Source organism: Corallococcus sp. CA049B, assembly GCF_003611685.1.
GTDB classification, from domain to species: Bacteria; Myxococcota; Myxococcia; order Myxococcales; family Myxococcaceae; genus Corallococcus; species Corallococcus coralloides.
This window is the reverse complement of record NZ_RAWC01000028.1, coordinates 1-56,152: the sequence shown is the minus strand read 5'-3', so window position 1 is coordinate 56,152 and position 56,152 is coordinate 1. Positions and strand designations below refer to the sequence as shown.

The following is a 56,152-nucleotide window of genomic DNA, read 5'->3' as shown; positions in this document are numbered from 1 at the left end:
AAGACGCTGGAGCACAACCTCTTCCTCCTGCGCCGCCTGGAGGAGCTGCGGGGGCTGGGGCAGCCCCTGCTGGTGGGCACCAGCCGCAAGTCCTTCCTGGGGAAGCTGACGGGCGGCAAGGGCCCCCAGGAGCGCCTGGCGGCCACCCTGGGCTCCGTGGCGGCCATGGCCGTCCTGGGGGGCGCGGACGTGGTACGGGTGCATGACGTGGGCGAGACGCGGGACGCGCTGGCCGTGGCGGACGCCATCCGGAGGGCCCGGGGCGGCGGCGACCTGTACGGCGGCTGACGGGGGCAAGCCCCCGCGTCGGAGACAGGCCAGGGCCGCACGCCTGGGCGCTTGCCTGGGTGACACCGCATCCCTAGCTTCGGGCCCATGTGCTGGACGGGGTATAAGCCCCGGACGCGAGTGGCCGGAGCCCTTCCGGCAATGGGAAAGGTGGAGCGGCACACATGGCGTACAGGATGGACATGCCCCCGAAGGAAGCGCAGAAGACGGAGCGGCTGTTCGGCACGGACGGCGTTCGTGGCGTGGCCAACGTCTATCCGATGACGGCCGAGGTCGCGATGAAGCTCGGCCGCGCCCTGGCGTACCTCATCCGCAACGGCCCGCACCGCCACCGCGTCATCGTGGGCAAGGACACGCGCCTCTCCGGCTACATGCTGGAGCAGGCCCTGTCCGCCGGCCTCATCTCCATGGGCGTCGACGTGGAGCAGGTGGGCCCGCTGCCCACGCCCGGCATCTCCAACCTCACCACGTCCATGCGCGCGGACGCGGGCGCCGTCATCTCGGCGTCCCACAACCCGTACCAGGACAACGGCATCAAGTTCTTCTGGCGTGACGGCTTCAAGCTGCCGGATGAGACGGAGGCCAAGATCGAAGAGCTGGTCTCCAGCGGCGAGATCGACAACATCCGCCCCACGGCGACGAAGATTGGCCGGGCCATCCGCCTGGACGACGCGCGCGGCCGCTACATCGTCTACCTGAAGGCCACGTTCCCCCGCGAGCTGACGCTGGAGGGGATGACCATCGTGGTGGACTGCGCCAACGGCGCGGCGTACCGCACGGCGCCCGCGGTGCTGGAGGAGCTGGGCGCGAAGGTCATCGCGCTGGGCGTGTCCCCGGACGGCAAGAACATCAACCACAAGTGCGGCGCGCTCCACCCGGAGGGCCTGGCCAAGGCGGTGGTGAAGCACGGCGCCCACCTGGGCGTCGCGCTGGACGGCGACGCGGACCGCCTCATCGTCGTGGACGAGAAGGGAAACGTCGTGGACGGCGATGCCATCATGGCCATCTGCACGGGTGAGCTCGTCGCGCGCAAGGAGCTGAAGAAGAAGACGCTCGTCTCCACGGTGATGAGCAACATCGGCCTGGAGCGCGCGGTGTCCCAGTGGGGCGTGAAGGTGGTCCGCACGCGCGTGGGCGACCGGCACGTCGTGGACGAGATGCGCCGCAACGGCTACAGCCTGGGCGGCGAGCAGAGCGGTCACCTCATCTTCCTGAACCACACCACCACGGGCGACGGCACGCTCGCGGCGCTCCAGCTGTTGGCCGTGATGTGCCGCCAGCAGAAGCCGCTGTCGGAGCTGGCCTCCATCTTCCAGCCGGTGCCGCAGACGCTGCTCAACGTCGTGGTGAAGCAGAAGCGCGAGCTGGGTGAGCTGCCCACGGTGATGAAGGCCATCAAGAACGTGGAGCAGAAGCTGGGCAGCAACGGCCGCGTGCTGGTGCGCTTCTCCGGCACGGAGCCCAAGGTCCGCGTCCTGATTGAAGGCGAGGACGCGGCGCGCAACGAGGCGTACGCCCGCGAAATCGCCGAGGCGCTCGCCAAGGCGCTCAACGGCTAGCGACAGCGGTTGACTTCCGGACGCCGGCCACGAATAGAGGGGCCGGCGCGGGCCAGGGCCTTCGGACAATCCCGCACCGCGCCAGCGCAAGGAGCGGGACGATGGGACAGCGACTGGGTGTCAACGTGGATCACGTGGCGACGCTGCGGCAGGCGCGGCGCACCGTGTATCCGGATCCGGTGACGGCCGCGGCGATGGCGGAGCTGGCCGGCGCCCGGCAGATCACCATCCACCTGCGCGAGGACCGGCGCCACATCCAGGACAGGGATCTGCGCATCCTCCGTGAGACGGTGCAGACGCTCCTGAACCTGGAGATGGCCGCCACCGCGGAGATGGTGAAGATCGCCTACGAGTACAAGCCGGACGTGGTGACGCTCGTCCCCGAGCGGCGCGAGGAGCTCACCACCGAGGGCGGCCTGGAGGTCGCCGGCCAGCGCGAGCCCATCGCGAAGATCATCAAGAACCTCAAGGACGGGGAGATCGCCGTCTCGCTGTTCATCGATCCGGACCTGGACCAGGTGCGCGCGTCGCACAAGGTGAACGCGGACCGGGTGGAGCTGCACACGGGCCGCTACTGCGAGGCGCGCAACGAGAAGGAGCGCGCGCGGGAGCTGGCGCGCATCGTGGACGCGGCCAAGGCGAGCGCCAAGCTGGGCATGGGCGTGGCCGCCGGGCACGGGCTCAACTACGACAACGTGCAGGCCATCGCGCGCATCCAGGAGATCGACGAGCTGAACATCGGGCACGCCATCGTGGCGCGCGCGGTGCTGGTGGGCTTCGAGCGCGCGGTGCGTGAGATGCTCGAACTGATGCGCGACCCGGGGTAGCCGGTATGCCCATCGTCGGCCTGGGGTTGGATCTCTGCTCCATCGAGCGCATCCAGCGCATCCTCGACGGTCCGCGCGCGGAGGCGTTCCTTGCGCGCGTGTACACCGACGGCGAGCGCGCGTACTGCGCGCCCCGGCACGACGCGGCCAGCGCGTACGCGGCGAGGTTCGCGGCGAAGGAGGCGCTGGTGAAGGCGATGGGCGTGCCTCCGGGCGTGAAGTGGCGGGACATGGAGGTGGTGCGCGAGGGCGGTCCGCCGCGCTTCGTGCTCTCCGGCGTGGCCCGTGAGGTGATGGAAGCGCGGGGGTGGGACGCGATGCTCGCGCTCACCCATGATGCCGGCGTGGCCGCGGCCACGGTGGTGCTCCAGACGAAGTAGGGAGGTTGGAAGCCATGCAGCGCGTGCTCACCGCGAACCAGATGCGTGAGGCCGAGAAGGCCGCCGAAGAGCAGCATGGGATGCCGTCCGGGTTGTTGATGGAGAACGCGGGCCGGGCGCTCGCGGAGGCCGCCCGGAGCGTCGCGGGACAGGGCGGGCGCTTCACGGTGCTGTGCGGCCCCGGCAACAACGGCGGGGACGGCCTGGTCGCCGCGCGCTTCCTGCTGGAGGGCGGCGCCCGGGTGGTGGTGTCGCTGGTGGGGGACACCGGCAAGCTCACCCCGGAGGCGAAGCGCAACCTGCAGGCGCTGGAGGGCTTCGGCGAGTCGCCCCGCGCCTTCGAGGCGCTGCCGGAGGCGGGCCCGGGTGACGTGGTGGTGGACGCCCTCTTCGGCACGGGGCTCAAGCGCGCGCCGGAGGGCGTCTTCGCGGACGCCATCGGCACCGTGGCGCGGTGGCGGCGCGCGGGGGCGAAGGTGGTGGCCGCGGACGTGCCGTCCGGCCTGCAGAGCGACACGGCGGAGCCCTTCTCGCCGTGCGTGGAGGCGGACGTCACGGTGGCCTTCGGCTTCGTGAAGCCCGCGCATGAGCTGGAGCCCGGCGCGTCGCTGTGCGGCGACGTGCGGCGCGTGGACATCGGCCTGGGCGGTGAGTCCACTCGCGCGGTGTCCGGGGCGGAGCTGTTCCGCGTGGAGGAGAAGGACGCGCGCGAGGCGCTGCCCAGGCGCCGCGCGGATTCGCACAAGGGCACCTACGGCCATGTGCTGGTGGTGGCGGGCAGTCCGGGCAAGACGGGCGCCGCCGCGATGGTGGCCCTGTCCGCGCTGCGCAGCGGGGCGGGGCTCGTCACGGTGGCCACGCGCCCGGAGGCGCTGCCGTGGGTGATGGCGCACTCGCCGGAGATCATGGGCATTCCGCTGCCCGGTGAGGGCCCGCTGGGGAAGGGCGACCTGGAGGCCCTCAAGGCCGCGCTGGAGGGCAAGGACGCGCTGGTGATGGGGCCGGGCATCCCCCGGGGCCCTGAGACGGGCGCGCTGATTGGCGACCTGCTGGCGTCCGTGGAGGTGCCCACGGTGCTGGACGCGGACGCGCTCAACGCGGTGGCCGAGGACCTCAAGGTGCTGCGGGAGGCGAAGGGGCCCGTGGTGCTCACGCCGCACCCCGGGGAGATGGCGCGGCTGTGGGGCCGGACGACGAAGGACGTGCAGGCGCACCGCGTGGGCGTGGCGCTCAACCTGGCCACGTCGCTCAACTGCACGGTGGTGCTCAAGGGCTCGCGCACGCTCATCGCGGAGGCCGGCGGGCGCGTGTTCATCAACCCCACGGGTAACGCGGGCATGGCCACCGGCGGCACGGGTGACGTGCTGTCGGGCGTGTGCGGCGCGCTGCTCGCGCAGGGGATTCCGCTGCCCAAGGCCGCGTGGACGGCGGTGTACGCGCACGGGCTCGCGGGCGATTTGATGGCCCAGCAGCGCGGGCTGATGGGCCTCATCGCCACGGACCTGCTGGTGGGCCTGGGCCACGTCTGGACGCGGTGGGAGCGATGAGCGGAGCTGCGCAGCCCACGCGCTCGCGGCGGCGGGTGTCTCCGTCGCCGGAGGAGACGCACCGGCTGGGCGTGAAGCTGGGACAGCTGCTGCAGCCCGGGGATTTCGTGGGGCTGATTGGCGACCTGGGCGCGGGCAAGACGCACCTGGTGCGCGGCGTGGCGGAAGGGGCGGGGGTGGCGCAGTCGGAGGTGGCCAGCCCCACGTTCGCCATCGTGTACCCGTACGCGGGCCGCATCCCGCTGTACCACGCGGACCTGTACCGCCTGACGGACTACGACGAGCTGTACGCCACCGGGTTCCTGGACCTGGTGGGCGGCGACCACGCGATGCTGGTGGAGTGGTTGGACCGCATCCCCCAGGCCGCGCCGCGCGACTTCCTGCGCGTCACGCTCCGCCATGAGGGAGAGGACGCGCGGAGCCTCGACGTGGAGGCCTTCGGCGCGCGTCCTGCCGCGTTGCTTGACGCGTGGCTGGGCTGAATCAGACCGCGGCGTGCTGCTCTTTCTGCCGCGGGTTCAGCACCCCGTCCGCCAGCGTCTGCACCTTCCAGCGGTGGAACGTGAGCCGCGAGTCCACGCCCACCACGTCCTCTTCATCCACCGGCACCCAGTGCGGCCCGCCGCACAGCGACTCGCTGGCGACCAGGAACTGTTGCAGCGGCACGCCCGTGTTCGGCGCGCGCAGGACCTCCGGGCAACCGCCGATGCCGGAGGAGACGAAGAGGGTGCGGTTGCGGCGCGTGGCCACCATCGCCTCGCCGTCCGTGACGAGGAAGTTCATCGCGGAGCGCTCCTTCGGCTCGCGGCTCCCTGGCACGTCCGTCAGCGTGGACACCAGCGTCATCGTCTCCGCGAGCGCCTGCGCCATCGCCTCCACGCTCACCGTGCCGTCGAGCGGCCCGCGCGCCGACAGCCGCGACAGGAACAGGTAGAAGCAGCGCTCGCTGTCCGTGGTGCCCTTGATGTTGACGCGCAGCTCCGGGTGGATGAGCGCTTCCACGGACGCCTTGTGTTTCGCGAACTCGCGCAGCGTGCCGTTGTGCACGAAGGACCAGCGGCCGAAATAGAACGGGTGCGAGTTGCGCAGCTCCACCGCGCCCACGCTCGCCAGCCGGATGTGCGCCACCACCGTGCGCGCGGAGACCTGGCTCGACACGCGCTCGAAGTCGGGGTCGCAGTGCGCGGGGCCCACGCCATGCGCGACGAGCGGCGAGGACTCCGGCCCGTACGTGGCGATGCCCCAGCCGTCCTTGTGTTCACGCGACTGGATGAGGAGGGAATTCCTCTCCGTCACCAGGGCGGTATGGACAGCGGCGGGAACAGCACTCCTGAATCCAAATAATCGGCACATGGTGGCAGCTGATCTCTACAACGGCCGGCCCACGAGGGAAGTTCCACCTGCCCCCTCGTCTGATGCCAGGTGTTCAGCGGCATCCACTCAGGGGCAGTGATTCATACGCGCGTGAAACACCACACGTCCGCCCTTCACCACCACACGCGCGTGACTGATACCCAGATGATAAGGCAGATGCCGGTAGCTGCGACAGGCGAACACCACCAGGTCGCCCGCATCACCCACGGCCAGACGCCCCTGCCGTTGCAACCCCAAGCATTGCGCGGCCCCTCGGGTAGCGGCCCAGTAGGCCTCCGCGGCTGACAGGCCGTTCTCCAGGCAGGCGAGCCCCAGCACCAGCGCCAGGTTCTCCGTCATGGAGGAGCCGGGATTCACGTTGGAACCCAAAGCAATGTTGACGCCCGCGTCGCGCAGCTTCCGGCCGGGCGCGTAGGGGCGCATGCGCAGGAAGAGGGTGGAGGTAGGCACGAGTACGGCGGTGACGTTCGCGGCGGCGAGCGCGCGGATGCCCTCGTCCGTCACCTGCTCCAGGTGGTCCGCGCTGGCGGCGCCCACCTCCGCGGCGAGCGCCGAAGCGCCGCACGCGGTGAGCTGATCCGCGTGCAGGCGCGGCGTGAGGCCCAGCGCCTTGCCCGCGTTGAGCAGCCGGCGGGACTCCTCCACGGTGAAGGCGCTGTCCTCGGTGAAGACGTCACAGAAGCGCGCCAGGCCTTCGCGCGCGACGGCGGGCAGGATCTCGTTGATGCAGAGGTCCAGGTACCCGGCGCGGCGGTCCTTGTACTCCGGGGGCACCGCGTGCGCGCACAAGAGCGTGGGCACCAGTTCCAGCGGAGACAGCGAGCCCAGCCGGCGCACCGCGCGCAGCATCTTGAGCTCGTCCGCCAGATTCAGGCCGTAGCCGCTCTTCACCTCGGCGGTGGTCACGCCCTGCGCGAGCAGCCGCTCCAGGCGGGGCAGGGCGAGCGTGGCCAGCTCCTCCTCGCTCGCGGCGCGCGTGGCGCTCACCGTGTTGGCGATGCCGCCGCCGGCCTTTGCGATTTCGAGGTACGTGGCGCCCTGGTTGCGCAGGTCGAACTCGGCCGAGCGCTCGCCCGCGAACACCAGGTGCGTGTGCGGATCCACGAAGCCCGGGCCCACGAAGCCGCCCTCGGCGTCGATGATCTCCGTCGCGTCCGTGAGTGCGCCCTTCGGCAGGCCGGACTCCGGGCCCACGTAGGCTACGCGTCCGTCCTTCACGCCAACGCCCGCTCCCGGGTGCGGGGTGAGGGCTGCTTCCGCGGGCTCGCGGTGGGTGCCCTCCACGGTAAGCACCTCGGAGGTGTTGCGCACCCACAGGTCCAGGGCTTCCATTCTTTAGCGTCCTCCGCGTGCGCCCATGACAGGCGCGTTCCAGCTCGTGTTACCCGAGTGCGCCCGGCCGAAGCCGCCGGACAGCTCCAGCTTCGTGCGCGTCTCGCCGAACGTGAGCTGCGCCGCCACCACGGCGCCGTAGAAGTGCGTCGTCACCTGCGAGCCGGGGTTCACCAGCGACTGCTGCACGCTGAAGAACGGCACCAGACCCAGCGACATGCCGGGCTCCGGCTGCACGGTGAACGCGCAGGTGGCCTCCACGCCGAACAGGCTGCTGGTGCTGTCCGTCTCACCCAGCCCGAAGTCGGACGCGCCCCGCAGGGAGAGGGCCGGCGCCAGCCCCACCTTCTCCGAGCCGATGTAATACGACATGCCCGAGTACACGCCGTAGGCGGGCACCGGCAGCCCGACGAACTCGCCCTGCAGGCCCACGTGCCACGACAGGCGGTCGCTCACGGGCACCGTCACCGAGCCGTCGAGGTCGATGCCCCACTGTTCGTTCTGGAAGGGCTTCGCGTCGCCCTGGAAGGTGCCGTTCTCCCCGCGCTCCGACAGCTGCGGAGCGTTGAGGCGGGGGCCGGCGCGCAGGCCCACCTGGAAGAAGTTCTCCTTGGGCATGCCCGGGCCCAGGCGCATCACCATGGGCCCGGCGGTGGTGGGTGTGCAGCCCGCGAGCACACCCATCACCGCGGTCATCACGAAGGCTCGGACGCGTCGTGGCATCCGCCGCACTCTAGGCGGTGAGGCCGGGGATGCGCACGCCCCGCTCCTTCGCCACGTCGATGGCCTCCGGGTAGCCCGCGTCCGCGTGGCGCAGCACGCCCATGCCGGGGTCGGACGTGAGGACGCGCTCGATGCGGCGCGCGGCCTCCGGCGTGCCGTCCGCGACGATGACCTGGCCCGCGTGCAGCGAGTAGCCCATGCCCACGCCGCCGCCGTGGTGGAACGACACCCACGAGGCGCCGTTCACCGCGTTCACCAGCGCGTTCAGGATGGGCCAGTCCGCCACCGCGTCCGAGCCGTCCTTCATGGCCTCCGTCTCACGGTTGGGGGACGCGACGCTGCCGCAGTCCAGGTGGTCGCGGCCAATCACGATGGGCGCCTTCACCTCGCCCTTGCGGACCAGCTCGTTGAACGCGAGGCCCGCCTTGGCGCGCTCGCCGTAGCCCAGCCAGCAGATGCGCGCGGGCAGGCCCTGGAACGCCACGCGCTCCTGGGCCATGTCCAGCCAGCGGTTGAGCGACGCCTTCTGCGGGAACAGCTCGCGCACCGCGCGGTCCGTGCGGCGGATGTCCTCCGGGTCTCCGGACAGCGCCACCCAGCGGAAGGGCCCCAGGCCCTCGCAGAACAGCGGGCGGATGTACGCGGGCACGAAGCCGGGGAACTCGAAGGCGTTCTGCATGCCGCCCACCTTCGCCTGGCCGCGCAGGTTGTTGCCGTAGTCGAAGACGTGGCTGCCCGCGGCCTGGAAGTCGTTCATGGCCTGCACGTGCATGATCATCGACTCGCGGGCGCGCTTCACGTAGCCCTCCGGGTCGCGCTTGCGCAGCTCCGCGGCGGCCTCCAGCGACAGGTCCGTGGGGATGTAGCCGTTGAGCGGATCATGCGCGCTCGTCTGGTCCGTGACGAGGTCCGGCTTGATGCCGCGCTTGTACAGCTCCCGGAACACCGACGCCGCGTTGCCGATGATGGCGATGGAGCGGCCCACGCGCTTGGCTTGCGCGTCCTTCGCCAGCGCCAGCGCCTCATCCAGGTCCTTGGCCACGACGTCCAGGTAGCGCGTCTCCACGCGGCGCTGGGCGCGGTGCGGATCGATTTCGACACCCAGGAACACGGCGTTGTTCATGGTCGCGGCCAGGGGCTGCGCGCCGCCCATGCCGCCAAGGCCACCGGAGAGGATGAGCCGGCCGGCCAGGTCCTCGCTGCCGAAGTGGAAGCGGCCCGCGGCGGCGAAGGTCTCGTAGGTGCCCTGCAGGATGCCCTGCGTGCCGATGTAGATCCACGAGCCGGCCGTCATCTGGCCGTACATCATCAGGCCCTTCTTCTCCAGCTCGTGGAAGTGCTCCCAGTTGGCCCAGTGGCCCACGAGGTTGGAGTTGGCGATGAGCACGCGCGGCGCGTCCGGGTGCGTGCGCAGGATGCCCACGGGCTTGCCGGACTGCACGAGCAGCGTCTCGTCGTCGGTGAGGCTCTGGAGGCTCGCGACGATGCGATCGAACGAGGGCCAGTCCCGCGCGGCCTTGCCGGTGCCGCCGTAGACGACCAGGTCTCCGGGCTGCTCGGCCACCTCCGGGTCGAGGTTGTTCATCAGCATCCGGAGCGCGGCCTCCTGCACCCAGCCCTTGCAGGAGAGGGTGGTGCCGCGAGAGGCGCGGATGATGCGGGACATGCGGAAGACTCCTGGAAAGGGGGCGCCGCACCCTAACCGAACCCCCGGGGCCGCGGGGGGCTTGCGTGCAGGGCCAGCGTTGCTCCCGGACACGCTGGACGCCGTGCGTCAGTAGTCCTTGCGCGCGTCGATGTAGGCGCTGAAGTGGAACACGTTGGTGGAGTCGTAGAACTTGAAGTAGTTGCCCACGGACTGGCTCAGCCAGTAGGCGGTGCCCGAGCAGCCGGTGCAGATGAACGCGCCGTTGCGGCGGATGTTCCAGATGCCGGTGATGTCGTCCACGGTGGTCGCGATGGCGGGCGAGCCCACCAGCTCGAAGTCGTACTCGTTGCCGCCCGCGAACCCGTGGAAGTTCACGAACGCGGTGTTGGTGGACTGGTTCCAGGAGACGACCGTGTTGGAGCTCGTCACCGTGTAGCGCCCGGTGGTGTCGGCGACGTAGATGCCTCGGCTGGACCAGATGCTGTGGACCCCCGGCGCGGCCAGGGCGGGGAGGGACAGGAACAACGCGGCGACGATGGTGGAACGGAAGGCCTTCATGGGGGATGCCTCCTGCTGCGGGGGTTGACGCGGAGCGCCGGGGGAGCACTCCGCGTGAAGCCCATGCTGCATGAGCTCCGTGAGGCTTGAAATCGTGGTTTTCCGTGGAGTTGCGGGGACTCAGGAGTCCTGGCGCGCGTCCACATCGGCGATGCCGGGACAGCCGGCCCGGGCCCCCCGCCTGTCGGGAGGACGCGGGCGGGGTAGAGTCGCGCCGCGCAGAGGTGGGACATGGATCAGGGACAGGACGGGGAGGGGAACGCGCTGGTGGTGCCGGCGGCCCAGCCTCCGTTGGAGAACCGGGCTCCGGACGTGGGGCCGGTGAAGACGGTGGCGGGCGGCGTGCCGGCGGTGCTGAGCGCGTTCAAGCACGTGCTGGGCGAGGCGGGCCCGTGGCGCGGCGGCAAGCTCATCTGGAAGGTGAACCAGCAGGACGGCTTCGACTGTCCGGGCTGCGCGTGGCCGGATCCATCCCACCGGTCCGTGCAGGAGTACTGCGAGAACGGCGCGAAGGCGCTGGCGGAGGAGGGCACACGCGAGCGCGTGACGCCGGAGTTCTTCCGCGAGTGGAGCGTGGCGCGGCTCGCGGAGCAGTCCGACCTGTGGCTGGGCAAGGCGGGCCGGCTCACGCACCCCATGGTGCTGCGCGAGGGCGCGGCGCACTACGAGCCCATCTCCTGGGAGGACGCCTTCGCGTTGGTGGCGGAGGAGCTGAACGCGCTGGGCTCACCGGACGAGGCGGCCTTCTACACGTCCGGCCGCACGAGCAACGAGGCCGCGTTCCTCTACCAGTTGTTCGTGCGGCAGTTCGGCACCAACAACCTGCCGGACTGCTCGAACATGTGCCACGAGTCCAGCGGCACGGGGCTGTCGGAGACGATTGGCATCGGCAAGGGCTCTGTGACGCTGGAGGACTTCGACCACGCGCAGGCCATCTTCGTCATCGGGCAGAACCCGGGCACCAACCACCCGCGCATGCTGACGGCGCTCCAGGCCGCCGCGCGCCGGGGCTGTGAGATCGTCAGCGTCAACCCGCTGCCGGAGACGGGGCTCAACCGCTTCAAGCACCCGCAGGAGGTGCTGCACCTGTTCGGCCCGGGCACGGCGCTGAACAAGCTGTTCCTCCAGGTGCGCATCAACGGCGACGTGGCGCTCCTCCAGGGCCTGGGCAAGGCGCTGCTGGACCGCGAGGCGAAGGCGCCGGGCACGGTGGTGGACCGGGCCTTCGTCGAAGGCAAGACGGCGGGCTTCGACGCGTACGTGGCGCACCTGGCCACGGTGTCTTGGGCCGACGTGGTGGAAGAGAGCGGGGTGGCGCGCGAGCAGATTGAAGAGGCCGCGGACATCCTGGCGCGCTCGGAGCGCACCATCTTCTGCTGGGCCATGGGGCTCACGCAGCACAAGAACGCGGTGGGCAACGTGCAGGAGATCGTGAACCTCACGCTCCTGCGCGGCAGCATCGGCAAGCAGGGCGCGGGCGTGTGCCCGGTGCGCGGTCACAGCAACGTGCAGGGCGACCGCACCATGGGCATCTGGGAGCACGCGAAGCCCGAGTTCATGGACGCGCTGTCGAAGGAGTTCGGCTTCGCGCCGCCGCGCCACACCGGCCTGGACACGGTGGGGACGCTCCAGGCGCTGCACGACGGGCGCGTGAAGGTGTTCTTCGCCATGGGCGGCAACTTCCTGTCCGCCACGCCGGACACGGAGTTCACCGCGCGGGCGCTGAGGCGTGCGCGGCTCACGGTGCACGTGTCCACGAAGCTCAACCGCGCGCACCTGGTGCACGGCCAGCGCGCGCTCATCCTCCCGTGCCTGGGGCGGACCGAGCACGACGTGCAGGCGTCAGGGCGGCAGTTCGTCACGGTGGAGGACTCGATGGGGATGGTGCACGCGTCGCGCGGCGCCGTGGCCCCCGCGTCCGAGCACCTGCTCAGCGAGCCCGTCATCGTGGCCCGGCTGGCGCAAGCGGTGCTGGGGACGCGCTCGAAGGTGTCGTGGATGGCCCTGGTGGAGGACTACGACCGGGTGCGTGAACTCATCCAACGCTGCATCCCGGGCTTCGAGGACTTCAACCGCCGCGTGCACCAGCCCGGCGGGTTCGCGCTGCCCAACGGTCCGCGCGAGGGCCGCTTCACGACGAAGGACGGCAAGGCGCACTTCACGGTGCACGAGATGCCTCGCCACCGGCTGGAGTCCGGGCAGTTGATGATGATGACGCTGCGCTCGCATGATCAGTACAACACCACCGTGTACGGACTGGACGACCGCTACCGGGGCATCCACCAGGGCCGGCGCGTGGTGTTCCTGCACCCGGAGGACGTGAAGGCGCGCGGGCTGACGGCGGGGCAGAAGGTGGACCTCACCAGCCACTTCCAGGGAGAGACGCGGGTGGCGCGCGAGTTCCTGGTGGTGCCGTACAACATCCCGCGCCAGTGCGCGGCCACCTACTTCCCGGAAGCGAACGTGCTGGTGCCGGTGGGCAGCTTCGCGGACAAGAGCCGCACGCCCACGTCCAAGTCGGTGATCATCACCGTGGCCCCCAGTCCCGAGCCCACGGCCCTGGTCCCCGCCAGCACTCCGAGGTCCGGGTGAGCCTCATGCCGTTGGTGGAAGCCTCCTCCTGGCCGGAGCCGCTCCAGGCCCTCCATGCGCGCGTCGCCGCGGCGGCGCCGCAAGAGGCCGTGGCGTCTAGCGCGGAGTGGCGCGAGGACTTCGCCCGCTGGGTGCGCGGTGCTTCGTTGGAGGAGCGCACGCGCGCCCAGGCCGCCGCGTGGGGGCGGCTGTCCCCGGGGGAGCGCACCCCGGCCGAGCTCCTCTTCCTCCTGGCCACCCTCAGCGAGCTGCTCTGGCCCTACGAAGAGCCGCGTCCGGGGCTCTTGAAGCAGCTGCTCGCGAGGCGGGACGCAGCGGTGACGGCGCTCCGCGAGGCGGGCGACACGGAGAGCGCCGAGCGAATCCAGAAGGAGAGCACCGTCACGATCTCCACGGTGCTCACGCGCTACCTCAAGCGCCGCCCGGAGACGCTGTCGACGCTGGTGCGTGACGTGCCCTGCACCTACGACGGCCGCGCGCTGCGCTTCCAGGACGCGGTGGAGGTGGACCTCAAGTACGTCATGGGCACGGGCGCGAAGTCCGTGGATCTGCTGGAGCAGCTGCGCTCGCTGCTCCCCGACACCCGCGACGGTGGCCGCGACAAGCTCACCGACTTCATCCGCACGCGCGCCGCGCGCATGCCGTGGCGTGAGGCGAGTGAGGTGCTGGGCGAGCGCCTCTTCGCGCTGGCCACGTCGCAGGACGGCCGCAGCGGCATGCGCGGCTTCCTCGCGTGCTACCCCAACGGGCGCAAGGAGCCGGACTGGTGCTCGCGCGCGGGGCTCCTGCTGGCGCGCACCGTGGAGGTGGGCGGACCGCCCGCGGTGGTGGAGAACCTCTGCGACCTGCTCACGCTCTTCGACGCGCCTCCGGTGGACGGGCTGCGCGGCGCATTGGGCGCGCTCGTGCAGAGCGACTTCGAGACCGCCGCCGACCTGGGCCACGCGCGCTTCGTGCTCGACCACTGCCAGGGCACGATGCGCAAGGCCGAGCCCGCGCTGGCGCTCACGCTCCTGTGGCTGGAGGAGCGCCTGTTCCGCGCCTCCGTGCGGCGTGGCGTGCCGGAGGCGTTCGAGCGGCGCACCCGCGCCCGCGCGAAGCTGGAGTCGCTGCCCGGCTTCACGCACCTGGTGTGGCTGGCGGAGGAGTGCGCGGAGATGTGGCCGCGCTTCCGCACGCCCGCGCGGCCCGGTCTGGATGGGTTGGTCGCCTGGCGCAAGGAGGTGACCTGGCGCATGGGCCGGAAGCCCGTGCTGCGCAAGGCGGCCATCGAGTTCCTCCTGTGGTGCGCCCCCGATGAAGCCTCGTCGGAGGCGGAGCTGGCCACGCTGTCGCTCGTCCGCAACGCCACGGATCGGCGGCTGGTGCGCAAGATGTTGGAGCATCCGTCTCCCCGGGCCCGCTTCCGCGCCCGCTCGCTCCAGTCCTACCTCCAGGCCGGAGCAGGGCAGGACAAGCACGCACCTCCCTCCGAACCCTCCGAGCCCGCGACGCTGACGGCCTCCCTGCGCCACCTGCACGTGACGCGCGCGGTGCCCGTGGGCGGACGCACCTGGCTGCGCGACCGCGACCTGGAGGACCTGCTCGTGGGCGCGGTGGGACGCGTGGAGGCGGAAGCCGCCCAGCGCCATCTCCAGCGCTTCCGCGAGGAGACGCCGGAGCTGGTCGCGGGCCTGCTCGAAGGGCTGCGCTCGGAGCTGGCGCATGTGCAAGCGGCGCTGGGTTCGCTGGTGGCGTCGCCGCTGTCGCTGTCCATGACGGTGCACCGCCACCCGGAGCCTCCGCCGGAGGCCGCGTCGGAGATCGCCTTCGTCGTGTCGGTGGAGCGCGAGGGCTTCGTGCGCACGCGCCGGGTCGTCCGCGTGCCGGTGGCGAAGCTGGAGCAGCGCGGAGAGGGGCAGTGGCTGCCCACGTTCCGCCTGGGCCGCGAGCGCCTGGACGCGCTGCTCGCGCGCACGGAGGCCGCCTTCTGCCTCTTCCTGGTGCCCGCCTTCGTGCGCCCGGAGCTGTGGGTGATGCCGGCCCGGCTGGCCCGCGCCTCGATGGAGGCGCAGGGCGCCCTGTCCGGCGTGCCGCGCGAGGCCGCGCAGGGGGCCTCCCGGTCCCTGGCGCAGTGGCTCGTCTACGACGTGCTGGGCCTGTGGGTGGGCGACGAGCGCCCCGACGTCATCGACGCCTCCCGCGAGGGAGACGCCGCCGCCGGCTTCGTGGTTGACCTCACCGTGCGCTGACCGCTCCGGAAAAGCCCCCGGGAATTGTCCGGGAATATCCAGAAGCCCCGGCGTAATGGCTCACGAGGGGTGCTGCTGGAACACGCCTGGGAGGGGTCCCGGGTCATAGGTCCGTCCGTCGGCTGACGGGATGGCATGCCTCCACGCGCGCGTCGTCGCCGTGTCTCCAGGGAAGCGAGAGGCATTCATCATGAAGACTTCGTTGCGCGCGGCGTGGGCCCTGCTGGGTCTGGCCGTCACGGTCGGACTGGGTGCGTGTGGTGAAGGCACCGGAGTGAACGCCGAGCACCGGCTCGTGTCGTCCTCCGGCGAGCCCGTGCTGGCCCAGCAGACGTCCGCGCTGTCGGACACGCTGGAGCAGTACGCGGCCAAGTGCGACGCGGCCATTGGCGCCACGGTGCCGGACTTCAACTGCGAGCTGGGCACGCTCGTGCCCACGACGAACCACGTCAACGGCAAGTGTGACCGGCCCAACCGGCTCAACGAGCAGTGCGATCCCGGCAGCCGCTTCCAGGTGCTGAAGGACACGGCGGACGTGTCCATCGTCGCGCACTGCCGCAAGCAGGGGAACGCGGCGAACTACTACGGCGACATCGCCGTCATCCAGACGAACAAGAAGAACGGCGCCACCTGCTTCTACCAGGCGCTGGGCACGCTCTACGGCGCGGACGTGAAGGCGCCCTCCAAGGGCACGGGCGCGTGGAGCTGGAAGACGCCCGCGGACACGGCGTCCATCCGCTGCGTGCGCTGCCATGACAACGGGGCGCTCATCCGCTCGCCGTACCTGACGCAGCTGACGGGCGTGAACAAGCTGCCGGGCGCGGGCGACTACGGCTTCAACCGCGACCAGCCCTACCGCTTCATCGGCGCGGACTTCGCGACGTGGAAGGCCTACAAGGTGGAGGTCGCCGGCAACGTGTGCCTGGGCTGCCACCGCATGGGCACGAACAACCAGCTGGGCTACGACGACGGCGTGGCGCTGGACCTGGGCATCCGCGCCACCGCGACGTCGGAGGTGGCGAAGAACCCGCACTCGCCCGCGTCGCCCATCTGGATGACGCCGGGGTCCACCTACTACAGCCCGGACAACGCCGCGGCCGCGGCCGCCTTGCGTGCCTGCGCGCTGCGCCGCAACGAGGTGCCGCTGCCCAACACGGCCGCGTGCCGCATCACCCAGTACACGGACGTGGGCGTCCCCAACCTCCCGGGCACCTTCACGGCGGTGTGGGAGCCGAGCACGCAGTCGGAGGTCCAGGCCTACGCCCGCACCTACGCGGACTACCGCGAGAAGTATGATCAGCTCTGGTCGCAGGGCTGGCGGCTGCACACGCTGCAGCCGTACGTGGTGGGCACGCAGGTGCTCTACAACGCCGTCTGGCGCCCCAGTACGGAAGGGGAGATCCAGCTCTACGGCGCCACGTACACCGCCTTCCGCGCGAAGTACGACGAGCTGTGGCCGCAGGGGTGGCGCCTGAAGATCCTCCAGCCGTACGTGGTGAACGGGCAGACGTATTACACGGCCGTCTGGCGCCCGAGCACGGAAGGGGAGATTCAAATCTACGGCGCGAGCTATGCGTCGTACCGCGCGACGTACGACTCGCTGTGGCCGCAGGGCTGGCGTCTGAAGCTGCTGCAGCCCTACGTGGTGAACGGGCAGACGTACTACACGGCCGTGTGGCGCCCCAGCACCGAGGGCGAGGTGCAGGTGTACGGCGTCACGTACGCGTCGTACCGCGCGACGTATGACTCGCTGTGGCCGCAGGGCTGGCGCCTGAAGCTGCTGGAGCCGTACGTGGTGAACGGGCAGACGCTCTACACGGCGGTGTGGCGGCCTGGCACCGCGGGCGAGCTCCAGCTGTATGGCTCCGACTACAGCGGCTACCGGGGCTCCTACGACGACCTGTGGCCGCAGGGCTGGCGCCTGAAGATCCTCCGCGCCTACTGAGCGCGGTCCACCATCCGTCACCGGTCCCGGGGGGAACCGTTTCCTCAATGAACCTGCCGAGCGAGGAGTCCGCCGTGCCGCGTTTCCACTGCGAGATGAAGTCGGAGCAGAAGGGCGCGCGCGCGCGGGCCCAGGATGAGCGTCCAGGGACCTACGTGGACGGGGTCCGGTGGCGTCAGTCGCGAGCCCGGGGCCGGAGCGGATCCACGGGGGGCCATTCGTCCGCGCGACACGGGATGCAGGTGGCTCCGGCGCCCGAGGAGGCGCTCCCCTCGGTGACGCAGGAGCCCGCCGCGGCGCAGGCGACCTTCGGAGAGCTGGTGGCCACGTCCGCCGCTGCGCGGGCCAGCTTCGAGCGCATGGCGTGCGCGGCGGCGTGCAACGCCACGGTGCTGCTGGAAGGGGAGACGGGCACAGGCAAGAGCCGCGCGGCGCTCGCCATCCACCGCGCAGGGGCTCGCGCGAACGCGCCGTTCCTCGTCGTGGACTGCGGCGCGCTCCCGGCCAACCTCCTGGAGAGCGAGCTGTTCGGTCACGAGAAGGGGGCCTTCACCGGCGCCATCCAGCGCCGCGTGGGCGCCTTCGAGGAGGCCGACGGAGGCACCATCTTCCTGGACGAGATCGGCGAGCTCCCCGCCGAGCTCCAGCCCAAGCTCTTGCGCGTGCTGGAGAACCGGGAGATCCGCCGCCTGGGCTCCAACACGTACCAGGCGGTCAACGTGCGCGTCATCGCGGCCACGCACCGCGACCTGCGCGCGGAGGTCCAGGAGGGCCGCTTCCGCGCGGACCTCTTCTTCCGCCTCGCGGTGGTGGGCATCCCGCTCCCGTCGCTGCGCGAGCGCACGGAGGACATCCCGCTCATCGTCGAGCGCATCCTCGCGGGGCTGGGCGCCACGCCCGAACAGCTGGCGAAGCTCACCACGCCGGACTTCCTCACGCGGCTCCAGCGCGCCGCCTGGCCGGGCAACGTGCGCGAGCTGCGCAACCACCTGGAGCGCTGCCTCGTCTTCCAGAGCGCGCTGCCCCCCACGGCGACGGATGCCGTGAACGCCCTGGCCCCCGCCGTGCCTCGCAGGGTGGACGCCTCGTTGACGTACGCGGAGTCGCGGCGCCGGGCGCTGGAGACCTTCGAGCACGACTACATCGAAGCGCTCCTCGAGCTGCACGGAGGCAAGGTGTCCCAGGCCGCCGCCGCCGCGGACATGGACCGCGTCTACCTGTACCGGCTCCTGCGCCGGCACGGGCTCAAGAGCTGACGCGAGCGGGGTTCACAAATCCCGCGCGCGGCGGGAGCGGGTGTCGGAGAATCCGCCGCATGTCCGCTCCCATCCTCGACCTGCACTCGCTCCCGGCGATGCCCGCCACGCTGCTGCGCGCGGCGAATCCCTTCGGGAAGTCCCGGGGCCGCACCTCGCTGCCGGCCCTGACGCTGCGGGCGCATGGCTGCCGCGCGTCGCCCGTGCTGCTGGAGCGCTACCGGACCGCGTGCGGCTTCGACGCCGACGGCCTCCTGCCGCTCACATACCCGCAGGTCATGGCCACGCCGCTGCACCTCCAGCTGCTGAGCCTGCCGGACTTCCCGCACTCCGCGATGGGCATCGTGCACGTGCGCAACCACATCCAGCAGCACCGCCGCCTGCCGGACACCGCCGCGCTCACCGTGGCCTGCCGCTTCGACGGCCAGCGCGAAGTGCCCGCCGGCCACGAGTTCGACATCGAGACGCGCGTCGAAGCCCAGGAGTCCGGCGAGCTCTTGTGGCAGGCCGTCAGCACCCTGCTGCGCCGCCACGCCGAGCGGAAGGACAAGGACGGCGCGCGCAAGGCCCCGCCGCCGGACGACACGCGCTTCGCGTCCAGCCGCCCCGCGGCCTGGAACATCCCCGCGGACACCGGGCGCCGCTACGCGCGGGCCTCCGGTGACTTCAACCCCATCCACCTCACCGCCCTCACCGCGAAGCCCTTCGGCTTCCCTCGCGCCATCGCGCACGGCATGTGGACGCTCGCGCGCTGCGTGGCGGAGCTGGGCGAGGCGGCCCACGCGGACGCGCTCCAGCTGGATTGCGACTTCAAGAAGCCCCTCCTCCTTCCGTCCCGGGTGACGTTCCAGACGGCTCGCGAGTCCGCGGGCGTGGCGTTCCGGGTGCTGTCGGAGGAGGGGAAGCCGCACCTCGTGGGGCGGCTGGGCTGAAGAGACGGGCGACGCGCCGGCGGGCCGGGGAGGGGCCCGCCAGACGCGTCAATCACTCAGCTCCGGGAGGTCCGGCAGACTGTCCGGGTCCAGCTTCATCAGGGCGCACAGCCGGCTCAGCGTGGGGATGGTGGGGACCATCACCCCTCGCTCGACGCGGGCCAGGACTTCCACGCCCAGTTCCAGATGCTCCGCGACTTCCTCCATGGAGAGCCCCGCCTGCTGCCGCGCTGCCTTCAGCGCGGCGCCAAGCGCTTCGGCCCGCTCTCTCCGACTCTGTGTCATCCCCCGAGCATGGCGCCATCCGGCCCGCACGTCACTTGAATCCCACACGCACCCCTCGCGGACGGCGGCCCGGCCGGGGAGCGCCTCCCCGGGACGTGAAGTCCCCAACAGCCCGCTTCCCCCAGGAGCCAGGAGGGTCCAGGCCCCTCCGGGCCTTCCGGAGCCCCGCTTTCGCGGCCCTGGCCCCCGCCCCTGGACGACGGGGCCGGGTGGGGTGGCCCCGCGTCCCGGCCGTGCGCACGCTGCTGCCCAGGAGGGGCCTTGCGCATTGGCGCCGGACAGGGGCTGTGTTACGCCGCCGCACCCTGTCTGCCATCTTTGGGACTCCAATCGAGGAGAAGTAAATGACCCGTCGTCACGTGCGCGTCGTCGGCGCGATGCTCCAGAACGAGATGGGTCGCTACCTCATCACCCAGCGTCCGCCCACCGCGTCGCTGCCCCTCCTATGGGAGTTCCCGGGCGGCCGGGTGGAGGAGGGGGAGCAGGACACGGTGGCGCTCGCCCGCGAGCTGCTGGAGGAGATGGGGGTCCAGATCCAGGTGCTCGAGCAGGTCATGCACACCCACCACGAGTACCCGACCTACGACATCGACTTCCGGGTGTTCCGCTGCCGCCTGAGCCACCCGGACGCGGAGATCCACCACCTGCGCGTGCATGACCACCGCTGGGTGGCGCTGGAGGAGATGGGCCAGTACCGCTTCCCGGACGCGGACGCGAAGACCCTGGCCCGGCTGCTGGACCTGGACCACTGACCGTGCGCCCCGCCACGCGTCTCGTCGCCGCCGCGGGCCTCCTGCTGTCCGCCGCCTGCTCCAGCTCCCGTCCCACGCCCACGGGCTCCAGCGCCCCGGACGCCGGCATGAACCAGGTGCCCGCCACGGGGCTCGAGGGCTGCCTGCTCTACTCGGACGGCCGCCAGACGGGCGCCGTGCCCCGCCAGGTCCCGGAGCTGTCCGGCCTGGCCGCCAGCCAGCGCCACCCGGGCATCTTCTGGGGACACAACGACTCCAACAACGCCTTCGAGCTGTTCGCCCTGGACGAGACGGGCGCGGTGAAGGCCACGCTGAGCCTCACCGGCGCGGACCCCCGCGACATCGAGGACATCGCCGTGGGCCCGTGCGCCCCTGGCGGCAACGAGTCCTGCATCTTCCTGGCGGACACCGGCGACAACTTCGAGCGGCGCAAGGAGGTGCGCCTGTTCCGGCTGCCGGAGCCCGCGTCCGTCACCAACGCCTCGCTCCCGGTGGAGGCGCTGCCCTTCACCTACGAGGACGGCGCCCATGACGCCGAGTCGCTCATCGTCGACAGCCGCTCCGGGCAGGTGGGCATCCTCACCAAGACGCGCGCGTCCCTGGGCGACCTGTACGCGGTGGAGGGCCTGAAGCCCGGCGCCACGGGCAAGGCTCGCAAGCTGGGCACCCTGCGCGTGCCGGATGACGTGGACCGCCTGTCCACCGCCGCCGCCCTGCACCCCTCCGGCGAGCGCCTGCTGGTGCGCACGTACACCCGCGTGTGGGAGCTGCGCCGCCCGGACGCGAAGCGGCTGGCGGACTTCGTCCAGGCGCAGGTGGTGGAGGTGCCCGGCGCCAGCCAGGCCCAGTCGGAGGCCGTGACGTTCCTCCAGGACGGCCGCGGCTACCTGTTGGGCAGTGAGTTCGCGGGCGAGCCCCTGGTCCGCGTCGACTGCCGCTGATCGGACAGTCCCGACCCCGTTCGTCGTCATCCGATCACGCCCGGCGGTTGACGGCTTGGCGGGGGTGACCATCTTTGGCCGGCTGAGGGAACCGTCACACGACATGGTGTCGGTGTGTACGGGGGAGGGGGAGGGCGAGCGTGCCGACGATGAAGCCACAGGACCTGCCGCCGGGGATGGGCCCGCGCGGAAAGAAGAGCGACAAGCCAACACCCACGAAAGGTGGGTTCAAGTTCGGCTCACCACTGGGCTACATCCTCCTGCTCGTCCTGGGGTTCCTGCTGTTCCGGAACGTGTTTCAGGACGCGGGCGTGCGCCGGGTGTCGTACAGCCAACTGCGCGACGCGGTGGAGAACAATCAGTTCAGTCGCGTGCAGATTTCAAACGAGTGGGTGAAGGGCTTCCTCAAGGAGAACGCCCAGCCTCCTCCGGGCGAGCGCGGCACGCTGCGCAGCGAGCCCAGCGCCCTGCCGTGGATGGCCTACCGCGTCCCGGGTGACGAGGGCCTGGTGCCCCTGCTGGAGCAGAAGGGCATCCAGTTCGAGGCCGTGCCGCAGTCCAGCTTCAGTGAGGTGCTGTGGATCTGGCTCATTCCCATGGGCCTGCTCATCCTCTTCTGGAGCTTCATGATGCGCCGGATGTCCGGCGGCATGGGCCAGGGCCCGCAGAGCGTCATGTCCTTTGGCAAGACGCGCGCGAAGGTGCAGGCGGAGGCCGACACCGGCGTGGGCTTCAAGGACGTGGCCGGCGTGGACGAGGCCGTGGACGAGCTCCGCGAAATCGTCGAGTTCCTCAAGACGCCGGAGAAGTTCCGCCGCCTGGGCGGCCGCATCCCCAAGGGCGTGCTGCTCGTGGGCCCTCCGGGCACGGGCAAGACGCTGCTCGCGCGGGCCGTGGCGGGTGAAGCGGGCGTGCCCTTCTTCAACCTCTCCGGTTCGGAGTTCGTGGAGATGTTCGTCGGCGTGGGCGCGGCCCGCGTCCGCGACCTCTTCGCCCAGGCCACCGCGAAGGCGCCGTGCATCATCTTCATCGACGAGCTGGACGCCATCGGCAAGAGCCGCAACTCGGGCGTGGCCGGCGGCCATGACGAGCGTGAGCAGACGCTCAACCAGCTGCTCGCGGAGATGGACGGCTTCGACAGCCGCGCGGGCCTCATCATCCTGGCGGCGACGAACCGCCCGGAGATCCTGGACAGCGCGCTGATGCGCCCGGGCCGGTTCGACCGGCAGGTGCTGGTGGACCGCCCGGACAAGCGCGGCCGCGAGCGGGTGCTGGAGATCCACGCCAAGGGCGTGAAGCTGGGCCAGGACGTGGACCTCAAGGTGATTGCCTCGCGCACGCCGGGCTTCGCCGGCGCGGACCTGGCCAACGTGGTGAACGAGGCGGCGCTGCTCGCCGCGCGCAAGAACCGCGACGCGGTGATGCGGGCGGACTTCGAGGAGGCCATCGAGCGCGTGGTGGCGGGCCTGGAGAAGAAGAACCGCCGCATGAACGAGCGCGAGAAGGAGATCGTCGCGCACCACGAGGCGGGCCACGCGGTGGTGGGCTGGATGCTGCCCTACGCCGAGCGGGTGACCAAGGTGTCCATCATCCCGCGAGGCCTGGCGGCGCTGGGCTACACCATGTCGCTGCCGCTGGAGGACCGCTACCTCATGTCCTTCGACGAGCTGCGCGACAAGATGGCCGGCATGATGGGCGGCCGCGCGGCGGAAGAAATCTTCATCGGCGAGGTGTCCACCGGCGCGTCCAACGACATCAAGCAGGCGACGGAGATCGCCAAGATGATGGTCCGCGACTACGGCATGAGCACGCTGGGTCCGGTGGCGCTGAGCGGTGAGCAGGGGCCGGGGTTCTTGCGGTCCGCGGGCCTGCCGGAGTCGCGCAGCTACTCCGAGCAGACGGCGCGGATGATCGACGACGAGGTCCGCAAGATGGTCTCCGAGGCGCTGGATCGCGCCCGGGAGGTCCTCCACACGAACCGCGAGAAGGTGGAGGCCCTGGCGGCGCGGCTCCTGGCGACGGAGGTCATCGAGGAGGAGGCGATGATCACCATCCTGGGGCCCAAGGTGCAGGCGCAGCGCGGCCTGCTCCACCCGGAGGCGCGCACGGTCATCTCCGCGCACCCCGTGGGGGGCACGGAGTCCGAGCCGGTGGTGCCGCCCACGCAGCACGCCGAAGGCAAGCTCGACTCATAGAGCCAGCCTGCCTGCCCTCCGGGCAGCCCTTCGCCCACCGGATCCACCGCCAGCCTGCGGTGACCGGTGGGCGAAATTACTTTCCAACGACAAGGAGGCGTCGCCGTGGAGAACCGCATTGGAAAGAGCTACGTCGCGCGGAAAGCGTTGTTCGCCAAGGGCCTGAAGGACGGCCGGCTCACGGTGCAGGAGATCGAGGAGGCGCTGCCCGCGGGGACGCTGACGGCCGCCGAGCGGTGGCTCCTCTACTACTCCCTTCGAGCCGCGCAGGTGGAGATCATCGACGAGGTGACCGGGCAGGTGGATCACGGCTTCATGGCGGAAGCGCCGCCCCAGGCCCCGTCCAACCACTAGGCGCGTTGACAGGACCGTCCTCGCGGTTACGTTCGCGCCGCTCATCGAGGTTCGCTTCTTCCAACCCCTGGCGCAGGTTCGACAATGGACGGCAATCCCCGCAGCGACGAGACCCCGGAGACGCAGGCCCCCTCCGACACCCAGGTGGAGGCGGCCGGCTCCGACACGCAGGCCGAGGCCGCCCAGGATGGCGAGGTGGCGCGGCTCCAGGCGGAGCTGGAGTCGGCGCGCCGCCGGGTGAACGAGCTGGCCCGGGGGCTCCAGGACCTCACCAAGGACCGCGAGGAGTTCAAGCAGCGCATCACCCGCGAGCGCGAGCGCATGCTCGACGTGGAGCGCGGCAACGTGGCCCGCACGCTGCTGGAGGCCATTGACGAGCTGGACCTGGTGCTCAACGCCAGCCAGCAGGACACGTCCCCCGTGGTGCAGGGCGTGCGGATGATCCGCGACAGCCTGCTGTCCAAGGCCCAGGCCACCGGCATCGAGCGCCTCCAGGTGGTGGGGCGCCCCTTTGATCCGAACCTGGCCGAGGCGGCGGACATGGAGGTGACGCCCGTCCCGGCGGACGACCAGAAGGTGGTCGCCGAGTTCCGCGCGGGCTACCGCCTGAAGGACCGCATCATCCGCCCCGCCCGGGTGAAGGTGGCCCGGTACGTGGCCCCGGCCCAGGCTTGAGAGGCCACGCCTGACGTCCCTCCGGGCCCGCGACCCACGGGAGTCGCGGGCCGGGAAGGGTGGAGGCCACCGGTCTGTTGGGCCCTGACGCCATGGCCCGCCGTGTAAGCTGCCGCCCCGTGTCCGTCCGACTGTTCAGCGTCCTTTGCGTGGTGGCGCTCGCCCCGGTGGCGGGAGCCGCCGAGGATCCGCTCAAGCCCTGGCTCCAGGCCCGGGTGCGCGAGCACCTGGCCTGGTTTGCCTCCCCGACGCCCGCGGCGGGGGACGCCCCGGTGACCGCGGGCGTGTCCTCGCTGTGGCGCGAGCGCCCCGCGGGCTACGCGGGCCTGCCCCACTTCACGCCGCCCACGTCGCTGGCGCCGCTGATCCGCGCGGTGGAGGCGGGCGTGGTGAACATCACCACGGTGGGGCCCGGCGCGGTGGCGGGCGCGGTGAAGCGCTCCACCGGCTCTGGCTTCGTGCTGACGCCCGACGGGCTCGTCGTCACCAACAACCACGTGGTGGCCAACGCGCAGGGCCCGGCGGTGAACCCCACCGGCTCCGGCGTCACGCCGGGCAGGGACGGCCCCCGCGAGGTGCCGGTGCAGCAGGTGTCCGTGCGGCTGGCGGACGGCCGCGAGTTCCCCGCGGAGGTGGTGGGCCGCGACGCGTCCACGGACGTGGCGCTCCTCAAGCTGAACGGCGCCGGGCTGGGGACGCTGCCCGCGGTGTTCCTGGGCGACTCCGACGCGCTGGAGGTGGGGGACTGGGTGGTGGCCATCGGCAACCCCTTCGGCCTGGACCACTCGGTGGCGCACGGCATGATTTCGGCGAAGGAGCGCGTGCTGGGCGTGGGCCAGTTCGACGACTTCATCCAGACGGACGCGCTCATCAACCCCGGCAACTCCGGCGGCCCGCTCTTCAACATGAAGGGCGAGGTGATTGGCGTGAACACCGCCATCATCAGCGAAGGGCAGGGCATTGGCTTCGCGGTGCCCATCAACCTGGTGAAGGACCTGCTGCCCAACCTGCGGGAGAACGGGAAGCTGGAGCGCGGCTGGCTGGGCGTCGTCATCAACGAGGACGGCGCGGACGCCACCGCCACGGCGCCGGTGGTGAAGGACGTCTACCGCGGCAGCCCCGCCGCCCAGGCGCACATCCGCCCCGGGGACCGGCTGGTGGCGGTGAACGGCCGGCCCATTGGCAGCTACCTCCAGCTCTTGCGCAAGGTGGCGCTGCTGGCCCCGGGCACGGAGGCGAAGCTGACGCTGCTGCGCGACGGCGGCACCCAGGAGGTGGCGGTGCGGCTCGTCGCCCGGCCCGCGCAGGAGGCCACGGAGGGGCTCTCCCAGCGGGGCGGCAGCAGCGCGAATGATCTGGGGCTGGTGCTGCGGGATTTGACGCCGGAGGTGGCCGCGCCCCTGGGCTACGAGGCCTTCCTGGGCGCGCTCGTGTCCGGCGTGGTGCCGCGCAGCCTGGCGGAGCAGGCCGGCCTGCGCGCGGGCGACGTCGTCATGGAGGTGAACCGCCGCCGCGTGAAGGATGCCGCAGCGGTGAAGGCCGCCCTGGAGCGGGGCAGCGCCGGGGCCAGCATCCTCCTGCGCGTCCAGCGGGGCGACGCGCTCCAGTACATCGCCATCGCCCGCTGAACCGGCCCCCGAAGTCGGGCGCGCTACCTGCCGCCCGCGTCCTTGCCGTTGAGCCACAGCCCCAGCTGGTTGCCGGTGCGGCCCTCGGTGACGAGGACGGCCTCGATGCGGGCGTTGACGCCGTAGTGCTTCCCGCCGCCCTTCTTGGGCAGCGACCACACCGACTGCGGCGTGAAGACGACCTGCGCGCGCACGCCCCGAGCCATGAACATGCGGTTGAACGTGCCGCCGTTCCACATGTCCGGCGCCGTGCCGCTCACCGTGAGGTAGTTCATCACCGGGTTGCCCTGCGCGTCCGTCTTCTTCGGCGCCCCGTGGCAGAGCCCGTACTTCCCGCCCGAGAAGAAGGGCGTGATGTTGATGGTGAACTCGTTGGTGCCGGGGTTGAAGTCGCCCGGGGACAGCATGCCCGCGTCGTCCTCGGTGACGATCATGTACAGGCGCTTGCCCGTGTACTTCTTGCGGAAGGCCTCCGCCTGCTGCTTGCACCGCGGATCCACGAGCGCCCCGTCACACTCGCCCACGTACTTCTCCAGGAAGGCCCCCAGTCCGCCCAGGGGCTCGGACTCGTCACGCAGCTTCGCGAAGCGCGAGTCGACGTCGGCCAGGGCGAGCGTGGGCACAAGGAGGGCGAAGGCGGCGGCCAGGATGCGATTCACGGCGGGAAACTCCGGAAAAAGGGGGAGGGACAGCCCGGGGATGGTGCCATCCCGGCCGCGCGGGGGGCAGCGCTTTCCCGTGAAACGGGACATGGTGCGTCATGGTGCGTCAGGGTGGATGTAGGTGATTATTTGCCTACATCTGGCTACCGTGTAGTTTGCCCCTGTCCCCACCTGTTTCGGAGCCCTCCCCGCATGAACACGCAGCCCCAGGAACGCCGCTCCAACCTGCGCTTTGATAAGATTTTTACCGTGTACCTGTCCACGCAGGACGGGATGATGCGGGGCATCGGCCGCAACATCAGCGCGCGGGGCATGTTCATCGAGGTGCGCGACTCGCTGGGGTTGGGCGAGAAGCTGAAGGTGACGTTCGCGGGCGAGGACGGCACGGAGATGACGTGCCTGTGCGAGGTCCGCTACCAGGTGGCGCTGGCCTTCGGCCGCAAGGACGGGCGGCCCGGCAACAGCCGCGGGGTGGGCCTGCGCATCGTGGCCTACGAGACCCTGGACGACGCGCCGCTGCTCCTGGTGGACCGCGAGCGGGTGATGCACTGAAACACCGCGGGGCACGGCCCTTCCCCCATTGAAGCGGGAAGACACCGTGCCCCGGGGGGCGACGCGGGAATCGGTGAGGCCGGTTACTGCGAGAAGCCTTCCAGCAGGTAGTGGGCTTCGATGCGCTTGAGCGCGAGGATCATCGCGGCGCAGCGGCTGTCCACCGGCTTCCCGATGCAGTACGGGCGGCTGTCGTGCATCTCCGTCTTGCGCGGCTGGTTGCGCGAGATGTCCCGGATGATGCGGTAGTTGCGCTTCATGGCGCGCTCGAGGCGCTGATCGACTTCCGCCTCGCTCCAGCGCTCCATGCGCTTGTTCTGGATCCACTCGTAGTAGGACACCGTCACGCCGCCGGCGTTGGCGATGATGTCCGGGATGAGCTCGATGCCGCGCTTCTGCAGGACGCGGTCGGCCTCCGGAGTGGTGGGGCCGTTGGCGCCTTCCGCGATGAGCTTGACCTTGAGGCGCTCCGCGACGTCCGCGGTGATCTCGCCACCGAGGGCCGCGGGGACGAGGATGTCCGCCTGCACGTCCCACAGGTCCTTCTTCTCGATGCGCTGGGCGCCGGGGAAGCCCACGACGGAGCGCTTGAGGTTCTTGGGGTCCGCCACGTAGGCGGCCAGCGCGTTCACGTCGATGCCGTCGCCGTTGAAGATGGAGCCGTCGGCGTCGTTCACCGCGAGCAGGCGCGCGCCCATGTTCCCCAGGATGATGGCGGCGTGGCTGCCCACGTTGCCGAAGCCCTGGATGACGAAGGTCTTGCCCTTCACGCTCTCGCCGCGGTCGGCGTAGTAGTCCTCGATGCAGAACGCGACGCCCTGGCCGGTGGCCTTGCCGCGGCCTTCCGAACCGCCGATGCGCACGTCCTTGCCGGTGACGATGCCGCGCAGGTTGTGGCGCTCGCGCTCACCGTCGGAGAACTGGCGGTACAAGAGCGCCATGATCTCCGGGTTGGTGCCCACGTCCGGCGCCGGGATGTCGATGTTCGGCCCGATGAGGCTCTTGAGCCGGTACATGAAGCGCAGGGTGATGGCCTCGATCTCCTCGCGGCCGTACTCGCGCGGATCCAGCTGGATGCCGCCCTTGCCGCCGCCGAAGGGCACCTCCGCGATGGCCGTCTTCCAGGTCATCTCCGCGGCGAGCGCCTTGAAGAGGTCCAGCGACACCTCGCGGTGGTAGCGCAGGCCGCCCTTGTAGGGGCCACGGGCCTGGTTGTGCTGGACGCGGTAGGCCTTGAAGCGCTGCGACTCACCGGGGACCAGCTGGTACACCAGCCCGTCCGGCAGGCGCAGGTGGCCGTGGCGGATGGCCACGTCGGAGCCCAGCAGGGCGCGGCCGTTCAGGATGATGTTGCCGTTGGCCAGGCGCTCCAGGCCTTCGGGGTTGCGCACCTGGGTGACGGACAGGTCGGCGAAGGACTTCGCCGCGTCCTGGGACAGCGGCACGAGCCGGTCCTTGAGCTTCGCGGTGACGTAGAAGATGTGCTCGTAGTCGGGCTCTTCGAGCTCCAGACGCACCCGCTTGTCCAGGCCGATGAGATCCGCCGCGTAATTGAAGATCTCCATCGCCTCCGTGTAGATGGTGCGCTTGGGCGTAGGGGCCGGGGCGCGCATGAAAGTCTCTTCGCTGGCCATGATGGAACGTGCTCCTTGAGGGCCCACCCGGATGGGGGCCACTGGGGAAAGCGGCGCCCTTATGAGCACAGCCGCCACGGGGATTCAACCAGTCTGGCGGAAGGCCATTTCTCCAAATTAGGGAGAAAAGTCGCGGGCTTAGCCGACGCGGTGTGTCACCCCAACAGATGCACCGTGTCATGGATGTCAGGGCTTCTGGGGGATAGAAGCGGGCGTGGAGGAGGGCGCTTGAAAAGGCGCGGAAAAACTCCTTGCCGGGTCCGGATGCGGATGGTACTTACGCGCCACTTTCGGTGCGCCGACATAGCTCAGTTGGTAGAGCAACTGATTCGTAATCAGTAGGTCTCCGGTTCAAATCCGGATGTCGGCTCCAAGAAGAGAAAGGCCGGTTGCCCCTGTGGCAGCCGGCCTTTTTCGTTTTCGCGCTCCGGAAGTTGGACCGTTTCAGGGGCGGTGAAACCGGCTCCGAGCGGTCAGGCGCTCGAAGCGGCGGAGTTCTGCTCCGCGGGAGGAGTCAGGCGCGCACGCTCCGGCACGTGAACGCAGAAGCACGTGCGCTCCTCCTTCCGCTCCAGGCTGATGCGCCACCCCAGGCTGCTCACCAGCCGCTGGGTGATGGCCAGCCCCAGCCCGGAGCCGCCCTCCTTGGTCGTCACCCACGGATTCCAGATGCTGTCGCGCAGCGCCTCGGGCACTCCGGGCCCTGAGTCCCAGCACTTCAACTGGACGGCCCCTTCCTCCAGCGAGGCGCTCACGCCGAGACATCCCCCGGGCTCCACTGCCTGTGCCCCGTTGCGCAGCAGGTTGGCGAACACCTGGAGCACCATGTCCGGATCCGCCAGCACCACTAGGTCCTCCGGCACCTCCACGGACACGGAGAGCCGCTTCTCCTCCACGGGCTCGCGGATGAGCTCCAGCGCGCGCTTGAGCGGACCCACCAGCGGCACCGGCGCGAGCTGTGGCGCGGGAGACTTCAGCTTGCGCAGCGTGGCGAGCATCCGCTCCAGCCGCGCCACCTCCTCGCTGCCAATCTCCACGTCCTGGGGCTCCAACGTGTGGCCCTTGCCGCTGCGCTTGAGCAGGTAGCGGAAGAAGTTCAGCGGGTAGGCGATTTCGTGCGACAGCTCGGCGCCCAGCAGGCCGAGTGTGAACCGCTTCTCGTCGCGCGTGGCCTCCACGTCGCTGCGACGCAGGGCCTCCAGTTCCTTCAGCGCCTCGGCGTGGTGCAGCGACACCGCGCCCAGGCTCGCGATGGTGGCCAGCAGCGTGAGGTCCTCGCTGGTGTAGAGGGCGGCCTGGTGCTTGGGGGGCAGCAGCAGCACGCCGCGCAGCCGTCCCAGGGAACGCATGGGCACCACGAGCAGGCGCTGCCACGGCGTCTCCAACGTCCACACGTGCTGGCCCGTGTTGAGCCGCTCCAGCGCGTCCTCGGGGAGGTTGGGGACCGACGGCAGCTCTCGCGCCTCCAGCACGCGCACGGGGCCGCTGGTGGGCAGCCAGCGGGACACGACCGCCTCCACGGCCTGACGGATGGCGGGCAGTTCGTGGAGACTGGAGAGCTGGTCGCTGAGCTGTTCGATGCTGGGGCGGAATTGCGACGCGGCTGGGAAGAACAGCCACAGCGTCAGGCGGTTGCAGGCCATGAACCCGCCCACCAGCACGGGGACGGAGAGGAGGGTGGGGAGCCATGTCTCCACGCCCTCGCGCACCAGCAGCCGCAGGGCGAGCCAGGTCAGGAGCGCGCCGCCCAGCGAAGCCAGGACGATGGGCCCCGCGAGCAGTCGCCGCGACAGCACCACGTCCGTCTCCAGGATGTTGTGGCGCACCAGCGCGAAGCCGATGGACAGCGGCAGCAGCGGGATGACGAAGGGAACGAACAGGTGCACCACGCCGCTGCCGGACGCGAGCGCCACGAAGAAGCCCACGGCCAGCGTCGCGGGCGCGGCGGCCAGTCCCCAGGCGGCGGACAGCAGCTCGGCGCGTTCCCGCCCGCTGCCCCGGCCCAGGCGCAGCACGATGGAGAGCAGCAGCACGGCCATGCTGGCCGGGACGCCCTGGCCCACGACCTGGCGCGTGGTGGACGCGTCATGCCCCAGCCATGGCGCGACCACCATCCACACCGCGGCGCCCACGCCCCAGGCCGTCACCGCCAGCAGCACCGTGCGCAGCACCGCGCGCCCGCGCTTCGGGGGCTCGGGGAAGGCATAGGCCAGCCACAGGAAGCCCAGGTCGAAGCCCACGCCGCCCAGGGAGAAGGCCGCCGGGAGCCCCGCTGTCGTGTGGTAGTCGTAAAACGTCAGGAAGAGCAGGTACGCGCCCACCGTCCACGCGGCGTAGGCGCGTGCGCCCGGGCGGTGTCCCGCCATCACCAGCACCACGCCTCCCGTCCAGAGAAGGAAGAGCGCCACCACGGCGTAGAAGCCGAAGAAGAAGCCCACCTCGTTGGTGCCCAGCTCCAGCAGGGGGCGCCGCACCTCGCGCGGGCCTTCGGACGTGGAGAAGGTGAGCCGTGCTTCCGTGGCCCCATCCCGCGCGAGCGCGGCGATGCGCGCGGCGGCGGCCTGCGAGGGAAAGGCGCGGTCGCGCGGCAATGCCTGGCCTTCGATGGCGACGAGCCGGTCGGGATACTTGAGCGGCAGCCCCTCCTGCGCCCAGGCCGGCATGGAGACGTTGGAGAAGTCCGCGTACGGATCCACGAAGAGCCCGGGGAAGGGCTCTGCGAAGCTGCGCCAGGCGTTCACCGCGGCCGCGGCGGCCACTGCCAGCAGCAGGGCCACCGCGGTCACGGCGAGCCACGTCACGGGCCTGGATTGTCGCCAGGGGACGTTGCCGGAGGAGGGCATTGCTTCAGGCTACTCCAGCCTCTCTTTGGGGGCGTCGTGGGTCTGCGGCGCCACCAGGTCGTTGCCTCGGGGAAAGGCGGGAATCCACCGAGACTCGAACGGCCCCTTGTTGAAGGCGAACAGGAACCGCTGAAGCTGGCTACCGGATACCTCGCGCAGGGCCGTCTCCATCAGGGTCACCCACGGGAGAAGCGCCTCGGCTTCCCGCTGGAAGGCCGGAGATTCCAGTTCAGCGTGCAGCGCGTCCAGCATGTAGTGCGTGCGCCGCAGGAGGGCTCCATGGTCTCGCTCGCCTTCGGGATCCAGCAGCTCTCCATCCGTCGCCCACAAGGCCATCAGGTGCCGGGCCAGCCACATGAGGGCCTCCCGCCACCGCCAGGAGTGGAGCACCAGCCGGGCGAGAGCGCCGCGCACCTGGAGGTAGGCGTCCAGCAACACCCGCCAGGGGGTGGGGAAGTCGGCGTGCGCCTTCCGAGTCCATCCGAGCCACGCGAGTGCGCGCAGCATCGCGGGATCGGACTCGGCTACGCCGCGGGTTGGAATGGGGCCGGGGCGGGGGCGTGTGAGCAGCACGGCGGCGCAGACCGGGTCCGTGGCGGCCAGCGCGGCGGCCAGCGCGTTGACGCGCCCGGCGCCCAGCTTCAGGTTGTGGCCCAGCCGATCCCACTCGTTGAAGGACTCGGACGCGGGGCCCGGCCCTCCGTCCACGACAGGTGGGAGGTCCGCCGTCCACTGGAGAAGTGCGCGCACCTCGTCCGCGTCGAGCCCGGGCGCCTGGCGCAGCACCGCCGCCGCCACCCCCGCGACGAGCGCGGAGGCGATGCTCGTGTCGTCCGCCAGCCGCTCCTGCAGCATGCCCAGCCGGTACAGCTCTCCCGGGGCGCTGAGCGTCACCGAGGGCCCGAACCTGCCGATGGGACCGGTTCGCGTTCGGTCGAAGCGCCGGTACCACCGTCCCGCGGTATCCGTGGCGGTGACAGCCATCACCCAGGGCTGCGCATGCAGCTCGTCCGCGCCCATGGCATAGGACATGGCACTCCCTTGGTCGTGGTTCCAGGTGGTGTCCCCCGTGGCGCAGACGATGGGGACGCCCTTGCCGTCGCGGCCGACGCGCCGGGCCTCGCGAAGCACCGCCTGGAGGTAGCGCGGCGTGCCCCAGAGCCCATCCCCCATGGGGATGAGCACGACGTCCGCCTTCCAATCCTGGATGGCATGGGCCAGCGTGAGCGCCACGTCCGCGGGGGCGATCCACGAGCTGTGGACGTCCGCCTCGTGCGGCACCATGCGGTACAGGCCCAGCTCCACGCCTTCGCCCAGGGCCTCCTGGAGGGCCACCGCCATCCGCGTCCCGTGGTGTTCCATGGTGGGGGCGAAAGTGGTCAGTGCGGGCCGCGGACGCCGCAGTCCGCGGAAGACAGGCGCAGGGTAGCCCTGGTTGGGCGGGAGGCCCGCGAAGGATTCATCGAGGATGGCGACGCGCACCTTGGCGGGCATGCCCTTCTGGAGCGCACGCACCCGGGACAGCCCGATGAGATCCAATGCCGAGACGAACAGCTCCGGTTCGTGCTGCAGGACCGCCGGGGGCGTCTTGGGGGGCACCCCCGTCTCTTCCAGGAGGAGCTCCCGGGGGGCGTTCATCGCCTTCAGCGCGTCTTGTCGCTGTCCAAGGAAGTCGGGCGTGCAGACCTCGTCGTCGATGCCGACGCGCACGTCGATTCCAGCGCGGGCCAGGAGTTGCGACTGCCGGCCGCGCCGGGCGCACAGCACTGGTTCTGCGGACACCAGGGAGGCATTGCCGGCATCCGGCACCTCCTCGGGCTCCAGGACGTAGAGCGTCAGCGAACCCAGCGTGGCCGCCGGCTCCTTGCCTTCGAGCGGGGGCCCACGCCAGACGACCAGGACCTTGCTCCCATACATCTTCAGGATTCCCGGCGGGATGCGCATCTCATCCATCACGAGCTTGCGCGCGTAGCCGATGTGTCGGGCCGTCATAGGACCTCCTCCGCGGTGGAGGCGAGCCGACGGCCCGCTTCCTCGTTGTGGGCGGGGACGCCGTCCGGCTGGATTCCCCCCACCAGCCGGGCGAACCCCCGCATCCAGGTGGACAGCCGTACCAGGCGGGCCTGCTCCGCCAGGGCGATCGCTGACTCCATGAGGAAGGGCAGCGCTCGGACCAGCGCCCCCTCCGGCAACCCCAGCACCGCCGGGATGCTGGTGCCCCGCGTGCGCTCGTCCTCCTCGCAGTCCAGGGCATCGTCCAGGCACTGCAGCGCGAAGCAGAACCGGTCGTAGCTGCGCTCGAGCAGGGCGGCGCGCTCGGGCTGCCCTGCGTGCCTCAGAAGGCATACCGCCCCGGTGCCGCCCCACCGCAACTTCTCGCGCGTCTGCACGGCGTAGGTGGCCACGTCCATCCGCCGCAGCGCCATCGTCTTCAACTCCAGCGCGGTGCCCCTGCGCAGCGAGACCAGGGCCTGCGCCAGCGCCTGACGCGCGAGCCGCCGGTTGTCGAGTGCCGCCGCGAGCTCGTGCTCCCACGAGCGCAGGAAGACGCCGCGGTACACCAACATGCCCACGTCCGGTGCGACCTGCCGGTCCACCAGACGGTCTGCGATGAGGCCATGGATCGCGGCGCAGTGGTGCGCCGCGCGGTAGTGCGCGAGCGCCTCCCTTGGAACGAGCAGGTGGCCCGGCCGGTCCGGATCCTCCGCCACGTAGCCAGGCAGATCCCGGTTGATGTCGAGCACCCAGAAGTCCTCCCAGCAGCCGTCCTTCCATCTCGTGAGTCCGAGCCGATGGGGCAGGGTTCCGCCGTACTGGCGGAGGGGCGCCGGCAGGTGTTGGGTGAGGCGGTGGTAGGTGGCATCCATTCCCTGGGCGTTCATGATCGATTCACCAGATGACGCCGGGGAAGTGCAGCCAGGCGAGGCTCTTGAACTGGATGCTCTCCGTGTTGATCTCCGCGAGCGCGTCCACATGCTCCCGGGTCCAGGTGCCCTCGGGCGCGTACTGTCGCAGGGTCTCCAGGACGCGCTCGCACTTGCCGGTGTCGTTCCGGTCCACGGCGTAGTCACTCACGCGCAGGTGCAGGTCCTCCACCTGAGCAGTCTGCTTTGACAGCAGCTCCGTCCAGAAATGGAGGACCTGCCGCTTGAGGGTGACGCCATCCTCCTCGAGGGGGGCGACAGGCGCGAACTGCTCGATGAACAGGATTTCACGCAGCCCCAGGAACTGGTCCGGGTTGAACGCGGGGTCTCCGAGGCTCTGGCCATTCTCGACATTGAACGAGGTGAGGACGGCCACGGCCTCATCACGGGAGGTTTCCATGGCACGCCGCAAGCGCACCGCGTTGTTCGGGTTCGTGTCCGAGAAGATCGCCTTCAGCACCCGGCGCACGGTGTCGCGGCGGTCCTGATCCTCCGAAAGGTCGTTGCTCGGCGTGGGGGGCGGCGCTTCGAGCGCGCGCTTCTGCACGGCATCCAGGATCCTGGTCCTCGCTTTGGACGCCCAGTCGTCGGGCGTCTGGGGAGCGAGCAGGTTCCTCGCAGCCTCGTGCGCCGCGAGCCATTGCGGCGACCCCTTCCGCGTCTTCTTGGAGTCTTTCAGTCCATCCGTCTCATCCGTCATGGCGAGTCCCCTCCCTTGGCAGTGCTCAGGGACTTGCCATGGCAAGGATTGAACCAACGCCCTGTCCCACGGGGGCATGGGGGCCTTTTTAGAGAAGTGAGAGGGGCCGGCCCACCGCGTCACGCGCGAGCCATCACCGAAGGGCGTCGTGAGGCTGTCCGTTTCCGACCAGCGTCACGCGCCGGGTGGTCGTTTCCGTCCACCGCTCCGGGGGGAGGAAACCGTGGCCGCGTGCGAGGATTTGCCGCAGCGGTGGCACATGGCTTGCGGTGTCTTGGACCCCAGGAGTACGAACCCGACCGGCCCATGAACATCCTCATCGTTGATGACCAGCGCAGTGCGCGTCGCATCCTCGCGAGCATCCTGTCCACGCAGGAGGGATTGGTGTTGCACGAGGCGTCCTCGCTCGAAGAAGCGCGCAGGGTGCTGGCGACCATCGCCATCGACATCGGGCTCATCGACGTGCGGCTGGACTCGGACGCACGCAATCGTGACGGGCTGGTGCTGGTGGCGGAGATCCGCGAGAAGTCCACCGCTCTTCCCGTCGTCGTCACGGCCTCCAGCGAAATGGAGGAGATTCGCGCGGCCATGCGTGCGGGGGCGTACGACTACATCCTCAAGGACGAGCTGTGCGAGGAGTTGGTCCTTCCCATCATCCAAGGGCTGGGCAGCCGGCGCCGGTTGGAGCACGAGGTGCTGCGGCTCCGTGCGCGCCTCACCCCGGAGACGGGCATCCAGGGGCTGGTGGGCACCTCCGAGGTCATCGGCCGGCTGCGTACGACCATCCAGCGCGTCGTCCTCTCGGATCGGCCGGTGCTCGTCACCGGGCCCACGGGGGCGGGCAAGGAGGTGGTGGTGCGCGCCATCCACGCGCTCGGTCCCAACGCCGCGGATCCGCTCCTGGACCTCAACTGTGGTGCCATCCCAGAGCTGCTGATGGAGTCCCAGCTCTTTGGCCACGAGCGGGGCGCATTCACGGGCGCGGACCGGAGACAGGACGGCTATCTCACCGCGGTGCGCCGGGGCACGCTCTTCCTGGACGAGCTGGCCGAACTGCCGCTGTCCCTCCAGGCGAAGCTGCTGCGCGTGCTGGAGACGGGGCGCTTCCGCCGGGTGGGCTCGACCACCGAGGAGCAGTTCCAGGGACGGGTCGTGGCCGCCACGCACGCGAAGCTGGAGGAGCGCGTGCGCCAGGGGCGCTTCCGCGAGGACCTCTTCCACCGGCTCAACGTCCTCAACGTGCGGGTGCCATCGCTGGACGAGCGGACCCAGGACATCCCCGCGCTGGTGGCCCACTTCTGCCGACAGCAGCCGCGTCCGTTGCGCTTTTCCCAGGAGGCACTGGAGGCCCTGTCCCGGCGCTCCTGGCCCGGCAACATCCGGCAGCTTCGCAACTTCATCGACCGGCTCGCCGTCTTCTGTGACGAGGACCCCATCGGAGCGGAGACCGTGGCTGCCTACCTGGAGCCCTCGCAGGATCCGGCTCCCGCCGAGGAAGGCCTGAAGGCCATGGCGCGTTCCATCCTCCAACTGCCCGTGGCGAACAAGCTGGAGGCCATCGAGTCCACCCTGCTCAATGAGGCGATGGCGCTCGTGGGGGGCAACAAGAGCGGCGCGGCGCGGCTGCTCGGCATCGGCCGCAAGGCGGTGGAGCGCCGGTTGGAGCGCAAGGACGAGCCGCCCGAGGCGGAATAGCCCGCGCCTCGGACGCTTTCGTCCATCGTGTCCTTGCCTCCTGGTCGCGGGTGTCCACCGGCCAGCTCCAGCCACGCACGGCCTCGTGTGCACTGGACGGCATCCGGGTTGCTGAAGGGGTGTCTGGCCCCGGAGGTGCCTGATGCTTCATTCGACAATCATTGATGTGACGATCGGTCTCGCCTTCATCTACCTGGAGCTGAGCATCGTCTGCTCGGCCGCGACCGAGCTGCTGGAGTCCGTGCTGCGAAAACGCGCGACTCACCTGGAGGCGGGCATCCTTCGCCTCGTAGGGGACAAGGCGACCCTGAACCGCGTGTATGCGCATCCCCTCATCCAGGCATTGATGCGTGACGACGAGTCAAAGCCCTCCTACATCCCAGCCCATACCTTCGCGCTCGTGCTGGTCGATGTGCTGGGCATGTCCACGGCGGCCGCGTTGGACCCGAAGGGGCTCGACAAGGTCGAAGGCACCTTGCAGAAGGCCCTGCGTCCGCTCCTGAAGGCCGCCGGGGGCGAGCCCGCGCGATTCAAGCAGTACATCGAAGACTGGTTCGATGCTTCCATGGAGCGGGTGTCTGGCTGGTACAAGCGCCGGACCCAATGGATCGTCTTCGGTCTCGGCTTCGTGCTCGCCGCCGGGTTCAACGCGGACACCTTGCGCCTGGCCAACCTGCTTGCGCGGGATGGGGCGTGGCGCGCGTCAGTGGTGTCCATCGCGGAGGAGCATGTGAAGGCGTCCGTGGGCAGTCAGGGGCCAGGAAATGCTCCCGCTCTGCGGGATGCGCTCCAGAAGACCGCGGAGCTGGGATTGCCGTTCGGCTGGGGACCCGGGCCGGAGGTCACGGGGCTGTCATCTCCACAGCTCCTGTCCCTGCCGGCGCGGGCTGCCCTGCCGGGGTGGGTGGGGGCGTGGGTGCTGAAGCTGCTGGGGCTGATGGTGACCGCGCTGGCGGTGTCACTCGGCGCGCCGTTCTGGTTCGACCTGCTCAACCGCCTGAGCATGGTCCGCTCGGCGAACAGGCCGGACAGGAAGGAGCGTGGCGCGTCCCCGGTGGGGGCAGAGGGGAAGCCCGAGATTCAGCAGCAGGCCGCGTGAGCGGAGTTGCTGTTCATCGCTTCCGCTGGTCCTTTCCGGCCAGGGCCTTGGCTGATGCCGACCAGGGGGCACGGGGTGGAAGGTATCTGTCACCCTGTTCCTCCTCTGGGGGCGGCGCGTGAAGAGAGCGGCACGACGGTTGCTGTCTTCTGGATGACGGACGGAGCGCCAGTCCCGGCGTCGCCAACTCCGCCCAGGGGGAAACATGCCTTCGAAGAGTTATTCGCTGCTGCCTCAGTACGAGTCATTGCGCGGTCAGCTCCAGCACGCGGTTGTCGTGGACGCGCCCGCCGGAGAGCTGTTGCACAGCCTGAGGACGCTGGATGCGTCATTGGCGGGGCTGGTGCCGTCGAACGTGGTGGCGGCGACGGCGCCACATGTTGAAGTGGCCTTCGCGTGGTACCCGGAGAATGCCCCGCTGAGCCTCTACCTGTATTGCAATGATGTGCCTGTTCCCGGCGCGAAGGGCATCTTCACCGGCGGGCGGCTCTTCGTCTCCCTCCCTGCATCGATGCTGAAGCCCGCCGGGACGGCGAACGAGCTGGTGGCGGTCATGCGCTTCCTCAGCGGAGGGTGGAAGTACCAGCTCTGGGTGGACGTGGGCGGTCGGCGCGAAATGCTGGACCAGGGCCACGACAAGGACCCCAGCAATCCGAGCGACGACAGCTTCATCCGCACCGTGCACTTCGGAGGGAAGCAGTCATGAGCATGCGCATCCGCTCCTTGGGATTCACCCGTGGGACCATCGTGCTCGCGGGACTGATGGCCGCGAGCGCCAGCGCGGAGGACCGTCGCCCCAAGATCGACCCGGTCGAGGCCACGGACTCCGCGGCCAAGCGCGACAGTCAGCCCACGGTGGACCCGTGGATGGCCTCTTCCTCGACGGCCCTCTTCGGCCGGCCGACGGTGGGTGAGGCGTTCAAGTTCTCCAGTGAAGCCGGCAGCGTGGGGACCGTGCTTTCGGTCGGCTTCTCTCCCGGCGCGCTGTTGACTTCGGGCACGCCGGCGCTGACGAACCTGCAGTTGGCGGGCGCCTACAGCATCGCTGACCGCATCGGATCCTTCTCCCTCAAGTGGGCCGCGCCCTTCCGGGACGTCCGCACCTTCTCCGCTGCGGACGTGCAGCGGGTCGAGGATGCTTCCCTGAAGGCCTACGAGGATTGTGAGGCCGAGGTGCAGGACAAGAGTGAGAAGGGGCTGGCGTCGTGCCTGGAGAAACGCACCGCCGCCGAGGACTCGGAGATTGCCTATATGCGCCCCGGCCTGAGCCTGGGGGCCAGCGTGGGCTATGGCGTCCGGACCCAACGGCTGGAGCGTCTGGCCGCGAACGTGGCCTACGATCAGGGGCTTTGGGGCGGCACGTCGCTCATCATCAACGCGGACATGGAGTCACAACTGCGGGAACTCCCGCAGGAGGACGGCGGCAATCGCGTGGAGCGAACCTGGCAGGCGGGAGGCAGCCTGGGCCTGGCCTGGAGGCCCGGAGCCGCATTCCTGAAGCAGCGGCTGGAGCTGTCCGCGGGCGCGAAGGTGCTCCAATGCCTCCAGGGCTGCGCGGAGAACCCCTCGAGCGTGAAGTTCGGCCCCCAAGCCAGCTTTGCCCTGGACAAGGACACGGTGCTCGGTGCGTCCGTCAGCTGGACGGGCGAGGCCGCCAGCCTGCGTGATGCGCTGGTGGGCGTGGCTGTATCGCATAGCTTCGGGTTGCTCGGTAGCGGCGCTCAATGACGGCTACGCGCCTGCCCTGGTAGAGGGGGGAGGGCAGGCGCCGCGGGTTGCGCGAGGGGCCATGGGGGCCTCGTACTGGCCGGCGGCCCCCTGGAGACCTGAACCCGCCGATAAGCGCAAGGCTGCCCGCCGGGCTTCTTCCTCTGGTACGGAGGGGGGAATCTGTCGCACAACGTCGCCCGTTACTGGCGCGTTCGGGTGGTCTAGAACGCCGCCGGCCCTCTTCTGGAGCAACAACCGTGAGCAGTCTCATGAAGGAGTCCGTGCTGCGCGTGCACCACTGGACTGACACCCTCTTCAGCTTCGTCACCACGCGGGACCCGGGTTTCCGCTTCGCCAGCGGCCAGTTCACGATGATCGGCCTCGAAGTGGAGGCCCGCCCCCTGCTGCGCGCCTACAGCATGGTGAGCGCCCACTACGACGATCACCTGGAGTTCCTGAGCATCAAGGTGCCCGGCGGGCCCCTGACCTCCCGCCTGCAGCACCTGAAGGAGGGGGACAGCATCCTCGTCAGCAAGAAGGCGACCGGCACGCTCGTCCTCAAGCACCTGCTGCCCGGCAAGAACCTCTACATGCTGAGCACTGGCACGGGCCTGGCCCCCTTCCTCAGCTTGGTGAAGGACCCGGAGATGTACGAGCAGTTCGACCGCGTCATCCTCACGCACACCTGCCGCCGGGCCGAAGAGCTGGCCTACCACGACCTCTTCCTCCACGAGCTGCCCCACAACGAGTTCTTCGGGGAGCTGGTGAAGCAGAAGCTCACGTACTACCCGAGCGTCACGCGCGAGGACTTCCGCAACACGGGCCGCATCACGGACCTCATCCAGAGCGAGAAGCTGTTCAAGGACGTGGGCCTGCCGCCGCTGAACCCGGAGGTGGACCGCGTGATGCTCTGTGGCAGCCCCGGCATGCTCTCCGACCTCACGACCATGCTGGAGGAGCGCGGCTTCCGGGAAGGCACCCCCGGAGAGGCCGGGCACTACGTCACGGAGAAGGCCTTCGCCGAGCGCTGAACGGCCACGGCCCGCAGACTACTTGAGCGGGTCGTAGCCGGGCTTCAATCCCTTTGCAACGGGATGGTTCGCGTGCAAGGCATTGGATTGCACGCGCATGCTTGTTTTCGATATTCAGACAGGCGCGGTACTCACCGAGAGGAACTCCCGATGCTGACGCGTGTCGTGAAGAGTGCTTTCGTCGTGATGGGGCTGTCCCTGGCGCTGGCCTGCGGTGGAACGGAGACGGCGGACGCCGAGCAGATGGACGGCGTCTCTGCCGACGTCCAGGCGCCCACGACGGATGCGGTCTCGGATGACGTCTCCGCCCAGAACAAGCCGGGCTGCGGTGCCTGGAAGCAGCCGTGTTGCGAGTTGAAGTACTGCAACCAGGGTTACGAGTGCGATCCCTCGACCCTGAAGTGCCTGCTGTAGCGCCACTCCCACCGCCGGCCATCCGGGTCATGATGGCCGGCACATGGAAGGGCCACGAATGAGATACCTGCTGCTCCTGATCCCCTTGCTGTCGGGCTGTGCCTCGTCACCCAGGACCGAGGCCCCACCGGTCTCCGACTCCGACCGGATCGTCCGGGAGCTCTGCGGCAAGCAGATGGCGCTGCTGGGGGAGGAATCCCACCACGGCAGCGCCAGGACCGTGGCCTTCAAGGTGGAGTTGACCCGCAGGCTGGTGGAGGAATGCCAGTACGACGCCTTCTTCATCGAGACCGGCACCTACGACTTCCTCCACATCCAGGCGCTGCTGAAGGCGGGCCAGCCCGTCAGCGATGACCTGCTCGCGTCTGCCATTGGCGGGATGTGGGCCAGTCCGGAGATGGCGCCCCTGATTCCGTTCCTGTCCGCGCGGCTCCGGGCGGGGACCCTCGCGGTCGGTGGGATCGATGATCAGATCAACCGGGGCACCTGGGCGACGAAGGAGATGGCGCGTGAGCTCAGCCCCTTGTTCAACGGCCCGCGACAGGCGGAGTGCGGCGTGGCGCTCGATCGGCACCTGGCCTGGCGGTATGACGAAACCCACCCGTACACGGCGGAGACCGCGAAGGACCTCCTGGGCTGCGCGAAGGAGCTGGAGTCGGCGCTCTCCAGGCCCGAAGCGCCAGCGACACCCGCGCAGTCGCAGATCGCCCGCAATCTGGTGAGGAACTTCACCCGTGAGGCCGCCGCGCGGGCCCGGAAGCAGGCGCAGCCGGATGGGCCCAGGGACTGGGGTCATGACATCGCGCGAGATCGCTCCATGTTCATGAACCTGGAATGGCTCCTGTCCCAGTCCCCCCAGCCCCGGAAAGCCATTGTCTGGACCGCCACCGTTCATGCCGCGAAGGACATGTCGAGCGTGGAGGCGGATGACCGGCAGAGGATTCCGCTCGGCGCCTATGTCCGTGAGCGGTTCGGGGACCAGTCCTTCGTGCTGGGGTTCTCCGCGAGCTCCGGGAGCCATTCCATCGGCGCCAGTGCCCACACGTTTGCCCTCGCACCCGCGATGCCTGATTCGCTGGAGGGCCAGGCGTTCGCGAACCACAGCGCGGACACCCGGTATCTGGATGGGCGCCAGCTTCGTGAGCTCGGGCCCAGGGTGGCCCGTCTCCTGACCTATTCCTCGTGGATGAAGGCCCCCTGGGCAACGGTCGTGGATGGGCTGCTGATCATCCGGGAGGAGATGCCTTCGCGCCCAGCCCGATAGCGAGCTCAGAGCACGCTCTTGCCGAGCTCCAGCATCACCTCGATGAAGCGCCGGTCGGCGAGGAGCAGGGGCACCATGGGCGCCATGGCCGCGGCGACGACGGCCAGCGCCGCGCGGAGATCCACCGGGAACCAGCGCATGCCGCGCGCGACGTTGAAGGACGTATTCAGGTCCGTTTGCGAGGAGAACTCGGGCGCGCCCAGCGGCTCCAGTCCCTTCGGTAGCTCGTGGTGGAACCACCGCTGCTCGAAACGCCGTGAGTGCCAGGACGCCACACCCGAGTAGGAGTGGTCCCCCCTTCGCTTCGCCATCAAGAGCTGATGGAAGAAGAACATCATCGGCGAGAAGACGACGACAAGGCAGACGAGCGCGAAGGCGAACAGGTGAAGGGCGTAGCTGGTGAAGTCCGCGCTGGAGGCGTGCGCCAGACGCTGCGCGGTGAGCGTGGAGGACAACGCGAGGACGATGACCGAGAAGCTGGCCTGGCTTGTGCCCAGGAAACCCAGGCCGCCCGCCGAATCCGGATGGGTGGGCACGAAAGAGAGCGGCAGCCTGGAGACCTTGAACAGGAACGTCGCCCACAGGATGCTCCGCCACAGCCAACGCAGGAGCAGGAACCGGATGATCGGCATGCTCACCGCGAGGTACCACCACCCGGCCAGGGTGAGCGGGCCCCCGGGCTCCACATGGAGCCAGGACGGACGGTTCGGCAGGTAGGGCAGGTGCACGAAGGACGGGGCGAAGGAGATGACCAGCAACCCGGCCTCGATGACGCCGCTTCGCCGCCCCCGCATCGCGTCGCGAGCAATGGCCTCGTAGCGGGGCAGGTGCTGCGCATCAACCAACTCCGAGATGACGAAGTGGCGCACGGCCGCCGCGAGGCGCATGTCGATGTATCCATCGGCCGCGACGAGCAGCGGTAGGGACACCAGGAACTCGACATGGGTCGCCACGTTGCGCAGGAAGGCGTGTGCCACCGGCCCGCCCTCCAGGAGCGACAGGGCGAGGAGCGGCAGCCAGCTCACCAGCATCAGGACGACGATGCGCACGGGCAGCGAGACCCGGTCAAGACGGGCGAAGCGGTGCCGCCGGTCGAGCGAGGTTTCCTGGACCAGCGAGAAGTCGAGCAGCGAGGCGGGGACGTCCATGGTCCTCCCAAAGCTGTGCCGTGGGGGGGGCTCCCGCCAGTCGGCGAAGCAACCAGGCTGTCAAAGGCAGGTCACCTGCCGCGCTGGCGCATCAATTCGAGCAGGGCCAGCGCATCGCCGCCCTGGCCCGCGAGCGCTTCCATCATTCCCGCCTGGTCTTCCGCGGAGCGGTTCTGGCCCAGCTTGAACTTGCCCTGCAATTCCTCGATGGGCAGCTCGAAGCCGATGATGTGCTCCAGCATCTGCGCGCGGACCTCCTCCGGCAGGTGGGCCGCGTGGCCGGGGGCTCCACTCGCGGGCTCGTACTCCGCCAGCATCACGTCGATCAGCTTCGACAGCTCCGCCTGCGTGTCGATGATTCGCGGACGGCCGAGCGCGTGCACCACCGCGTAGTTCCACGTCGGCGCGGAGGGCTGCACCTTGTACCAGGTGGGTGAGATGTACGCGTGGGGCCCATGGAAGACGCAGAGGGCCGGTCGCTCGCCGTCGAAGTCCTTCCAGTGTGGGTTGGCGCGCGCCAGGTGCCCCAGCAGCGTGCCCTTGTCGCCCCGGTCCGGCACCAGCATGAGCGGCAGGTGCGAGACGTGGATCCCCGAGCCGTGCGAGATGACCGTGCCGAAGGCGTGCTGCTTCATGAACGCTTGCAGCGTGGAGAGGTCCGACTCCTGGAAGCTTCGGGGCGTGTAGAGCATGCGGTCCGGACAGCCTTGCACGCCCCCGTGGGTGGGAGAAGCAGCGCGCTACGGCCTGCGGGCCTGCTCCTGCGACGGCAGGCCCAGGGCGGCCGCCAGTTCGGTGAGCTTCGCCTGCACCTTGCGCATGTTGTCAGGGCCCATGCGCAGCAGGTGCTTCTCCGCCGCGCCCAGCGCCTCCAGGTTCGGATCCGCGTAGACGTAGAGCGCGCCCTTCGTCGTGAGCTCCGGAGGCGTCTTGGGGACGGAGACCCGGGTGAGACGTCCAATGGCTTGCGACAGCGTTGCGTCCAGGCTCCGGCCCGGCGGGGCCAGCTCCGCGTGGGCGGTGTCCAGCAGCGGCTTGAGCTCCTGATACACCTGCCCCGCCTTCTTCGCGTCCAGGGAGGTGATGACGCGGGCCACTCCGTCGTAACGGGTATGGCTCTCCGGCGCCGTCACCGTGTGGCCGCGACGCTTTGTCACGCGGAAGGTCCCGGCGGGCGCCATGAAGGACAGGGGCATGCGCGGACTCTGGCCTTCGGCGATCAGGTTCACGGACGCGGCGAAGCGGCGGGCCAGGTCCTCGCTGGACAGCCAGCGCGCGAAGTCCGCGTCGCTGGAGAGTCCCTTCAACTGCTCCCTCACGCGGGCGTCGGTGCCGGAGAGCTGCACCGCCGGGAGCGCGGGCGGCGCCGGAGGCGTGGGCTCCGCGATGGCCGGCGTGGGGGCGGCAGGCGGCTCCGACGCGCGCAGGAGGAAGTAGCTTGAACCGCCCAGGAGCGCCACGGCGGCGGCGATGCCCAGGGGCCAGCGCAGGGAACGGACGGGAGACGGCGGAAGGGGGGCGTTTTCGCTGGGGCTCATGTGCGTGGGGACTCGGTGGGGGATTGAGAAAGGGTCTACAGCTCGCCTGCGTGGGCCTGCTCGGCCAGGCGGAAGGAGAACTCCGCGCGGCGGTTCTTCTCAGGCGTGTTCGCGTCCGCGGGGCGCTCCTCGCCGTAGGAGATGACGGAGATGCGGCCTGGCTCGACGCCCAGGTTCACCAGGTAGGCGCGCACGCTGGCGGCGCGGCGCTGGCCCAGCGCGATGTTGTATTCCGTCGTGCCCAGCTCGCAGGTGTGGCCCGCCACCGTGACCTTCGCGAGGCCGCGCTGCCGCAGGGCCTGGGCGATGCGCGACAGCTCGTCGGTGGCCTCCGGCGGGAGCAGGGAGGAGTCGAGCGGGAAGTAGATGGGCGCGGCGTTGAGCGCCGCGAGCGCCTGCTCCGTGTCATCCGGCGTGGGCCGCGCCGCGTTGCCACGGTCGCTGGCGGTGGGGGCCGGCGCGTGGGTCGCCGCGTCGGTGGTGCTGGTGTTGGCCGCGCGCCTGGCGCAACCAGAGAGGCCAATGACTGACATCAGGAGGAACAGGTGGGTTCGGTTCATGCCCTGATACATGAGCAAGGGCTGTGCCGCGGTCCCTCCGTCGGGTGTCTCGCGCGGGGTGGCGCGATGACTGGCAAAGCGCGTCGTCCTAGCGTTGCGAAACGCCGCTGTCCGTCTTCTCCCGGCGGTGGATGGTGGAGACATCAATCCCCAGCAGCTCCGCCGCGCGCGTCTTGTTGCCTCCACAGCGGGCGACCACCCACGCGATGTATTCACCCTCCAGCTGTCTCAGCGGCACCACCTGCCCGTGGGCCGCGGCCAGCGGGTGGACCTCCGGCGCGGCGTCCGCGGTGTGCAGGCGCAGCTGGGCCAGGTCCACGGTGGGCTGCGCGCCCAGGACGACCAGGCGCTCCACCAGGTTCTCCAACTCGCGCACGTTGCCGGGCCAGGGCATGCGCGTGAGCGTGGCCACCACCTCCGGGGACAGGGCGGTGACGGCGGAGCGTGGATTGCGGGCGCGGGCCTGCGCCACGAAGTGCTCCGCGAGCTTGGGGATGTCCTCCGTGCGCTCGCGCAGCGGCGGCACCCGGAGCGAGACGACGTTGAGCCGGTAGAAGAGGTCCGCCCGGAAGCGGCCTTCCTTCACCCGCGCGTCCAGGTCCTGATGCGTGGCGGCCAGGATGCGCACGTCCACGCGGCGCGAGCCATCCGCGCCCACGGCGCGCACCTCGCCGTCCTGGAGGACGCGCAGCAGCTTCGCCTGGAGCTCCGGGGGCATGTCCCCGATTTCGTCGAGGAAGAGCGTGCCTCCGTCCGCCTCCACGAAGAGGCCCCGGCGCGTGGTGGTGGCGCCGCTGAAGGCGCCCTTGAGGTGGCCGAACAGCTCGCTCTCCAGCAGGGCGTGGGGCAGGGCGGTGCAGTTGACCGCCACGAAGGGCGCCTGGCTCCGGGGCCCCTCGGAGTGGAGCGCCCTGGCGACCAGCTCCTTGCCGCTGCCGCTCTCGCCCCGGATGAGCACCGGCGCCTCCGAGGCCGCCACGCGGTCGATGAGCTCATAGAGCGTCCGCATGGGCGCGCTGTGGCCCAGGAGCGCGCCCAGGCCGCCACGCTGGGCCACCTGGCGCTTGAGGTCGCGGTGCTCGGTCCGCAGGCGCCGGGACTCCAGCGCGCGCCCGACGTGGAGCAGCACCTCGTCCAGGCGGAAGGGCTTGGTGAGGTAGTGGTAGGCGCCCCGCCTCATCGCCTCCACGGCGCTCTCCACCGCGCCGAAGGCGGTCATCAGGAGCACCGGGAGCTCCGGGTCGTGCCTGCGCGCCGCCGCGAGCACGTCCAGCCCGTCCACCTCCTCCATGCGCAGGTCGCACAGGACGACGTCGTAGACGCGGGCCCGCAGCTGCGCGATGGCGTCCGCGCCGCCCGTGGACAGGTCCACGCGGTAGCCCGCGTCCGTGAGGGGCTCCTTCAACATCTGTCCCATCTCCTCGTGGTCATCCACCACGAGGATGCGCGCGCTAGACGGCATGCCGTTCCTCCCAGCCGGAAGCGGCGGCCACCGGCCACCGCAACGTGACGACGGTGCCGCGGCCGGGCTCGCTTTCGACCCCCACCTGGCCACCGTGGTTGCGGACAATCTGTGCCACCACGCTCAGCCCCAGGCCCGTGCCCTGGCCCCGCTTCTTGGTGGTGAAGAAGGGGTCGAACACCTGGTGCAGGTGCTCCGGCGCGATGCCCCGCCCATCGTCCTGGACGCGGATCTCCACCGCCTGGGCGTCTCCCGCCATGCACGCCGTGGCGCTCAGCCGCACGTGGCCTCCGGCGCTGCACGCGTCACAGGCGTTGAGGGTGAGGTTGAGCAGCACCTGCTGGAGCTGATCCGCGTCCGCCGCGAGGCTGGGCAGCCGCTCGGGCACGTCCAGCTCGAAGTGGACGTGCCGGCGCTCGGCCTCCACGTCGAGCAGCTCCTGGAGGCCCCGCACGAGAGGCGCCAGGGGGACGACGCCGGCCCGCGCGGGCTGGAGGCGTGAGAGGTCCAGCAGCTGGCGGATGATGCGGCTCACGCGGTCTATCTGCGTGACGATGGCGTTGAGGCCCCGGCCCTGCGGGTGATCCACGCCGCCCACCTTCTGGAGCATGTATTCGGCGTGGCCCCGGATGATGCCCAGCGGCGTGCCGATTTCATGGGCCACGCCCGCGGCGAGCACGCCCACCGTGGCCAGCTTCTCCGCGCGCAGGAGCTGGTCCTCCAGCATGCGCACATTGCTCAGGTCCTCCAGCACCAGCAGCGTGCTCGCCTCTCCGTCGCCGTGCTCCAGCGGGACGGCGTGGACGTTGAACTGGTCCTTCTCGTTGAAGAGGCTGAGCGGCTCGCCGTGCAGGCTGCGCACGGCGCCCTTGTCCCGCGCGGCCAGCACCAGCGCCGTCAGCCGCTGCACCGCGGACGTGGGCGCGGTGGGGAAGGCCTCCGGCAGGGTGCTCCCCACGGCGGTGGCCGGCAGGCGCGCGCGCAGGGCCTGGTTCACGGCGCTGATGCTGCCTTCGCGGTCCAGGGCCAGGATGCCGGTGGGGATGTGGTCGAGGATCTTCTGCGTCTTCTCATGCAGGTGCGCGAACCTCGCGGCGTGGCGCAGGGTCTCCCGCAGCGCCACCTCCCGGCGGTTGGCGAGCACCACGTAGGTCCCGAACGCCACCAGGAACACCGCCACCAGCAGCGCCGCCAGCGACAGGCGCAGCACCAGGGTGCGCTCGTGGGCGCGCAGGGCGCTGGTGGAGGAGAGCGTCGCCACGGACCAGGTGGCCTCGCCGCGCATGCGCAGGGGGCGGAACGTGGCCACCGCGTCCGCGGGCCCCAGGCCCAGGCGCGTGGCCTCCGCTTCGTTGAGCCGCAGCGTCCCGGCCGCGCCCGCGCGCATCCGCGCCACCAGGGTGCGCAGGCCCGGCACGAGCTTGCCCTCGGGGTCCTCCAGCCGCCGGTGCCAGGACGCGAGCGCCGGGTCGCTCATGGGCGCGGGCGTGCCGTGGGCGCCCAGGAGGAGCACGCGCGTGCTCTCCTCCACCGTCACCATGCGCAGCGGCGCGAAGAGCGGTTCGGTGTCCACGAGGATGGCGACGGCGCCTCCGCCCCCGGGCAGGTCGGAGTCGATGCGGATGGCGAAGACGCGCATCCACCCGGACGACGCGCCTTCGATGGGGTGCGAGGGGATGACGTGCCCCACCGGGGCCGTGAGCGCCTGCCGCGCGGTGTCCGCGAGCGCCGGGGGATGGACGGCCTCCCTCGGCAGGTGGCGCGACTTGTGGTCTACCAAGAAGAGCCGCTCCTCGCCGTCCGGGCCCAGCACGGCGATGGCGCGGTACTGGCCCACGGCCTCCAGCAGGGCGCGCAGCTCGTTGTGATGGTCTCCAGCGGAGCCGGGCTGGGCGAGCAGCTCGCTCGCGAAGCGCAGGTTGTCCCCCAGGTCCTCCAGCGACCGGGCGACGCCGCTGGCGGCCTCCTCCAGCTGGGCCTGCCGGTCGCGCCCGAACTGCTCCACGAGCGCCTGCCGGTCGCGCTGGATGAACCACACGGCTCCGCCCGCCACGCTGGCCAGGGCAACGAGCAGGAGGACGAGGGGGACGAGGAGCCGGTGCATGGAGTGCGAGGGAGTCCACACAACGCAAGGCCCGGGCCAGCCGTTCCCTCCAGGGGCCGGTGCCTTGCGCCATGCCACGACCGCCGCAAATCACCACACCGGGGCTGGCACTTTGCCTGGACAGGCCTGGGCTAGAGTGGCCGCCCCCCAGACGGAGAGCACATGAGCCAGAACCTCTACGACATCCCCCTCACCGGTATCGACGGCGCGCCCCGGACGCTCGGGCAGCACCAGGGCAAGGTCCTGCTGGTGGTGAACGTGGCCTCCAAGTGCGGCCTGACGCCCCAGTACGAAGGCCTGCAGAAGCTCTACGCGAGCCGGCAGGGGCAGGGCCTGGAGGTGCTGGGCTTCCCCGCGAACAACTTCATGGGGCAGGAGCCGGGCAGCGAGGCGGAGATCCAGCAGTTCTGCACCTTGAAGTACGACGTGACCTTCCCGCTGTACTCGAAGATCTCCGTGGTGGGGCAGGACAAGCACCCGCTGTACCACGCGCTGACGGGCGCCATCCCGGACGCCACGGGCGAGGGGCCCATGCGCGCGAACCTCAAGGGCTACGGCATCGAAGCCAACCCGAAGCCGGAGGTGCAGTGGAACTTCGAGAAGTTCCTCATCGGCCGGGATGGCCGCGTCGTGGGCCGCTTCGCGCCGGACGTGACGGCGGAGGATCCGCGCCTGGTCCAGGCCATTGACGCGGAGCTGGCGAAGCCGGCCTGAGCTTCAGGCCTCCGGCGCCGGGGCCTGGGGCCGCCCGCAGGCGCGGTTGGCCGGGACGGCCAGGTCGATCTTCTTGGGGCGGGGCAGGTGGAGGTTGTTCATCACCTCGATGAACTCCTCGCGGCTCCTGCCCGCGACCCGCGGGTTGTGGCGCTTCTCCTCGCCGATGCTCGTCACCGTGTTGCCGTGGTAGTCGTGCGCGGGAAAGACGAGCGTCGCGTCCGGGAGCTGGAAGAGGACGCGGGTGATGGAGTCGTAGAGCTGGCTCGCGCTCCCGTTCTGGAAGTCGGTGCGGCCGTTGCCGCGCACCATCAGGGCATCCCCGGTGAAGACGCGGTCGCCCAGCAGGTAGCTCACGCTGTCGTCCGTGTGGCCCGGCGTGGCGAGCACCTGGAAGGCGCACCGGCCGACGTGCACCGTGTCGCCGTGCCGCACCCGCAGGTCCGCGCAGGGGGCCCCGCCCGTTCCGGCCACCACCTGGCACCGCGTACGCTCCCGCAGCGTGCCGGACGCGGTGACGTGATCCGCGTGCACGTGGGTGTCGAAGACGTGGGAGAGGACCAGCCCCAGCTCACCGGCGAGCCGCAGGTCGCGGTCCACCTGCTCCAGCACCGGATCGATGAGGACGGCCTGGCGCGTGGCCTCGTCTCCGATGAGATACGTGTAGGTCGAGGACTCGGAGTCGAAGAGCTGGCGGAAGAGCATGTCGGAGTCTCCGGTGCACGGGGGCCGCGGGCGGAGAGGAGGCTTCAGCGCCTTGCGCGAATTGTCCGCTGGGACGCGGGCTCCGATAAAGGGAGGCCTTCCGTTATTTGATGTGGACCCGGCAACGCGCGCTCGCCTCGCAGGGCAGCTGGCGCGGTGGGGGTGTCATGGGCAGGCTCGCGGCTTGCTCCCATGAACGCTCCTCCCTCCCTCAAGCCTCCATCCGCCTCCGGGCACCACCGGGTGCTGATCATCGGCGGCGGCACCGCGGGCATCACGGTCGCGGCGCGGCTGAGGCGCAAGGGCGTGCGGGGCGTCGCCGTGCTCGAACCTTCGGCGCAGCACTTCTACCAGCCGCTGTGGACGCTGGTGGGCGCGGGCGCCGCGGACATCGCGAGCACCGTGCGGGCTGAGGCGGACTACATCCCGAAGGGGACGCGGTGGCTCCAGGACCGGGCGGAGGAGGTGGACCCCGTCCGTCAGCAGGTGCTCACGCGGGGCGGCACGCGCCTGACCTATGACTTCCTGGTGGTCGCTCCCGGCATCCAGCTGGACTGGGACCGGGTGCGCGGCCTGCGCGAGGCGCTGAAGACGCCGTACGTGTCCAGCAACTACGACTTCCGGCTCGCGCCGAAGACGTGGGAGATGGTGCGGGCCTTCCAGGGGGGCACGGCCCTGTTCACCCATCCGGCCACGCCGGTGAAGTGCGCGGGGGCGCCGCAGAAGATCATGTACCTGGTGGCGGACCACCTGCGCCGCAGCGGGCTGACCGGGAAGTCCCGCGTCGTCTTCGGCTCGGGGGCCAAGGCGCTCTTCGGGGTGCAGCCCTACGCGCGGGTGCTGGAGGGTGTCGTGGACCGCTACGGCATCCAGACGCACTTCAGCCACGACCTGGTGGAGGTGCGCGCGCACACCCGCGAGGCGCTCTTCGCGGTGACGCGCGACGGGCGCCGGGAGTGGGTGACGCTGGGGTATGACCTCCTGCACGTCACGCCGCCGCAGAGCGCGCCGGACTTCATCAAGCGCAGCGCATTGGCCCATCAGGACGGTCCGGACGCGGGCTGGGTCAAGGCGCACAAGCACACGCTCCAGCACCCCGACCATCCGAACGTCTTCGCCATTGGGGACGCGAGCGACCTGCCCACGTCGCGCACGGGCGCCGCCGTCCGGGCGGAGGCGCCCGTGCTCGTGGAGAACCTGGTGGCCGTGATGGAGGGGCGCGAGCCCACCGCGCGGTACGACGGCTATGCGTCCTGTCCGCTGGTGACGGGCTACGGGCGGATGCTGCTCGCCGAGTTCGACTATGACGGCCGGCCCGCGCCGAGCCTGCCGTTCATCAACACCTTCGTGGAGCGCCGCGACCTGTGGCTGCTCAAGAAGTACGGACTGCCGCGCCTGTACTGGGACTGGATGCTCCGTGGTCGCGCGTGAACACTGGAGGAAGTGAACGCTCGACGGTGGGGACCCTGCGTGCGAGCGTCACGGCCGTGACCCCCTACGACAAGATCTTCGAGAACAACAAGGCCTGGGCGGAGGAGCAGCTCCGCTCGGATCCGGACTACTTCACCAGGCTGTCGGTGTCGCAGCAGCCGGACTTCCTCTACATCGGGTGTTCGGACAGCCGCGTGCCCGCGAACCAGATCATGGGGCTGCCGCCGGGTGACGTGTTCGTGCACCGCAACGTGGCCAACCTGGTCAACAACGTCGACCTGAACGTGATGTCGGTCATCAACTACGCCGTCCGGCACCTGGACGTGAAGCACATCATCGTCTGCGGCCACTACGGCTGCGGCGGGGTGCGCGCGGCGATGCAGCCCAAGGACCTGGGCATCCTCAACCCCTGGCTGCGCAACATCCGCGACGTGTACCGGTTCCACAAGCAGGAGCTGGACGGCATCGCGGACGAGACGAAGCGCTACGAGCGGCTGGTGGAGCTCAACGTCCTGGAGCAGAGCATCAACATCATCAAGACGGCCGCCGTGCAGAAGTCCTACGTGACGCGGGGCTTCCCCATCGTGCATTCGTGGGTGTTCGACCTGCGCAACGGCCTCATCCAGGACCTGAAGCTGGACTTCGTCCAGACGCTCCACGGCATCCAGGAGGTCTACGACCTCACGAAGGAGTGAGACTCCGGGGCTGACGACAGCGCCGGGGAGCGCGGCCTAGACCCGCGGAGATGATGACTCCGCGGCTCAGGGCATGGGTGTTCTCGCTCAACACCTTCGCCGCCGCGATGGCCGCGCTGTTCCTCGGCCTGCGCTTCTCCCTGCCCAGGCCGTACTGGGCGATGATCACCGTCTACGTCGTCAGCCAGCCGCTCTCTGGCGCGCTGCGCTCGAAGGCCGTCTTCCGGCTGCTGGGCACGGTGCTGGGCGCGGCGATGGCGTGCGTGCTCGTCCCCAACCTGGTGAACTCGCCGGAGCTGCTGTCGCTCGCGATGGCGCTGTGGGTGGGCTGCTGCCTGTACCTGGCGCTCCTGGACCGCACGCCGCGCAGCTACGTCTTCATGCTGGGCGGCTACACCGCGGCCATCATCGGCTTTCCCGGCGTCTCCTCGGCGGGGGCCCTCTTCGCCACGGCGCTGGTGCGGGTGGAGGAGATTGGCCTGGGCATCGTGTGCGCCACCGTCGTGCACACCGTGTTCTTCCCGCGCCCGGTGGGGCCGGTGCTGCTGGACCGCATCGATGGGTTCCTCGCGGACGCGGGCCGGTGGGCCCAGGACGCGCTCGCGGGACGCAGGGACGCGCGCACGCGCCGGGAGTGGCACCGGCTGGCGGAGGACGTCACCGCGCTCCACCTGTTGGCGACGCACCTGCCGTTCGACACCGCGGGCCTGCGTCCCCGGGCCGGCGCCGTGCGCGCGCTGCACGAGCGCATGTCCATGCTGCTGCCCATCCTCTCCAGCATCGAGGACCGGCTCGCCGTCCTCCAGACCTCGGGCCGGGGGCCCGACGCCAGGCGGGACACGCTGCTCCAAGCGCTGAGCGCGTGGATCCAGGCGGGGCCCGACGCCTCCCGCGCCGAAGGCCAGCGGCTCTCCGAGGCGTGCGCCGCGCTCGCGCCGCCGCTGGACGCGAAGGCGGACTGGACCGCGCTCGTCACCACCAGCCTCGCCGTGCGCCTGGGCGAGCTGGTGGACACCGTCCAGGACTGCCGCGATCTGCGCGCCTTCATCCGCGACCCCACCGGGCTCGCGCCGGAGCGCCTGACGCCGCTCCTGCGCGCGCGCGTCCAGCGACCGCTGCACCGCGACCGGGGTTTGGCGCTCATGTCCGGCATCGCGGCGGCGGCGGCCGTGCTGCTCTGCTGCGCCGTGTGGATTGCGCTCGCGTGGCCGGAGGGCAGCGCGGCGGCGATGATGGCGGCCGTCTACAGCTGCCTCTTCGCGACCCAGGATGATCCGGTGCCGGCCATCCTGTCCGCGCTGGTCTTCACCGGGATGTCCTTCGTCGTGGGCGGGGTGTACCTGTTCGGCGTCCTGCCCGGCATCGACGGCTTTCCCCTGCTGGTCGCCGCGCTGGCCCCCACGCTCCTGGGCGTGGGGCTGTTGCTGGCGGACCCTCGGTGGGCGGGGCGCGCGAGCATCGCGGTGCTGGGCTTTCTGGGGACGCTGTCGCTCCAGGAGCGCTACACCGCGGACCTGGCGGAGTTCCTCAACAGCTCGCTGGCGCAGGCCGCGGGCTTCATCGCCGCCGCGCTGTCCACCCGCTTCCTGCGCTCCGTGGGCACGGACTGGAGCGCGCACCGGCTCTTGCGCACCGGGTGGCGGGAGCTGGCGGGCCTGGCCTCGGCAGAGGGCGTGCCGGACCGCCTGGGCTGGACGAGCCGCATGTTGGACCGGCTGGGCCTGCTCACCCCGAGGCTGGCGCTGGCCACGTCCCGCGACGAGGCGCTGGAGGCCGCGGATGCGCTGGCGGACCTGCGGCTGGGCTTGAACGTCGTGGACCTTCAGCGGATCCGCCCGCACGTGGGGACCGCCGCGAGCCTGTCCGCGGGGCTGCTCCTCCAGCGCATCTCCGGGCACTTCCGGGCGCGCTCGCTGGGGCGGGTGACGGCGCCCCCGGCGGAGCTGCTCGGCGCGCTGGACGCGACGTTGGGCCGCGTCGCGGACGCGCCGCCTTCCGCGCAGAAGCGCGACGGGGTGCTCGCGCTCGTGGGGTTGCGGCGCGCGCTGTTTCCGGACGCGGCGCCCTACCGGGCTGTTCCCCTGGAGGTGGCGCGATGAGGGGCGAGCTGGACGTCCAGGGGGTCTTCGTCCCCACGCTCCTTGTCTGGGCGCTGGTGGCGGTGGCGCTCGGCGTGCCCCTGCGGCGGGGGCTGTCCGCGCTCCATGTCTACCGGTGGGTGTGGCACCCGGCGCTCTTCGACCTGGCGCTGTTCGTCCTCCTCTGGTTCGCGGTGACCTTCATCGCCTCGCGGGTCCCCTGAGACGCCATGAAAACCACGCGCCCGCAGCTCATCCGGATTGGCGTGACGGGGGCCGTCGTCGTGCTGGCCCTGCTCGCGGGCCGGTGGATGTGGCGGCACTACGAGGTCGAGCCGTGGACGCGCGACGGGCGCATGCTGGCGGACGTGGTGCTGCTGGCGCCGGACGTGTCGGGAGTCGTCACGTCGGTGGACGTGCTGGACAACCAGCGGGTGACGCGGGGGCAGGTGCTCTTCGTCATCGACCGCGCCCGCTTCGAGCTCGCGCTGCGGCAGGCGGAGGCGGTGGTGACGAGCCGGCAGGCGGCGCGGGCGCAGGCGCAGCGTGAGTCCGAGCGCAACCAGGGCCTGGGTAATCTGGTGTCCGAGGAGGTCCGCGAGCAGGGGCTGTCCCGCCTGGCGCAGACGGAAGGGGCGCTCCAGCAGGCGCTGGCCAACCGCGACGTGGCCGCGCTGAACCTGGACCGCTCCACGGTGCGCGCGCCGGTGAACGGCATCGTCACCAACCTGGAGGTGGAGGAGGGCAACTACGCCACCGCCGGGCGGCAGATGGTGGCGCTGGTGAACAGCGACTCCTTCCGCGTGGAGGGCTACTTCGAGGAGACGAAGCTGCCGCGCATCCGCATTGGCGCGCCGGTCACCATCCGGCTCATGGGCGAGCCGGCCCTCTTGCGCGGACACGTGGAGGGGATCGCCGCGGGAATCGAGGACCGGGAGCGCGGGGCGGGCCCCAGCCTCCTGCCCAACGTGAACCCCACGTTCAGCTGGGTGCGCCTGGCCCAGCGGGTGCCCGTGCGCGTCGCGCTGGACGCGGTGCCCGAGGGCGTCCGGCTCGTGTCCGGACGCACCGCGACGGTGACGGTGCATGAGCATGAGGAGGGAGACGGGGCTTCCTCCGCGCGCACCGGGGACGTCCGTCCATGAGCGCGCGGGGGCCGTGCGGGTG

Annotated in this window: 50 protein-coding genes and 1 tRNA gene (1 of these 51 cut by a window edge); 32 read left to right on the top strand and 19 right to left on the bottom strand. The window is 70.4% G+C overall.

Annotated features, from left to right (window positions below; translation table 11 throughout):
* The 6 genes from folP to tsaE form a co-directional block, all read left to right on the top strand.
* Positions 1–288, top strand: partial view of a dihydropteroate synthase gene (folP, locus tag D7W82_RS09480; protein WP_120618024.1) — the end only. 936 nt of this gene lie to the left of the window's left edge; the window shows 288 of its 1,224 coding nt (coding positions 937–1,224); its start codon lies beyond the left edge, outside the window; its stop codon occupies positions 286–288.
* Between the two features lie 164 nt (positions 289–452).
* Positions 453–1,847 (top strand): phosphoglucosamine mutase, encoded by a 1,395-nt coding sequence (glmM, locus tag D7W82_RS09475; RefSeq protein WP_120618023.1) that lies wholly within the window; start codon positions 453–455, stop codon positions 1,845–1,847.
* A gap of 101 nt (positions 1,848–1,948) precedes the next feature.
* A complete protein-coding gene (locus tag D7W82_RS09470; RefSeq protein ID WP_120618022.1) occupies positions 1,949–2,674 on the top strand; it encodes a pyridoxine 5'-phosphate synthase in 726 nt (241 codons plus the stop codon).
* A gap of 5 nt (positions 2,675–2,679) precedes the next feature.
* Positions 2,680–3,054: a holo-ACP synthase gene (locus tag D7W82_RS09465; protein WP_120618021.1), complete on the top strand. Its 375-nt coding sequence runs from the start codon at positions 2,680–2,682 to the stop codon at positions 3,052–3,054.
* 14 nt (positions 3,055–3,068) lie between these two features.
* Entirely contained in the window at positions 3,069–4,601 is a 1,533-nt protein-coding gene (locus D7W82_RS09460) for an NAD(P)H-hydrate dehydratase (RefSeq protein WP_120618020.1), read from the top strand.
* Positions 4,598–5,083 carry a tRNA (adenosine(37)-N6)-threonylcarbamoyltransferase complex ATPase subunit type 1 TsaE gene (gene tsaE, locus D7W82_RS09455; protein WP_120618019.1) on the top strand — a complete coding sequence of 162 codons (486 nt, stop codon included), beginning with the start codon at positions 4,598–4,600 and terminating at the stop codon, positions 5,081–5,083. Before D7W82_RS09460 ends, tsaE begins: the two co-directional genes overlap by 4 nt.
* Before the next feature lies 1 nt (position 5,084).
* Here the strand turns inward: tsaE and D7W82_RS09450 are convergent, their stop codons facing one another.
* The 5 genes from D7W82_RS09450 to D7W82_RS09430 form a co-directional block, all read right to left on the bottom strand.
* A complete protein-coding gene (locus D7W82_RS09450) occupies positions 5,085–5,954 on the bottom strand; it encodes a class II glutamine amidotransferase (protein ID WP_120618018.1) in 870 nt (289 codons plus the stop codon).
* 87 nt (positions 5,955–6,041) lie between these two features.
* A complete protein-coding gene (gene hutI, locus D7W82_RS09445) occupies positions 6,042–7,307 on the bottom strand; it encodes an imidazolonepropionase (protein ID WP_120618017.1) in 1,266 nt (421 codons plus the stop codon).
* A 3-nt stretch (positions 7,308–7,310) separates the two neighbouring features.
* Positions 7,311–8,030, bottom strand: a complete 720-nt coding sequence (locus tag D7W82_RS09440) for a hypothetical protein (protein ID WP_120618016.1) — start codon at positions 8,028–8,030, stop codon at positions 7,311–7,313.
* 10 nt (positions 8,031–8,040) lie between these two features.
* Positions 8,041–9,696 (bottom strand): urocanate hydratase, encoded by a 1,656-nt coding sequence (hutU, locus tag D7W82_RS09435; protein WP_120618015.1) that lies wholly within the window; start codon positions 9,694–9,696, stop codon positions 8,041–8,043.
* A 108-nt stretch (positions 9,697–9,804) separates the two neighbouring features.
* A complete protein-coding gene (locus D7W82_RS09430; protein WP_120618014.1) occupies positions 9,805–10,236 on the bottom strand; it encodes a hypothetical protein in 432 nt (143 codons plus the stop codon).
* A gap of 231 nt (positions 10,237–10,467) precedes the next feature.
* Here D7W82_RS09430 and D7W82_RS09425 point away from each other — a divergent pair, with 231 nt between their 5' ends.
* From D7W82_RS09425 to D7W82_RS09405, 5 genes are all read left to right on the top strand, one after another.
* Positions 10,468–12,828 (top strand): FdhF/YdeP family oxidoreductase, encoded by a 2,361-nt coding sequence (locus D7W82_RS09425; protein WP_120618013.1) that lies wholly within the window; start codon positions 10,468–10,470, stop codon positions 12,826–12,828.
* Positions 12,829–12,833: 5 nt separating this feature from the next.
* The gene (locus tag D7W82_RS09420; RefSeq protein ID WP_120618012.1) at positions 12,834–15,059 is read left to right on the top strand and encodes a hypothetical protein; all 2,226 of its coding nucleotides are present in this window, start codon (positions 12,834–12,836) and stop codon (positions 15,057–15,059) included.
* 190 nt (positions 15,060–15,249) lie between these two features.
* Positions 15,250–17,004: a hypothetical protein gene (locus D7W82_RS09415; protein WP_147439273.1), complete on the top strand. Its 1,755-nt coding sequence runs from the start codon at positions 15,250–15,252 to the stop codon at positions 17,002–17,004.
* 47 nt (positions 17,005–17,051) lie between these two features.
* Positions 17,052–18,260: a sigma-54-dependent Fis family transcriptional regulator gene (locus D7W82_RS09410; protein WP_120618010.1), complete on the top strand. Its 1,209-nt coding sequence runs from the start codon at positions 17,052–17,054 to the stop codon at positions 18,258–18,260.
* 59 nt (positions 18,261–18,319) lie between these two features.
* On the top strand, positions 18,320–19,192 hold the full coding sequence (locus D7W82_RS09405) for a MaoC family dehydratase (protein WP_120618009.1): 873 nt from the start codon (positions 18,320–18,322) through the stop codon (positions 19,190–19,192).
* A 48-nt stretch (positions 19,193–19,240) separates the two neighbouring features.
* Here D7W82_RS09405 and D7W82_RS09400 read toward each other — a convergent pair whose 3' ends face one another.
* Positions 19,241–19,477, bottom strand: coding sequence for a helix-turn-helix domain-containing protein (locus tag D7W82_RS09400; RefSeq protein ID WP_043321491.1), 237 nt, complete (start codon positions 19,475–19,477; stop codon positions 19,241–19,243).
* 344 nt (positions 19,478–19,821) lie between these two features.
* Here D7W82_RS09400 and D7W82_RS09395 point away from each other — a divergent pair, with 344 nt between their 5' ends.
* The 6 genes from D7W82_RS09395 (at position 19,822) to D7W82_RS09370 (ending at position 26,022) form a co-directional block, all read left to right on the top strand.
* The gene (locus D7W82_RS09395; RefSeq protein WP_120618008.1) at positions 19,822–20,229 is read left to right on the top strand and encodes a (deoxy)nucleoside triphosphate pyrophosphohydrolase; all 408 of its coding nucleotides are present in this window, start codon (positions 19,822–19,824) and stop codon (positions 20,227–20,229) included.
* Between the two features lie 107 nt (positions 20,230–20,336).
* The gene (locus D7W82_RS09390; RefSeq protein WP_120618029.1) at positions 20,337–21,170 is read left to right on the top strand and encodes a hypothetical protein; all 834 of its coding nucleotides are present in this window, start codon (positions 20,337–20,339) and stop codon (positions 21,168–21,170) included.
* Between the two features lie 149 nt (positions 21,171–21,319).
* The gene (gene ftsH / locus D7W82_RS09385) at positions 21,320–23,365 is read left to right on the top strand and encodes an ATP-dependent zinc metalloprotease FtsH (protein WP_370450964.1); all 2,046 of its coding nucleotides are present in this window, start codon (positions 21,320–21,322) and stop codon (positions 23,363–23,365) included.
* 105 nt (positions 23,366–23,470) lie between these two features.
* Positions 23,471–23,719 (top strand): RNA polymerase sigma factor region1.1 domain-containing protein, encoded by a 249-nt coding sequence (locus D7W82_RS09380; RefSeq protein ID WP_014396380.1) that lies wholly within the window; start codon positions 23,471–23,473, stop codon positions 23,717–23,719.
* 84 nt (positions 23,720–23,803) lie between these two features.
* Entirely contained in the window at positions 23,804–24,394 is a 591-nt protein-coding gene (locus tag D7W82_RS09375; protein ID WP_120618006.1) for a nucleotide exchange factor GrpE, read from the top strand.
* 92 nt (positions 24,395–24,486) lie between these two features.
* Positions 24,487–26,022, top strand: a complete 1,536-nt coding sequence (locus D7W82_RS09370; RefSeq protein ID WP_199727716.1) for a trypsin-like peptidase domain-containing protein — start codon at positions 24,487–24,489, stop codon at positions 26,020–26,022.
* Between the two features lie 23 nt (positions 26,023–26,045).
* Here the strand turns inward: D7W82_RS09370 and D7W82_RS09365 are convergent, their stop codons facing one another.
* Positions 26,046–26,681: a DUF6066 family protein gene (locus D7W82_RS09365; protein WP_120618004.1), complete on the bottom strand. Its 636-nt coding sequence runs from the start codon at positions 26,679–26,681 to the stop codon at positions 26,046–26,048.
* A 195-nt stretch (positions 26,682–26,876) separates the two neighbouring features.
* Here D7W82_RS09365 and D7W82_RS09360 point away from each other — a divergent pair, with 195 nt between their 5' ends.
* Positions 26,877–27,236 carry a PilZ domain-containing protein gene (locus D7W82_RS09360; protein ID WP_120555309.1) on the top strand — a complete coding sequence of 120 codons (360 nt, stop codon included), beginning with the start codon at positions 26,877–26,879 and terminating at the stop codon, positions 27,234–27,236.
* A gap of 83 nt (positions 27,237–27,319) precedes the next feature.
* On the opposite strand, the gene D7W82_RS09355 is transcribed toward D7W82_RS09360, so the two are convergent.
* On the bottom strand, positions 27,320–28,870 hold the full coding sequence (locus D7W82_RS09355; RefSeq protein ID WP_120618003.1) for a Glu/Leu/Phe/Val dehydrogenase: 1,551 nt from the start codon (positions 28,868–28,870) through the stop codon (positions 27,320–27,322).
* A 297-nt stretch (positions 28,871–29,167) separates the two neighbouring features.
* Between D7W82_RS09355 and D7W82_RS09350 the strand changes: the two genes are divergently transcribed.
* A tRNA-Thr gene (locus D7W82_RS09350) sits at positions 29,168–29,243 on the top strand.
* A gap of 100 nt (positions 29,244–29,343) precedes the next feature.
* Here the strand turns inward: D7W82_RS09350 and D7W82_RS09345 are convergent.
* From D7W82_RS09345 to D7W82_RS40465, 4 genes are read right to left on the bottom strand one after another with little or no spacing between them, the layout of a single operon-like run.
* Positions 29,344–31,671, bottom strand: coding sequence for a PAS domain-containing sensor histidine kinase (locus D7W82_RS09345; RefSeq protein WP_158617623.1), 2,328 nt, complete (start codon positions 31,669–31,671; stop codon positions 29,344–29,346).
* A gap of 51 nt (positions 31,672–31,722) precedes the next feature.
* Positions 31,723–33,705 carry a S8/S53 family peptidase gene (locus D7W82_RS09340; protein ID WP_158617622.1) on the bottom strand — a complete coding sequence of 661 codons (1,983 nt, stop codon included), beginning with the start codon at positions 33,703–33,705 and terminating at the stop codon, positions 31,723–31,725.
* Positions 33,702–34,595, bottom strand: coding sequence for a hypothetical protein (locus D7W82_RS40470; RefSeq protein ID WP_158617621.1), 894 nt, complete (start codon positions 34,593–34,595; stop codon positions 33,702–33,704). The genes D7W82_RS09340 and D7W82_RS40470 overlap by 4 nt, the downstream gene beginning before the upstream one ends.
* Before the next feature lie 7 nt (positions 34,596–34,602).
* Positions 34,603–35,184, bottom strand: a complete 582-nt coding sequence (locus D7W82_RS40465) for a hypothetical protein (protein WP_158617620.1) — start codon at positions 35,182–35,184, stop codon at positions 34,603–34,605.
* A gap of 459 nt (positions 35,185–35,643) precedes the next feature.
* On the opposite strand from D7W82_RS40465, the gene D7W82_RS40460 reads away from it, so the two are divergent.
* From D7W82_RS40460 to D7W82_RS09305, 7 genes are all read left to right on the top strand, one after another.
* Complete coding sequence (locus D7W82_RS40460; RefSeq protein WP_158617619.1) at positions 35,644–37,032, top strand: sigma-54 dependent transcriptional regulator; 1,389 nt, start codon at positions 35,644–35,646, stop codon at positions 37,030–37,032.
* A 166-nt stretch (positions 37,033–37,198) separates the two neighbouring features.
* The gene (locus tag D7W82_RS40455) at positions 37,199–38,131 is read left to right on the top strand and encodes a hypothetical protein (RefSeq protein WP_158617618.1); all 933 of its coding nucleotides are present in this window, start codon (positions 37,199–37,201) and stop codon (positions 38,129–38,131) included.
* Positions 38,132–38,336: 205 nt separating this feature from the next.
* The gene (locus tag D7W82_RS09325) at positions 38,337–38,837 is read left to right on the top strand and encodes a hypothetical protein (protein WP_120617998.1); all 501 of its coding nucleotides are present in this window, start codon (positions 38,337–38,339) and stop codon (positions 38,835–38,837) included.
* On the top strand, positions 38,834–39,859 hold the full coding sequence (locus D7W82_RS09320) for a hypothetical protein (protein ID WP_147439271.1): 1,026 nt from the start codon (positions 38,834–38,836) through the stop codon (positions 39,857–39,859). The genes D7W82_RS09325 and D7W82_RS09320 overlap by 4 nt, the downstream gene beginning before the upstream one ends.
* A 239-nt stretch (positions 39,860–40,098) precedes the next feature.
* Positions 40,099–40,872: a ferredoxin--NADP reductase gene (locus D7W82_RS09315; RefSeq protein WP_199727715.1), complete on the top strand. Its 774-nt coding sequence runs from the start codon at positions 40,099–40,101 to the stop codon at positions 40,870–40,872.
* Positions 40,873–41,022: 150 nt separating this feature from the next.
* The gene (locus D7W82_RS09310; protein ID WP_120617995.1) at positions 41,023–41,286 is read left to right on the top strand and encodes a hypothetical protein; all 264 of its coding nucleotides are present in this window, start codon (positions 41,023–41,025) and stop codon (positions 41,284–41,286) included.
* 58 nt (positions 41,287–41,344) lie between these two features.
* Positions 41,345–42,550, top strand: coding sequence for an erythromycin esterase family protein (locus D7W82_RS09305; protein WP_120617994.1), 1,206 nt, complete (start codon positions 41,345–41,347; stop codon positions 42,548–42,550).
* Positions 42,551–42,555: 5 nt separating this feature from the next.
* Here D7W82_RS09305 and D7W82_RS09300 read toward each other — a convergent pair whose 3' ends face one another.
* The 6 genes from D7W82_RS09300 to D7W82_RS09275 form a co-directional block, all read right to left on the bottom strand.
* Positions 42,556–43,698, bottom strand: coding sequence for a hypothetical protein (locus tag D7W82_RS09300; protein WP_120617993.1), 1,143 nt, complete (start codon positions 43,696–43,698; stop codon positions 42,556–42,558).
* Between the two features lie 71 nt (positions 43,699–43,769).
* Positions 43,770–44,390, bottom strand: a complete 621-nt coding sequence (locus D7W82_RS09295) for an FMN-binding negative transcriptional regulator (RefSeq protein WP_120617992.1) — start codon at positions 44,388–44,390, stop codon at positions 43,770–43,772.
* Positions 44,391–44,438: 48 nt separating this feature from the next.
* Positions 44,439–45,236 carry a DUF3014 domain-containing protein gene (locus D7W82_RS09290; protein ID WP_120617991.1) on the bottom strand — a complete coding sequence of 266 codons (798 nt, stop codon included), beginning with the start codon at positions 45,234–45,236 and terminating at the stop codon, positions 44,439–44,441.
* Between the two features lie 35 nt (positions 45,237–45,271).
* Entirely contained in the window at positions 45,272–45,796 is a 525-nt protein-coding gene (locus D7W82_RS09285) for an OmpA family protein (RefSeq protein WP_120618028.1), read from the bottom strand.
* Positions 45,797–45,884: 88 nt separating this feature from the next.
* Positions 45,885–47,258, bottom strand: coding sequence for a sigma-54 dependent transcriptional regulator (locus D7W82_RS09280; protein ID WP_120617990.1), 1,374 nt, complete (start codon positions 47,256–47,258; stop codon positions 45,885–45,887).
* Entirely contained in the window at positions 47,248–49,362 is a 2,115-nt protein-coding gene (locus D7W82_RS09275) for a nitrogen regulation protein NR(II) (protein WP_120618027.1), read from the bottom strand. The genes D7W82_RS09280 and D7W82_RS09275 overlap by 11 nt, the downstream gene beginning before the upstream one ends.
* A 162-nt stretch (positions 49,363–49,524) precedes the next feature.
* On the opposite strand from D7W82_RS09275, the gene D7W82_RS09270 reads away from it, so the two are divergent.
* Complete coding sequence (locus D7W82_RS09270) at positions 49,525–50,076, top strand: glutathione peroxidase (RefSeq protein ID WP_120617989.1); 552 nt, start codon at positions 49,525–49,527, stop codon at positions 50,074–50,076.
* 3 nt (positions 50,077–50,079) lie between these two features.
* Here D7W82_RS09270 and D7W82_RS09265 read toward each other — a convergent pair whose 3' ends face one another.
* Complete coding sequence (locus D7W82_RS09265; protein ID WP_120617988.1) at positions 50,080–50,781, bottom strand: MBL fold metallo-hydrolase; 702 nt, start codon at positions 50,779–50,781, stop codon at positions 50,080–50,082.
* Positions 50,782–50,973: 192 nt separating this feature from the next.
* On the opposite strand from D7W82_RS09265, the gene D7W82_RS09260 reads away from it, so the two are divergent.
* Genes D7W82_RS09260 through D7W82_RS09240 form a run of 5 tightly spaced genes read left to right on the top strand, consistent with a single transcriptional unit; the run spans position 50,974 to position 56,130 of the window.
* Complete coding sequence (locus tag D7W82_RS09260) at positions 50,974–52,212, top strand: FAD/NAD(P)-binding oxidoreductase (RefSeq protein WP_120617987.1); 1,239 nt, start codon at positions 50,974–50,976, stop codon at positions 52,210–52,212.
* A gap of 56 nt (positions 52,213–52,268) precedes the next feature.
* The gene (locus D7W82_RS09255) at positions 52,269–52,907 is read left to right on the top strand and encodes a carbonic anhydrase (protein WP_171426288.1); all 639 of its coding nucleotides are present in this window, start codon (positions 52,269–52,271) and stop codon (positions 52,905–52,907) included.
* A 50-nt stretch (positions 52,908–52,957) separates the two neighbouring features.
* Positions 52,958–55,006, top strand: coding sequence for an FUSC family protein (locus tag D7W82_RS09250; RefSeq protein ID WP_120617985.1), 2,049 nt, complete (start codon positions 52,958–52,960; stop codon positions 55,004–55,006).
* The gene (locus tag D7W82_RS09245; RefSeq protein ID WP_120617984.1) at positions 55,003–55,209 is read left to right on the top strand and encodes a DUF1656 domain-containing protein; all 207 of its coding nucleotides are present in this window, start codon (positions 55,003–55,005) and stop codon (positions 55,207–55,209) included. Before D7W82_RS09250 ends, D7W82_RS09245 begins: the two co-directional genes overlap by 4 nt.
* Positions 55,210–55,215: 6 nt before the next feature.
* Positions 55,216–56,130: an efflux RND transporter periplasmic adaptor subunit gene (locus D7W82_RS09240; RefSeq protein ID WP_120617983.1), complete on the top strand. Its 915-nt coding sequence runs from the start codon at positions 55,216–55,218 to the stop codon at positions 56,128–56,130.
* Positions 56,131–56,152: the final 22 nt, after the last annotated feature.

Bases quoted from the DNA above. Each gene is read 5' to 3' on its own strand.
- D7W82_RS09425 (WP_120618013.1), top strand. From the start codon at position 10,468: ATGGATCAGGGACAGGACGGGGAGGGGAACGCGCTGGTGGTGCCGGCG.
- D7W82_RS09290 (WP_120617991.1), bottom strand. From the start codon at position 45,236: ATGAGCCCCAGCGAAAACGCCCCCCTTCCGCCGTCTCCCGTCCGTTCC.
- D7W82_RS09240 (WP_120617983.1), top strand. From the start codon at position 55,216: ATGAAAACCACGCGCCCGCAGCTCATCCGGATTGGCGTGACGGGGGCC.
- D7W82_RS09245 (WP_120617984.1), top strand. From the start codon at position 55,003: ATGAGGGGCGAGCTGGACGTCCAGGGGGTCTTCGTCCCCACGCTCCTT.
- D7W82_RS40460 (WP_158617619.1), top strand. From the start codon at position 35,644: ATGAACATCCTCATCGTTGATGACCAGCGCAGTGCGCGTCGCATCCTC.
- D7W82_RS09275 (WP_120618027.1), bottom strand. From the start codon at position 49,362: ATGCACCGGCTCCTCGTCCCCCTCGTCCTCCTGCTCGTTGCCCTGGCC.
- hutI (WP_120618017.1), bottom strand. From the start codon at position 7,307: ATGGAAGCCCTGGACCTGTGGGTGCGCAACACCTCCGAGGTGCTTACC.
- D7W82_RS40470 (WP_158617621.1), bottom strand. From the start codon at position 34,595: ATGAACGCCCAGGGAATGGATGCCACCTACCACCGCCTCACCCAACAC.
- D7W82_RS09285 (WP_120618028.1), bottom strand. From the start codon at position 45,796: ATGAACCGAACCCACCTGTTCCTCCTGATGTCAGTCATTGGCCTCTCT.
- D7W82_RS09250 (WP_120617985.1), top strand. From the start codon at position 52,958: ATGATGACTCCGCGGCTCAGGGCATGGGTGTTCTCGCTCAACACCTTC.
- D7W82_RS09420 (WP_120618012.1), top strand. From the start codon at position 12,834: ATGCCGTTGGTGGAAGCCTCCTCCTGGCCGGAGCCGCTCCAGGCCCTC.
- D7W82_RS09370 (WP_199727716.1), top strand. From the start codon at position 24,487: ATGGCCCGCCGTGTAAGCTGCCGCCCCGTGTCCGTCCGACTGTTCAGC.
- D7W82_RS09415 (WP_147439273.1), top strand. From the start codon at position 15,250: ATGAAGACTTCGTTGCGCGCGGCGTGGGCCCTGCTGGGTCTGGCCGTC.
- D7W82_RS09340 (WP_158617622.1), bottom strand. From the start codon at position 33,705: ATGACGGCCCGACACATCGGCTACGCGCGCAAGCTCGTGATGGATGAG.
- D7W82_RS09405 (WP_120618009.1), top strand. From the start codon at position 18,320: ATGTCCGCTCCCATCCTCGACCTGCACTCGCTCCCGGCGATGCCCGCC.
- D7W82_RS09400 (WP_043321491.1), bottom strand. From the start codon at position 19,477: ATGACACAGAGTCGGAGAGAGCGGGCCGAAGCGCTTGGCGCCGCGCTG.
- D7W82_RS09300 (WP_120617993.1), bottom strand. From the start codon at position 43,698: ATGGACGTCCCCGCCTCGCTGCTCGACTTCTCGCTGGTCCAGGAAACC.
- D7W82_RS09295 (WP_120617992.1), bottom strand. From the start codon at position 44,390: ATGCTCTACACGCCCCGAAGCTTCCAGGAGTCGGACCTCTCCACGCTG.
- glmM (WP_120618023.1), top strand. From the start codon at position 453: ATGGCGTACAGGATGGACATGCCCCCGAAGGAAGCGCAGAAGACGGAG.
- D7W82_RS09270 (WP_120617989.1), top strand. From the start codon at position 49,525: ATGAGCCAGAACCTCTACGACATCCCCCTCACCGGTATCGACGGCGCG.
- hutU (WP_120618015.1), bottom strand. From the start codon at position 9,696: ATGTCCCGCATCATCCGCGCCTCTCGCGGCACCACCCTCTCCTGCAAG.
- D7W82_RS09310 (WP_120617995.1), top strand. From the start codon at position 41,023: ATGCTGACGCGTGTCGTGAAGAGTGCTTTCGTCGTGATGGGGCTGTCC.
- D7W82_RS09450 (WP_120618018.1), bottom strand. From the start codon at position 5,954: ATGTGCCGATTATTTGGATTCAGGAGTGCTGTTCCCGCCGCTGTCCAT.
- D7W82_RS09375 (WP_120618006.1), top strand. From the start codon at position 23,804: ATGGACGGCAATCCCCGCAGCGACGAGACCCCGGAGACGCAGGCCCCC.
- D7W82_RS09390 (WP_120618029.1), top strand. From the start codon at position 20,337: ATGAACCAGGTGCCCGCCACGGGGCTCGAGGGCTGCCTGCTCTACTCG.
- D7W82_RS09320 (WP_147439271.1), top strand. From the start codon at position 38,834: ATGAGCATGCGCATCCGCTCCTTGGGATTCACCCGTGGGACCATCGTG.
- D7W82_RS09305 (WP_120617994.1), top strand. From the start codon at position 41,345: ATGAGATACCTGCTGCTCCTGATCCCCTTGCTGTCGGGCTGTGCCTCG.
- D7W82_RS09440 (WP_120618016.1), bottom strand. From the start codon at position 8,030: ATGCCACGACGCGTCCGAGCCTTCGTGATGACCGCGGTGATGGGTGTG.
- ftsH (WP_370450964.1), top strand. From the start codon at position 21,320: ATGAAGCCACAGGACCTGCCGCCGGGGATGGGCCCGCGCGGAAAGAAG.
- D7W82_RS09325 (WP_120617998.1), top strand. From the start codon at position 38,337: ATGCCTTCGAAGAGTTATTCGCTGCTGCCTCAGTACGAGTCATTGCGC.
- D7W82_RS09280 (WP_120617990.1), bottom strand. From the start codon at position 47,258: ATGCCGTCTAGCGCGCGCATCCTCGTGGTGGATGACCACGAGGAGATG.
- D7W82_RS09465 (WP_120618021.1), top strand. From the start codon at position 2,680: ATGCCCATCGTCGGCCTGGGGTTGGATCTCTGCTCCATCGAGCGCATC.
- D7W82_RS09430 (WP_120618014.1), bottom strand. From the start codon at position 10,236: ATGAAGGCCTTCCGTTCCACCATCGTCGCCGCGTTGTTCCTGTCCCTC.
- D7W82_RS09355 (WP_120618003.1), bottom strand. From the start codon at position 28,870: ATGGCCAGCGAAGAGACTTTCATGCGCGCCCCGGCCCCTACGCCCAAG.
- D7W82_RS09265 (WP_120617988.1), bottom strand. From the start codon at position 50,781: ATGCTCTTCCGCCAGCTCTTCGACTCCGAGTCCTCGACCTACACGTAT.
- D7W82_RS09410 (WP_120618010.1), top strand. From the start codon at position 17,052: ATGAACCTGCCGAGCGAGGAGTCCGCCGTGCCGCGTTTCCACTGCGAG.
- tsaE (WP_120618019.1), top strand. From the start codon at position 4,598: ATGAGCGGAGCTGCGCAGCCCACGCGCTCGCGGCGGCGGGTGTCTCCG.
- D7W82_RS09460 (WP_120618020.1), top strand. From the start codon at position 3,069: ATGCAGCGCGTGCTCACCGCGAACCAGATGCGTGAGGCCGAGAAGGCC.
- D7W82_RS09360 (WP_120555309.1), top strand. From the start codon at position 26,877: ATGAACACGCAGCCCCAGGAACGCCGCTCCAACCTGCGCTTTGATAAG.
- D7W82_RS09470 (WP_120618022.1), top strand. From the start codon at position 1,949: ATGGGACAGCGACTGGGTGTCAACGTGGATCACGTGGCGACGCTGCGG.
- D7W82_RS09395 (WP_120618008.1), top strand. From the start codon at position 19,822: ATGACCCGTCGTCACGTGCGCGTCGTCGGCGCGATGCTCCAGAACGAG.
- D7W82_RS09260 (WP_120617987.1), top strand. From the start codon at position 50,974: ATGAACGCTCCTCCCTCCCTCAAGCCTCCATCCGCCTCCGGGCACCAC.